Source organism: Trichocoleus desertorum AS-A10, from assembly GCF_039962155.1.
In the GTDB taxonomy this organism is placed as follows: domain Bacteria; phylum Cyanobacteriota; class Cyanobacteriia; order FACHB-46; family FACHB-46; genus Trichocoleus.
This window is the reverse complement of the sequence record NZ_JAMPKN010000029.1, coordinates 1-47,813: the sequence shown is the minus strand read 5'-3', so window position 1 is coordinate 47,813 and position 47,813 is coordinate 1. Positions and strand designations below refer to the sequence as shown.

Here is a 47,813-nt window from a genome sequence, read left to right as displayed (position 1 = left end):
CAAGCTGCAATCGAGCTTATGCCAAGCGCATGGGGATTGAGCAGATGCTCAGAGATTGCAAAAGGGGAGGCTATCATTTGGAGAGAACGGGACTCAAAGGCACTCGCTTAATCACCTTATTGCTAGTCCTAACTTTAGCCTATGGGGCCGCAACCTTTGTTGGACAAAAACTGCGTCAACGGAGGGTAACTCATTACATTGCTCGTTCCTCCCAATTACAGCGCAGCCGTCCTAGACATAGCTACTTTTATACGGGTTTGTATGCCTATGGCTGGGTCAACTTTGTCGACACCTGTGCGGATTTGGTCAATGCCTTATTGCAATTGAGCCCTGGAAAGCGACCGTTTTATCAACGAGGTCAACGGGCTATGTCCCTGGTTCGCTCTCCTTTGTAAGCCCTTATGTCCCCCCAGCAGTTCTGCTTAACAACCTTTTACAAACACTTTCTTGGCTGAACTTTAGTTGATGAAAATAATTGTAGTACAGGCACCTTACCTACGGCGAACAGGGTATCCGTACCACAAGTGAATTGTAGATTCAGTTATTAGGATTGATTCAATTATTTGGGCTTTCTAGAGAAGCATAAAGTGGCAATTCAATAATAAAACTAGTTAAATTATTTGCGCTTTGAGCGTGAATTGAGCCGCCTAAATGTGTAACTAATTTACGCACCAAAGCCAAGCCTAGTCCGGTACCTGCTTGTTTCCAGGGGTCAGAATTGGGAATGCGGTAGAACTTATCAAAAATGCGAGTTTGTTCACTTTGTGGAATTTCTACGCCAGAATTACTCACACTCAACTGCAAGCTGTCTGATTGGGCGATCGCTGAGACAATGATGTTTTCATAGGCAGGAGTGTATTTACAAGCATTACCCAGTAACTCGGATAGAACTCGCTCCAAATGAGAAGCATCAGAAAACAGAAAAGGTAACTGATCAGGAAGCTGAAGTTGTAGCGTTTGTTGCAACTTGCTGGCCTGCTCCTCAAAAGGTTCGATGACCCCAGGTAGCCAATTCTTCAAATTAATAACTGCAGGGTCTAAAGATTGATTGCCTGCGTCGAGTCGTTGCAAATCCAATAAATCATCAATTAAGCTAATTTCTCGCTCACATTCATCTTTCAGAATTTGCAGATAGCGAGTAGTTTTACTACCTTCCGCTTGAGGTTTAGAGGCATACTGGATACGCTCTTTTTCTAAAGATAATTCCAGCATGTGAGTTGCCATTTTCATGCTAGCCATTGGGGTTCGCAACTCATGGGAAACCGTGCTGAGAAATTCATCCTTAAGGCGATTCAGCTTTTCGAGCGCTTCTACTTGAGCTTGGGAAGATTGGTACAGCCGAGCTTGGCGGATGGCGATCGCACACTGATTTGTTACTTGAAGTACTAAGCGAATTTCTAATTCATTGAAAACGGCATACTTTTCCTTAAACAGCCACAAGTCCCCAATCACACCTTGGTCGTCAAAAATGGGGCAAGCCAACATCGCCAAGCGGCCTCGACCGGAGGCTGGGATAATTTCACAAAACTGCGAATACTGTCCTTGGTGAAGTTGATGATAAATTTCGGGAAATTCAACTGCTTTTGGCACTAAGCGACAGCCTACCGTATTAGGCATCATGTACTCGTGAGGAATCTTGGCGCAGAGCTGCTCTCCCCCATAAAGGCTGGTACCACAGCAAGAAACTCCCAACACATTCACGAGTTCTGCTATTGCCGTTTCAAGGATTTGGCTCTCATCCAGGCTGTCACGAACTTTATCGGTAATCCGTTTCAGCATCGCTTCATACTCCAGCGCTCGCTGCAATTGAGTCGTGCGCTCCTGCACTTGGCATTCTAAGTCGGCGTTGAGATGTTGGACCTGCTGATAAAGCTCTGATTGCTGAATCGCGATCGCCACTTGGGTCGTGAGTCGCTCCACCAGCTTGATTTCGGAGGGTTGCCACCGTCGAGGACCAGAGCAATGATGAGCCAGGAGTAGTCCCCACAGTTGGTCTCCCTGCAAGATCGGCACGACTAAGTTGGCGCGGACGTTAAATTGAGCCAACAAGTTAATGTGACAAGGCGCAATCCCGGCGGTGTAAATATCCTCGACTGCTCGCACATGGCCCTGCTTGTACTGCGTAATGTAGGTGAGGGCGAAGCAAGGATCTTTCGTATTCTTGCCCAACACAGAGGGCCATTCGCTTCCAACCGATTCGACTGCGATCGTGCCGCTCCAGTCTGGTTCAAAACGATAAACGCTGACGCGATCGGTTTGAAGAAACTGTCGTACCTCGACAACTGTAGTGTTGAGAATATCTTCTAAATTGAGCGATTGCCGAATGCGTTGCGAAATCACCCCCATCAAGTGTTCCCACTCGGTTTGTTGGTGCAGTTCTACCATCGCTTTGCTGGCTTGAAGCAACCGCCGCACCCGTTGCCGCAACACGGCCCAATGGATCGGTTTGGTGATGTAGTCCGTAGCTCCTGCGGCAAAGGCTTGATCAACCGAAGCTTGGTCATCTAGTGCGGTGATCACCAATAGAGGGATGCGATCGCCTCCTGGTAATGTTTTGAGCTGACGGCAACAGGTGAAGCCATCCATCACGGGCATGATGGCATCGAGCAAGACAATATCTGGGCGGAGGCGAGCATAAATCGTTAAACACTGCTCTCCGTCTCGCGCTTCGGCGACTCGGTATCCTTCTTCCTCCATGGTTTCTCGTAACAGCGATCGCGCCGTTTTATTGTCATCGACAATGAGAATTAGAGGAGCATCTGGAGAGACAGAACTCATGCTGGGCACTTCTAGTCTGGGGCAGACTGCATTGGGGGTGAATAGAAGCTTTGTAGTGAACTTCTAGTGAACAAAGTTTTGTTTATAATCTGCCCTAGTATGCCCACTGTTCAAGGTTCTCTATAGGGCAAAAGCGCGGATTCTACATCGGCCACCCCAGCAAGAAAGTCCGCAATCAAGAGGATGTCACTTCGATCAAGCGATCGCCAATTGTCACCGTGCCACTTTGAAGGACTGTAGCCAGGACTCCGGTTTGACGATGACCTAGGGTGGGTTGCAACGCCGCGAAAATGGAGCAATCTTGAATGCCTGTATCTGGATTGACATCGACATTAGCGCAACGGTTGATTGGCGCTGCGATCGCCACTTGAGCAGTACCCAGTTGAAAGGTTTTGCCGACCCACCTCAACTCTTCCCAAGCAGGAATGCCTGTGAGCATAACGTTGGGTCGGAAGCGGCGCGGATCAACGACATGTCCTAACTTCTGGCCTAAATCTTCTAAGCTGGCTTGGTTGATCAGCGAAATATGGACAGGATCGCGGTCAGGGTAGCGGGTGCTATTGCCGTCTCCGACTAAACGCAAAGGTGCTTTTTCGGGATGGCGAGCGGTGGCAGTGGGTTGCAGTGCCGCTAAGTATCCAGTAAAAAAAGCACCAATGCGATCGCGCCCTAGTGAGGTATTAGTTACTTCAGCTAACAACTGCACCCCTTGCTGCTTCACCATTAACTGGCTGGTGACTGGGTCATACTCGCAAGTGAGGCTGGCTAAACCAGGCCAGTCAGCCTGCATGGCAAAATTGTTTTTCCTCATCCACGGCACTTCGGCTTCTGACTCCACTGAGGCTGCATCGGCATACATGAGGGCAAAGCCGCGATCGCCTGGAATGCCGTGGCCTGCTTGGAGCGAGACGCGATCGCCAGCATGAGGGGTTAGCCCTTTGATGAAATAGGTAAACAGGTGGGTGACTTCTATGGTGCTCATCTATCTGTTGTGCGATCGCTCTTAGATCAAAATTTCATTTCTAATCCTGCCATTTATTCCGGATACAGCCCTGCCTTCTTAGAAGAAAGGAATGGTAGATGCACCCTGAATTCAATCCCTGGCTTCGGCTGGGGGTTTTTTGTTTGTGCTCCCGTTGTAAATTTTTCAACCCGGATTCCGTAGGTTTAGAGCTAGGCATGTACTTTTAGATGCATGAGTATGCATCAAACCCGCGATCGCCACAAATATGCCATTCTTTCCTGGGCAGTTTTGCTGAGCAGCCTCACGGAAACCCTTCTAGGAATTCCTACTTTAGCTCAGGGGAGTAGCAAACCCGCCAACCAATTACCGTTGCCACCCGCCTATGTGGAGGCGATCGAGGATGCCAAGTTAGCAGAGCCGCAGGAAATTTACCGCAACCTCACACCCATTGTTTGGTACAACCCTGCTTTAGTTTGGGATCGAAGCCGCGTTTTAGTAACAGTGTGGACCACTTATTCTGGGTACACCAGCCGAGTGGGTGGTTTGATGCGTTTGCCTCTCGATCTTTGGGTGACAGCAGCTCCCGATTTACAAAATTTCTGCAAAACCTACCGTCCTACCCAGGAAGTCTCCCTAGCCTATCGGCTCAACCAACTGTTGGGATTGCCTCCAGATGCAGCGAACCAGCCTCGATCCATCGTGGAATTGTGGGTAGAACCGAGACACCTGTTTCGTCCCACGCCTGACCCTGACATTAGCGATCGCGAGGCAACCTTAGAATTTCCGCTGAATGAGTTTGCCACAACCCCGCCGAGTTATCAGGAGTGGTTTAGCGCTCAGTTTGCCAGTCGCTACCCCACTATGGGTAAATCTTATCCCTGGACCCAACTGGGATACACCTATGACTGGGGCAGTCAATCGGATTGGCAACGGTTTAAGCCAAATCACCCCGCTCAGGTGGGCTTAAGCGAATTTGTGGTTCGCCAGGGAGCCCAGGTAACAGTTCGTTCTACTCAGAGGGCTGAAGCGTATTGCCGCTAGCTCAACCGTTGTCTAATATTAGATCGCCCTGCTGATTTAGGATAAACGACCTGAGCGGGCAGCCAACTCCAGGACAATAGCGCATCACGTCTTCATGCGTCCTGGCAAACAAGGGTAATCGCAGTGACTTCCGGTGGACAAAAGAGCCGCCCAGGGAGATAAGTGCCGAGACCCCGGTTGACGTAAAGCAAATTATTTCCGACTTGATGTAAGCCGCTAGCCCATTCCCAATGCTGCACGACTCGGTGGCAATGTTTTCTCATAGACGGAATGGCGCTGCGGATCGTTTTAGGAATGCTGTAGAAAACATCTTCGTACAATTTGGAAATGGTGCCAAAACCAGGGATGACGACTTGACCGCCGTGAGTGTGACCAGAAAGTTGCAAATCTACGCGCCACTTTTGCAGAATTTGGGCGGTATCTGGGTTGTGAGAGAGAACAATCCGAGGCACGGCAGGATTTAGCTCACTGAGGACTGGAGTGGGAGCGAATTCTCCTGACCAAAAATCGGCTAAACCCACAAAGGCTAAATCGGTGCCCAAGGGGTAAGCCACTTGATTCCACAAAACCTGAGCACCAATACTGGTGAGAGCAGCCGTAACTTCCGCTTGAGAGTGGTCTTCGTGCAGGTCGTGGTTGCCTAAAACCGCCAAGATACCTAAGCGACTGCGTAACTGCTTGAGATGCTGCACCAGATCATGAATGGGATCTGGCTCATCCGTGACATAGTCCCCGGTTAGCAAGACTAAATCTGGCTCTAGGGCATTACTAGCGGCGATCGCCTGGGTGAGTAAATCGTCTGAGAGCCGCAAACCATCGTAGTGAAAATCAGAAAACTGCACGAGCTTTGTATTGTGCAGAGCCGGAGGGAGCCCAGCGATCGCAACAGTCACAGGATCAACGCTTAACGGTCCAGTCAGGAGTCTGTGCATGGCTTCAGGATGGCTGACTTCACTGGCCTCAGCCTAGCATTTCAGGTCTGCAAATATACTCAGTCACGCAAGACGTAACCTACTCCCCGCACGGTTTGAATCAGGCGTTTTTCTTGGTTGGCTTCGAGTTTGAGGCGGAGATAGCGAATGTAAACTTCAATAATGTTGGAGTCACCCATGAAGTCGTAACCCCAAACTTGCTCCAAAATGCGATCGCGGGTAATCACTTGGCGCGGGTGAGCCATGAGGAAATCCAGCAGATCGAATTCTTTCGCAGTAAGTTCAATGGCGCGATCGCCCCGGAAGACTTCGCGAGTTTGGCGATTCAGACTGAGATCTGTGAATTGTAAAACTTCTGGTTCAGTTTCTTGCACTCGTCGCAGGTGGGCTCGGACTCGTGCTAGCAATTCTTCAATACTGAACGGTTTGACGACATAATCGTCGGCTCCTGCGTCCAGCCCTGCTACGCGATCGCTGACTTCATCCTTGGCAGTAAGGAGCACCACCGGAACTTTATCGCCTGTGGTGCGGAGGCGACGACAAACTTCCAAACCTGACAAACCAGGCAGCATCCAGTCGAGAATAATCAAATCTGGCTTGGCATCTCGGGCTGTGGTCAGTCCTGCGAAGCCATCGTGCGCCAGACTCACCTGATAGCCTTCATAGCTCAGCTCCAGCTCAATAAATCGAGCCAGCTTCACTTCATCTTCAACCACTAGGATGTGGGCTGGAGGGGCAGTCATAGTTTTACAGAGGGATTGGGTAAGGTGACCGTAAAGACGCTGCCCTCCCCTAGTTTGGAGCGCACCGTAATACTACCTCCCATACCTTCGACCAAGGTTTTCACAATCGACAGCCCCAGGCCACTGCCTCCAGTCGAGCGAGAACGAGCTTCATCCACGCGGTAGAAACGCTCAAAGATGCGGGTTTGGTGGGGGAGATCAATACCGCAACCGCGATCGCTGACTTGGAGAGCAACAAACTCATCAAACTGATGCAAGCGTAAAGTCACAGGGGTGTGAGGCTCAGAATATTTAACCGCGTTATCGATCAGATTGATCAATACCTGGCGCAAACGGCTGCGATCGGCTTTGACGTGAATTGATTCTGCCCCAGAACCGTGGGCATCGAGACGCTCAATTTCAACTTGAATGGTATGACTACTGAATGGGTCTGCCATGCTAGCTACTTCGCGTAACAGTGAAGCTAAGTCAATCGGTTCCCAGGAGAGATGCAAGTAGCCGCTGTCAGCTCTGGCAAGATCGAGGAGGTCTTGCAACAACCGGATAATGCGCTCAGTTTCGACTGCGGCAATATCTAGGGCTTCCTGCTGAGCTTCTGTTAAGTTCTGGCTACGGCGCTGCATACTTTGCAGATAGCCATGCACAATCGTCAGCGGCGTGCGTAATTCGTGAGAAACATTGCTGACGAACTCCCGCTGTTGCGTCCAAGAGTCAGACAAGCGAGACAACATCGTATTGAAAGTCTGCGCTAAATCAGTGACTTCGCTAGGGGCACTATCGAGTTGCAATTGTGCTTGTCCTAAGTCATCCACCGAAATAACTTGAGTCATCTGGCTCATCTCTCGCAAAGGTTGTAGCGATCGCCGAATATAAGACGCGATCGCCATGGCCAGCGCCAGAATTGCTAGCAAATTGACTAAGCTTAAGCTGCGAATCAAGCCTAAAAACCGAGCTTGATCCCGGGTAATATCTTGAGCAATATAGAGTTTGCCGATGCGAGTGCCGTTAATGGCTAAAGGCTCGCTACTGAGCAACAAATAAGAGCCATTAATCCAAGAGCTTTGGGGTTTAGTCGGCAGCCAGGGCAAAGAATCCACTGCCGCCACAATTTGGCTGGCTCGCTCCGTCTTCAACGTTTCCGCTTGCGCTAAAACACTGCCATCCGGTGCCCTGGCCCAAATGAGCAGATTCGGACTAGTGACGTTGTTGATGGCCCGTCGCAACCCAATGTCTACCGGAATCATTTCACTGTACAGTTCCACATCGCGCGGCAAGCGATCGGTGAGATAGATAATATTTTGTTTGTGAGAATCAATCAGAATTTGGTAGGTCGTCCAAGTTGTCCAGATTGCCACCCCACCAAAACTCAGAACTGATGCCCCTATAATGCCAACCGTGAGCCGAAATTGTAGCGAAAATGGATCGATTCGCCCCTTGTTTTGAGTAATTTTTGTGAGCAAATCGCTAATGAGATTCATTCAACTAGCTATTGGTGAAGATTCAATTTTGTCTACTCAAACCTATTTTTTTACTTCACAATCAAGTAAAAGTAAAACTTAAAAAGATGATGTGGCTCTAAACCAAATATTAGTTTTTCCTGAGAAAGTTAGATACTTCAGCGATCGCTTAGTTGATTGATCCCTTGTTGATAAACCTGATCAAATACAGCTTCTAACTGAGCGTGGTTACCCCGCATCTGATCCACCACTTGCTTCGCCCAGACAAAATATTCGCGCTGGCGATCGCAAGACCAATCCGCCGGAGGTGAGGCAATAATATCTCGCAAATTAGAGATTTTGTCAGCCAGTTTCACCAACTTTGCCTTGGCACTTAAATGGGCTGCATGCTCAACTTGCTGTTGTTTTCGCTCTTGTTTAGGTAGAGATTTGTCATCTGTCACCTCCTGAACCAACTGCTGCACCTCTTCCCCAAACTCCTGAGCCAACTCAGCAAAAGTCGTTGCAGTATCCTCAACCGTGTCATGGAGTAGTGCTGCCATAATTACCGCTGGATCTGTGACTCCTCCGGTATTCCACAACAAATTCACCAAACTAATTGGGTGATTAATGTAAGGAGAAGCCTCCAAATCTTTGCGTCGTTGGTCTCGATGCTTACGCGCCGCAAAATCTAAAGCTTGCCAGATCAACCCAGCTTGTTGCGATTCCATAGAACTGCTCCACGTCAGTACCTTTAGTCTATGAACTACAAGACTGATTTAGCTCTGAGTAATTTCGCGGAGTTTTTGTCAGACCAACTGGAACTCCTGCATGGCTGGCAAAAAATTGCTGTTTTCGTGACCCGATCGACTGAGTTTAAGCAGCACAAAGCGTTGCAGCGGTAAGAGCGATCGCCATTGCTCCAGCGTCAGCGCTACCCCAGTTTCCGTAGCCTTCTCCTGCACACTCACCGGAATTGCAGTTTCATCCATCCAAGCAGGGCAGACCTCAATCGGCAAATCACTCGCAGCGTGGCCCGTATGCTCCACAACTATCCGCTGCAAATGCTCCCGATAACTCACAACCTCCCCCTCCATCACACAAGGGAGATCTACCAAAGATTGCCGCTCCCCTTGCGTAAACTGATGCCAATGTTGCAACTTCAACTTCACACCACAAGTATCCAGCTTGTAGCGTACCTGCATGGGAATACAACGGAGAGACTCAACAAAATCAGCTTCAAACTGGAAAAAATCAGACATGAGGAGGGGAGTAGAGGAGGGATGAAGGAGGAGGGGATAGGAAAGGATGAGGGATGAAAAGTGAGGAGTCAGAAGGAATGAAAAAAGAAATAGAACCAGAATCGAAACACTGACAGTTACGTTCGTTTGGAGGGGGCCTGGGGGACGCAACCGTCCCTCAGCGGGGGTTTGGGGGCGAGTGCCCCCAAGGTCCGGATTTTGTAAATTTAGGGCTCCTTAGCATTCACATGACGAACCACCCAATAACTAATAGAGAGAGAGAAAATCGCGATCGCCAAACCTATCAACTCCACCCCCGTCGTCTTCTCAAAATCCAGAATAATAATTTTACGCGCCACCGCAATCAGCGAAGTCACCACCACCAGTTCCACTTGCACCACATGCTTGCGCAGATAAGCCGCAATATTTTCTAGAATCTCTAGCGCAATCAAGATATTGAGAAATAGCCCAAAAATCTCAATCAGCGTGGTGCTAAATAACCCAAAAGGCTCAGAAAAGATCTCTAAAACTAGAAATCTCACCAAATCAATCACTGCTACGGCTAAAACCACTACCATAGCAATCGACAAAGCTCTAGAAACTAATGCCTCAGCCCCACCCAGGAACCTGAGAAAGTTCTCATTGCTGCCAGCATCGGCACATTGTCTGGTGACTTTTTTCAGCGATCGCATCTTTACAGCGCTCAGCCAGATTAAGAAGATGGTGCGAGAATACTCGATCGCGCGGCGGGATGCAAATTCTCTTGAGGACTCATACCCGCTTTGATCGGCACCAATTGCACCGCACAAGCTTTCAACTCTGGCTGTTTAGAATCGGGGCAACACTCTGGATGCGTCAGGGCATTCGCTTCGGCCTGGTCAGCCCACAAAAAGCCCCAATGCATCGGCACAAACACCGTCCCAGGCGCGATCGCCTTCGTTACCGTGACTGGAAAACGGGCTAAACCCCGCCGCGATCGCACCTCCACCCAATCTTTGTCCTGTAAGCCCAATTCAGATGCATCACGAGGATGAATTTCTAGAAAAGGATTAGGGTGCATTTGCCGCGTTTTCTCAATTCGTCCGGTGCGAGTCTGGGTGTGCCAGTGACCGTAAAGACGACCTGTCGTCAGCACCAAAGGATATTCTGGATCAGGCCGTTCGGCTAAACCACGGGAATGGTAAGCCCCAAAACGCGCCCGCCCATCGGGAGTGTGGAATCGAAGCTCCTGATAGAGTCTGGCAGGTTCTCCAGGCTTGACCTGACCCGAGTCTCGACAAGGCCACTGAGCCGGGCCTTTAACTCGCAGGCGTTCGTGGCTCAGTCCCGTCATTTCGCAAGGGCGATCGCGAGTAACTTGCGCAAATTCAGCGTAGACTTCCGCAGAAGTCGTAAAGGCAAACTGTTGAGCAAATCCTAAGCGCCGTCCCACTTCTGCAAAGATTTCCCAATCCGCTTTTGCTTCACCCGGGCGATCGCGAAACGCCTGACAAAGGGTGACTCGTCGCTCCGAGTTAGTCATCACTCCAGTTTTTTCCCCCCACTGGGCTGCTGGCAAAAGTAGATGAGCATACTCAGCCGTCTCCGTGGGGAAATAAGCGTCTTGGTAAATAGTGAAGGGCGATCGCTTCAGCGCGGCTTTGGTGCGCTCCAAGTCAGGCATACTCACCGCAGGATTAGTGGCAGCAATCCACAGTACACCCACATCTCCCTGCTCTAGCCCAGTGATCATTTCCCAAGCCGTCCGACCCGGATGCGGAGAAATCTGCCCAGGCTTCAGCCCCCAAAATTCCTCTAGTTCCGCTCGGTGCTGGGGATTTTGCACCACGCGGTAGCCTGGAAGCAAGTGAGCTAAGCCACCTGCCTCTCGGCCCCCCATCGCATTGGGTTGACCAGTTAGAGAAAATGGCCCCGCTCCGGGCTTGCCGATTTGCCCTGTCATCAGGTGCAGGTTGATCAAGGTTCGGACTTTAGCCGTACCTTCGCTAGATTGGTTCACTCCCATCGACCAGAGGGAAAGTACTCGCTCAGATTCCCCCCAGTAACGAGCCGCGGTTTCCAAATCTTCCACGGCAATGCCACAGCGCTGTGCCGTCATCTCCGGCGTGTAGTCTTGCATGACCTGAGCAAACGCAGGAAAGTTGGCGGTGCATTCATCGATAAAGCTGACATCAAAGTGGCCCCACCGCATCAGCAAGTGAGCCATGCCGTTCATCAAGTCAATATCAGTGCCAGGACGAATGGCTAAATGGAGATCGGCGGCTTGGGCGGTGGCGGTTTCGCGCGGATCGACCACAATCATTTTGACGTGGCGGTTTTGCTTGTGATACTTCCGCAGGCGATTAAAGATGATGGGATGACATTCGGCAGTGTTAGTCCCAATCAGAAACGCACAATCGGCCAGTTCTAGGTCGTCGTAGCAGCAAGGAGGACCATCTGCCCCAAAGCTTTGAATGTAACCAGAGACCGCTGAAGACATACAAAGACGCGAATTGGCATCAAAGTTGTTGGTGCCGAGACACCCCTTCAGCAGTTTTTGTGCCGTGTAGTAGTCCTCGGTTTGGAATTGACCAGAACCGTACATGCAGATCGCTTCTGGCCCTTGCGTATACCGGACGGTTTGCATGCGCTGCACGATGCAGTCATAAGCTTCTTCCCAGGTGATGCGGCGAAACGGCTGGGTTAAAGTATCCCGCAGCATGGGGTAGAGCAGACGATCTTTATTCAACGATTCTGCGATCGTGGCTCCCTTGACGCAGACCATTCCTTGGCTAGAAGGATGAGCGCGATCGCCCCGGACTTGCCAAATGGGTGTACCAGCACTATCTCTGTTAATCGGCTTACCAGGCTGCGCGGGTGGCAACACTTCTAAGCCACAGCCAACACCGCAGTAGGGACAGAGAGTTTTAGTCGAGTCAGTCATAACTGTCGTCTATTGGTAACCGTACATCTAAGAGAAAAAATGGTAGCGTCAAGCGGCGAGAGCTATAGTGCTGCCTGCTTGACGCTTTTTCTCTGCTAGCGGTACGGATGTTCGATGGGCTTACACTTTTGATAAGCATAAATACTTACCATTCTAATGTAGGCAACCTGAAAATGAGGCAGCACGCCCCCTTTAGGGATGGGTGATTAGGAATTAGTATGTGATTCATCCGCCAACATAGGAATGGACTGGAGATCTGAGGTTTCAGCTGGGTCATCGTAGTGAGCCGCAAAGGAGCCTTGGGGTTCTTGCAACAAGAAGGCGCATAAGCTGGCGCAAATCAGCGCGGCGATTCCCATCGTTTGGAATAGCACCTGAGCATCGGTAAGGCTGAAGATGGTGAGATAAACCACGCCACCAAAATTGCCGTAGGCACCAACATTTCCAGCGACTTGTCCTGTGATCTCTTTTTTAATCAGAGGCACGATGCTGTAAGTAGCTCCACAGCCAGCTTGGGCAAAGTAAGCCGAAAACATGGTGACAGCGATCGCCAAAGGAATGGGCCAGTTTTGGTTGATGTTATAGGCTAAGAGATACCCAACGCCGATGCCAAACATGAGGAGGGTCATCGTCCATTTGCGGCTACCAAATTTGTCAGAGATCAAGCCGCCGCTGGGACGAGAAACTAAGTTGAGGAAGGGATAGCAAGCTGCGATCATCGCTGCCATCACATGTTCTAGCGCAAAGGTGTTCTCGAAAAAGGCAGGCAGCATGGAAACAGCCGCGAGTTCAGAGCCAAAGCTGGTGACATAAGTGAACTCTAGCAAGGCAATTTGGCGGAATTGGTAGCGATCGCTAGGTTTATAGATTTTTCTGCCGCTTAACAATTCGCGGTTGACATCCCAAGCTTTGTGAGTTTGATAAGCAAACAGGGCGGCCAGTAAACCCCAAGCCACCAACATTTGAGGCGTGTTGAAAAAGTTGATTTGGGGTTGTGCTAAGCGCCATGCTAACAAGGCCAACGCCAGGATCAAACCTAAGTTTGACAGGATCAACGCCCAAAAACTTTTAACACTGGTGACTTCGAGCGAGCCGCTGCGCTTGGGACGGTGATATTCCTGCCCGGAGGGAGTGTCTTGCGCCATCCGCATGTAGATGTAGCCGTAAATGGCTGCAACGATGCCGCTCAGGGCGATCGCCACCCGCCAACCGCTACTGCCGCCGGCTAAAAAAGCACTACCAACAGCGAGCGAGGGGAGAGCAAACTCCGCTGCAAAGGCTCCAAAATTTCCCCAGCCGCCATATACGCCTTCGGCTACCCCAATTTCTTTAGGCGGAAACCACTCGGACACCATGCGAATGCCAACGACAAAGCCAGCGCCAACAATGCCCATGAGGAGACGGCTAATCACCAACTGGCCGAAGTCTTGGGATAGAGCGGTGGCTAAGCAAGGAACGACGGCAAACATCAACAACACGGAATAGGTAATCCGGGGGCCGAAACGATCCAGCAGCATGCCGATGATGATGCGAGCTGGAATTGTAAGGGCCAGGTTACAAATGCCTAAGGTTTTAACTTGCTCAGTGGTGAGGTCTAAGTCTTTGCCAATGGTGGTGGCGAAGGGTGCAAAGTTAAACCAGCAAACAAAAGTGAGAAAAAAGGCAAACCACGTCAGGTGAAGAATGCGGTAGCGACCCCTGAATGACACCAATCCTTGAAGCACGTCAAAACCTTTGAATTCAACAGAGGGATCAATCCCTAATTCCAAACGGGTAAAGTTGCGGGTACGGAGTGAGAGATAGCCCCAAAATCGATGACAGTTGTCAGAGCCAGAGTTAGTGCGCTAGGGCAAAGCGACTGTAGAGGAAATCGAGAGCGTAGTTACGGAGGCTGTAGTATTCTGGGCTTTCTAGCAACTGAGCGCGATCGCGAGGACGAGGGAAGGGGATCTCTAGCACCTCACCAATCTGAGCCGAGGGGCCATTGGTCATCATTACCAGGCGATCGGCTAGGAATAGCGCCTCGTCAATGTCGTGGGTAATCATCATCACGGTGCAACGATGATCCCGCCAGATTTGCAGCAGCTCCTCTTGCAGTTCTTCCTTCGTGATCGCGTCTAGCGCTCCAAAGGGTTCATCCAAGATCAGCACTTCCGGACGAATGGCCAGAGCACGGGCGATCGCGACCCGCTGTTTCATCCCGCCCGACAGTTGCCCTGGTTTTTTGTCAGCGGCTTCTGTTAGACCCACCATTGCCAGGTGTTCCCGGACAATCTTCACCTTCTCAGCCCGTGGCTTGTCGGGATAGACTTCATCCACGCCGAGGTAGACGTTGTCAAAAGCGCTCATCCAGGGCAGCAAAGCGTAATTCTGGAACACCATCATCCGGTCGGGTCCAGGCTGAGTAATGCGTTTGGTTTGCAAACGCACTTCTCCGGTGGTGGGTTTGTTAAAGCCTGCCACCATGTTTAGGAGGGTTGACTTACCACAGCCAGAGTGACCGATGACGCAGATAAACTCGCCTTCGTAGACCGTGAGATCAATTCCATCTAAAACTGTGTAGGGACCGTTGGGCGTGGGGTAGACCTTAGAAACGTTGTCAATGACCAAGAAAGGGTCTCGGTTCATGGCTGGAGATGAATCTAAGGCTTGACCGTCGAGAATTTGCATGGTTCCTAGGGGAGGAGGGATGAGAGGAAGGATGAAAAGGGAGGGAGGAGGGATGTTCGGCTCTGCCGTTCGCGAAGCGTAAAAGAAAAGCTAGGCGGCGATCGTGGGACTTGTGGAGGTAGGAGTAGTTGCAGTTGGGGTGGGGGCGGGTTGATCGAGGATGATTTCTTCGATGCGGATATCGCGATGGATCGTGAGGCGATTGAGATAACCGATGGGATCGTCGGGGTTGAAGAGAGTGCCATCAAAGAGCTTAAAGGAATCGCGATCGGGTTCGGTATCGGGCCAACCGAGTTGTCTAGCGGCTTCTCCATACAGATCGACCCGCCGGACGCGATCGAGAACTTCGACCCAATTTTTGGGGAAAGCAGTAATACCCCAACGAGCGAGTTGAGTCAAAATCCACAGCCCTTCTACGCGACCAGGACAGTTGGCTTGACCGACGTGAAACTGGTTGTAGCGAGGCAAGTTTTGGGGCGCTTCGCCGTTGCCGCGATTGTAAGGGTCGATGAAACCAGGTCGAATGTACTGGGCGGCGGTGCCGACATATTCAGGCCGAGCTAGCAGTTCTACAATCTCTTCCCGGTGGCGGCGATCGTCACAGTATTCGCAGGCTTCCAGTATCGCTTTGAGCAGAGCGATGTGAGTTTCAGGATGCTCGTTTGCCCATTCTTCACGCACCCCTAAGACTTTCTCTGGGTGTCCGGGCCAAATGTCGAGATCAGTGGCGATCGCATATCCCAATCCTTCCTGAATCGCCCGCGAGTTCCAAGGTTCACCTGAACAATAGCCGTCGATGTGGCCTGCTTTGAGGTTGGCGACCATCTGCGGCGGCGGAATGACAGTTAAGCTGACATCTTGATCGGGATCAATGCCTCCGGAAGCTAACCAGTAGCGCAACATCAAGTTGTGCATGGAAGCAGGATGGACAACTCCCAGGGTATGAACTTGGTCGGGAGCTTGACGGATGGCGTTTCGGAAGTCGGCTAGAGTTTTTACTCCTTGCTCATGAAACTTTTTGTCGAGGGTGATGGCATTGCCATTGCGATCGAGCACCAAAGCTGTAACGACTGGCACAGGCGCATTGCCACCCACACCAATGGTCATCGAAAGGGGCATGCCTGCCACCATCTGCGCGGCATCGAGTCGGCGACTGGTAATGCCTTCTGCAACCGTCTTCCAACTCGATTCTCGGACCAGATTGACTTCGTCTAGACCATGCTTCTTGAAGAAGCCCTTCTCTTTGGCGACTACAAGAGGAGCACAATCTGTGAGGGGAATAAAGCCAATGTCTAAGTTGACTTTTTCGAGGCCGTGACGGGCGATCGCAATGTTCTGCTTGGCTTGCCGCTTCTTCGCCCGTTTTTGCTGGTTGAGGAAGTAGATAATCTCACTCCGCATACTGTAGTAGTTGGGGTGGTTTACCACTTCCAAGCGATGGCGGGGGCGCGGAATCGAGACTTCTAGAATCTGACCAATATGCGATTCAGGCCCATTCGTGAGCATGACGATGCGGTCAGAGAGGAGCAGCGCTTCGTCTACGTCGTGCGTCACCATCAAGCAAGTCACACGGCTCTCTTCGCAGATTTTCATCAACTGCTCTTGCAGGTTCCCTCTGGTGAGTGCATCTAATGCTCCAAAGGGTTCATCCAGTAAAAGTAATTTAGGACGAATGGCTAAGGCACGCGCGATCGCCACCCGTTGTTTCATCCCACCTGACAACTGACCCGGACGCTTATCTGCCGCCGCTCGCAACCCCACCAAATCAATATGGTGTTCGATGATGCCCCGTCGCTCTCCTTTAGGCAGGTTCTTAGCGACTTCATCGACTGCCAGGGCAATGTTTTCGCGCACTGTCAGCCAAGGCAACAACGAGTAGTTTTGGAACACCACCATGCGATCGGGTCCGGGTGACGTCACTTGCCGACCTTCCAAAACCACACCACCGCTGGTGGGCTTATCCAAGCCTGCCACGATGTTGAGTAGGGTCGATTTGCCGCAGCCAGAGTGCCCGATTAGAGAAACAAACTCACCTTGGCGAATTTTTAGCTCAATATTTTTCAGCGCGACATAGCTGCCGCCATTAGAAAGCGGGAAGACACGGTCAATGTGATCGACTTCAACGAAGGCAGACATGGTGCTAGGAGGGATGAAGGATGAGGGATGAAATTAGATCGGTGATTGAGAGAGAGATAGCAAGCGCTGAGTTATGCTGAGCATCAATATGGCTCACTCAGGCATTTACTTCTGTTCTTCAGTAACAACCAGAGAAGCGACGTAGTTGACCAGCTTGTCCAGGAGTAATCCCACCACGCCAACGTAAACCAGAGCCAAAATAATTTCGCTAATGCGGGAGCTATTCCAGGCATCCCAGATAAAGAAGCCGATGCCAACGCCACCGGTAAGCATCTCAGCCGCTACGATCGCCAACCAGGAGAGACCAATGCCAATCTTGAGGCCAGTGAAGATGTAGGGCACCGTGGCGGGGAACAGAATCTTGAAGAAGTACTTTTGCTTGGAAAGCCGCAGGACTTTAGCGACGTTGTTGTAGTCTTGCGGAATTTGCTTCACGCCAACGGCTGTGTTAATCAAGATCGGCCAGATGGCGGTAATGAAAATAACGAAAATTGCGGAGGGGTTGGCTTGGCGGAACGCGGCCAAGGAGATCGGCAACCAGGCTAGAGGCGGAACAGTTCGCAAAACCTGAAACAGAGGGTCCAAGGCCCGAAACATTAACTTGTTCGTGCCAATCAAAATTCCCAGACCGACTCCCACAATCGCAGCCAGAGAGTACCCGATCGCGACTCGCTTCAGGCTGGCAAAGATTTGCAGAGCTAGGCCTTTATCGGTGTCACCGTTATCGAAAAAAGGATCAATAATCAAATCCCAAGTTTCGGTGACGACTGTGGTAGGTGCTGGTAGCGGAGCTTTGGGGCCTGAGCAGAGAATTTGCCAAATTACCAAAAAGATGAGGATTGCGACTACAGGAGGAATCACATTGATTGCCTGCTTCCGTAGCTGAGGCAGCAAGTTGGCAGGGAAAGAATTAATGGCGTTACTACTCGATCTAGCTGTCATGCTCTCTTGTTCCTCGTTAGGTCGCAGGTGAGAAAAGAAGGGTAGGAGCTTAGACAATCAAGCCCCTACAAATTCACGGTTGGACTTAAACTTCGACTTTCTTGATTTGCAAACTCTTGAGGTAAGCTTCTGGATTCTCAGGGTCAAACTTGACGCCATCAAAGAAGGTTTCCACACCGCGAGAAGGGCTCTTAGGAGTCATAGCTTCTTGACCGAGTGCCTTAGCCGCTTCCCGCCAGATGTCTTCCCGGTTCACAGCATCGACTAGTTTCTTGGTGTCTGTTTCTGGCTCAAAGTAACCCCAGCGAATATTTTCGGTGAGGAACCATTGGTCATGGCTCTTGTAAGGATAGGAAGCATTGTCAGCCCAGAACTTCATGATGTGGGGGCTGTTCTCAACCACTCGACCATCTCCGTAATCAATGCGGCCTTGGGCTCGCTCAATAATGTCTTTGGCTGGAACCTTGAACCATTCCCGTTGGGAGAGAATGTCACACATCTCCTCTTTGTTTTCTGCCTTGTCGCACCACATCTGGGCTTCTTGCACTGCCATTAGGAGGGCCTTGGCTGCTTTAGGGTGCTTATCAACCCATTCAGCCCGCATGGCGAAGGCTTTTTCTGGGTGGTTATTCCAGAGTTCTCCAGTGGTGAGAGCGCTGTAGCCGAGTCCTTGGTTGACGAGCTGAGCATTCCAAGGTTCGCCAACACAGAAGGCTTCCATGTTGCCGACTTTCATGTTGGCGACCATTTGGGGCGGTGGCACCACGATGGTCGAAGCATCTTCATTCGGATTTAGGCCACCCGCTGCGAGCCAGTAGCGCATCCACAGATCGTGAGTGCCACCGGGGAAGGTAACGGCGCACTTGGTTTCTTTCCCGGCGGATTTAGCTTGAGCAAAGGCATTTTTGAGCGCATTGCTCTGCAAACCCACTTTCAAGTCTTTGTAAGTGTTGGCAACGGAGATGCACTGACCGTTGACATTGAGACGAGCCAAGATGTACATCGGTACTTTCTTGCCATCAGTCACTTTGCCTTCAGAAATTAGGTAAGGCATCGGAGACAGGATATGAGCGCCATCGATCCCGCCGCCCTCGGAACCCAGCACAATGTTGTCACGGGTCGCCGCCCAAGAAGCCTGCTTGGCCACTTGGACATCCTTCATACCGTACTTCTCAAATAGACCCTTTTCTTTGGCGATGATCAGGGGAGCGGAATCTGTTAGGGCAATGAAGCCGAGCTTGGCCGTAGTGACTTCTGGCGCATCAGCGGCGGCAACATTAACCGCAGGAGCAGCACTGGGGGAAGTGCTAGCAGCAGTATCGGTCGAATTGGAGGACGTACAGCCGTGGGCGAGTAGAGTACCTGCGGCTGTAACGCCTGCTGTCAAGATGAATTTCCGTCTCGAAAACTTCGTCATCCTCGTTCACCAATACTCAAGTTATAAGTTGTGAAAATTTTGGGGTGTTGGTAGTTTTCTATACCAACAGCTTGTCATTACCCTACCGATGTTGCTCTAGATAAAATGTTACCCATGAGCAATTTTGAAGTTTTTCTACAGGTTTTGGCGTTTTTGTCTGTAGCGAAACATACTTGTGGTTTTCAAGCCGTAACTACCTACCTCGCAATCCATCTGGGGGATGTGAGGCTTGGGGTGCAAGCAGCGATCGCTCCCTCAATGTGCCTCTCGGTTATCACCGTGATTGAGCGAGAGGCAGTAAGGAAAACAACGGCTAATCAAGCATCAATGACAACCTTGCCGATGGGATGAGCAATACAGGTTAAAATCCAGCCTGCGGCTTGCTCACTGGCATCCAATGCATCCGGCTCACCTTCATAGTGCACTTGGCCTTCCAGCAGTTTTTGTTTGCAAGTGCCACAGGTGCCTGCCTGACAACTGCTATCTAGCTCTACCCCTGCTTGAGTCGCTACATCCAATAACGTATCTGCTTCGGTACAAGCAACTTCTTTGCCAGATTTAGCAAAGCTGGCGATCGCAGGTTGAGCGGGAGGAGCAGGGGGAGCTGAGGGAACTGGCGTTGCCACTGCCACAGGTTGATAGCTGGATGCCGCAGGGACATTGACAGCCGCAACCGGGCTAGCAACTACCTCATCTTCTACAGAAAATTGAATTTGAGCAGAAGTTTTTAGGGGAGTCGTGCGGATTTGAGCGCCAAAGTTTTGGATCAGGAGATTCGTGAGAAATGGTTTGAGATCTTCGCAAGGAATGGATTTCTGTACACAGGTGCCTAAGACGGCATGTTTGCCAACCTTGCCACCCATGTAGAGGTCTACGCCTTCCACCGTTTTGCCATCTTTGCGAACTTTAGTCCCCATGAGGCCAATATCAGCCACTTGAGGTTGACCGCAGGAGTTGGGGCAACCTGTCCAGTGAATCCGCACCGATTTCGGCAAAGAGAGTTCTGAATCCAATTCTTGAATCAGGGCTGCGGCGCGGTTCTTGGTTTCAATCAGGGCAAAGTTGCAGAACTGGGATCCCGTGCAGGAAACCAGCGATCGCGAGAGCGGCGCAGGATCAGCGGTAAAGCGTTGCAGCAGAGGCTCTTTCAGGAAGGGGCCTAAGCGGGAATCAGGAATATTGGGAACAATCACATTTTGTTCAACACTGAGGCGAACCTCTCCACTGCCATAAACTTCGGCGAGACGCGCTAAGTCGAACATATCTTGGGCGTAGAGGCGGCCTACTGGAACATGTAGTCCCACATAATTTAGTCCGGGTTGCTTCTGAGCGTGAATGCCGACATGGTCACGCTTATCCCAGACAATCTCATCTTTGGGAGCAGCCGTCTGGAGCGCATGACCCATTTGTTGCTCAACTTCTGAGCGGAACTTATCGAGACCCCACTCATCAATCAGCCACATCAAGCGCGCTTTTTGGCGATTGGCCCGCAGACCGTGGTTGCGATAGACCAAGAGAATCGCTTCACACAGAGCCACCACATCGCGGGGATCAACCCAGACATTCATGGGGATTGCCGCTTCACAGCGCTTGGCGGAGAAGAAGCCACCGACTAAAACATTGAAGCCTAGGTTGTTGTTTTTGTAGGCGGGGACAAAGGCGATGTCATTGATTTCCGCGTGGACTGAGTTATCTCGGCAGCCCGCGATCGCAATATTAAATTTCCGAGGCAGGTTGGTAAAGGAGGGATTGCCTTCACCGTTATTGGTGATCATGTCCTGCACTTTACGGACGATGCCGCGAGTGTCGATCAACTCGTCTGCATCAATGCCTGCAACGGGAGAGCCTGTGATGTTGCGGACGTTGTCCATGCCAGACTGGATACTGGTGAGACCCGCTTCCTCAAAGCGACGGAAGATATCGGGTAAATCTTCGATGCGGATGCCGCGCAACTGAATATTTTGCCGAGTGGTAATGTCACCGGTGCCGTCTTCACCATAGCGTTGTAGCACTTCGCCGAGAACTCGGACTTGGCCGCTGGTAAGGATGCCGTTGGGAATCCGCATCCGCAACATAAACTTGCCAGGAGTGACAGGTCGGAAGAACACACCCAACCATTTGAGGCGGTAGTCGCGATCGGTTTCATCCATCGCTTCCCAGCCAATTTGAGCAAAGCGATCAAGTTCTTTTTTGACCTCTAAACCGTCTTTTTCAGCTTTGAGTTTCTCAAATTTATTGCTTCCAGTCGCTGGATTGGTTGCTGCGGTTGTCATGAATCTACCCGTGTCACTGCTGGCTTTAAGCAAGGTTTGAATTCAGATGAATTCAATGTAATTTGCCGTTTAACGTTTCTTACCAGCTAAGGTTATGAGTACTTAGCTAGTGAATTCGTATCTATAGTTACAAAATGTTTCTATATATGAAACACTTGCATGTAAGTCATGCTGTTTTGACATAACTCGTTGATTTCAAACGATCTAAAAAACATTTGATTTTGCAACAAAGGATACAAAAGACCTAATTAATAGGTGCTGCTTCAAAAAAATAAAAGCCTATCCAAATAGTCTGGATAAGCTCTTTAACTAGGAGAATGAGTTCGCTTAAGCAATTAATAAGTTGTTTTCTCTCTAGGTTCTGTTTCCCAAGTTTCAAAACTGGGCACTGATTCCAACTTTTTAGCTTTTTTGGGTTTGCGAGATGGGCGATCGCTGCCTACATACCAGTAAGAGGCTCCAACCAGGCAAGCGCCACCAACCCAGTTACCAAGAGAAACAGGAATCAAGTTTTTGACATACCCGATCCAAGAAATTTGCTCAGGATCATGAGGGATAAATAGACCCAATCCCATTAGGGTCATGTTGGCGACGCTGTGCTCAAACCCTGCACCCACGAAGGCAAACAGACACCAGAAGATCAGCACTAACTTCGCGATATCCTCTTTAGTCTTAGCGGCCATCCAAATCGCTAAACAAACCAAAATGTTGCAAAGAATGCCGCGAAAAAATAGCTCCATAAAGGGAGCCTGCATTTTTCCAGCCACAGCTTCTAAGACAAAATCCTTGATCGGTCCTTTAGCCAAAAGCCCAGACTGAACCAAGAGCAGGGCTAGCAGCAGAGAGCCAGCCAAGTTACCAATAAAGCTGATGCCCAAGACTTTCCAAGTGTCTTTCCAGGTAACTTGTTTAGCGAGACTGGCAATTGTCATGAACATATGATTGCCAGTGAATAGTTCGGACCCAGCAAAAATAACTAATGACAAAGCGACCGCAAATGAGGCTCCCATTAAGGCTTTAACCGCAGGTGATCCAGCCGCATGCAAGGGTGCGCCGATGGAAAAAACCAGCATCACTCCAAAGCCAACGTAAATTCCTGCCAATACAGATAGAACTAGGAATTTAGGCAAGCTGTTTTCAACCAGTTCTGCTTTGGTGCGGGCAGCACTAATAATAGTCGCGATCGCTTCTTTCGTCATAATCAAGTCCTTTTAAAGCTGCTTTGAGCCAGGAAATTTAATTTCAAATCAAAATCTTTGACTTTGAATTTGAAAGTGTATCTCTAGCTGCAAAATCTATGTTTATGTAACTTCTGCATAGAAAGAATATTTGTATCTTTAACTACAAAAATCATCAATCAATGCAATTACTGCATGAATCCCATGCTGAGTAAAAGTTGTTTTCTATACAGTTTTCTGAGAATCTGCATCATTCAAGACAGTTTGAAAAAAACTGAGTTGAGCTAAAAACGCAATCTGCTTGGAAAAAATTACTTAATTTTTAATTAATTTATGCGGTTCTTGGATTAGCTCAACGAACCAAAAAAGGTAATCAAATATACAAAAACTGCATAATCCTGGTGCAATCTGTACTATTCACAAAGCATGTTCAGGTAGATTTTTTAGGCAGTTAGGAGGCTGAAAACTCCCGTGATCGGTAGTGCAGGAACTGATTTGGAGCCTTATGCGACAATTGAACGAGCAGAACTTCTATAGACTGAACAATGGATCGTCGTACTTTTTTAACTTGGGTTGGCGTTGGTGGAATTGCCAGTTCTTTGCCAGTGGCGATCGCAGCTTGTTCTAACAAAACGACCACAACTTCCAACGAAACAACATCCAATCCTGCGGTCAATTCAGGCGCGGTTGCTCGTGCAGACGGTTTTCAACCTGTAGGAACTGTGGCGACTTTAGATCAAAAAGGTCAATTGGGCGATCAGAAGTTTGTTTCGGGGCCTTTGCTTGTGGTCCGTAATCCAGATAGTCCTGACGCTTTAGCCGCAGTTAATGCTAGCTGTACTCACAAGGCCTGTCTCGTAGACTGGCAAGCCGAGCAGAAAGTTTTTGTTTGTCTTTGCCATGATTCTAAATTTGGTACGGATGGCAAAGTGTTGCAAGGACCTGCGACAGAGCCGCTCAAAACTTACGAGACAAAGCTGGAGGGAGATACAGTTTTAGTGAAAGTATAGATTTTAGTGAAAGTATTAACACCCCCGATTTGCCAATGTTAGAGGTTTTGGAAAAAGCTCAGGCTGCGGCACAACAAGCCGATTGGCCGCTACTGAATCAGTATTTGCAACAATTCTCCGCTGCTGTAAAAACGACTCCTCAAGCTGAGGAAAATGGGCCAACAGTAGCAGCGCTAAAGCAAATTCTAGATTTGGCGATCGCGGCTCTCGCGACGGGAGACTTCCAATCGCGCTGGGATCTAGCCAAAGTGTTTCCTACCTTAGCCGCAGTGGTTGGTCAGATTGGGCAAAGTGTAGGTGGGTTAATTGCACCGTTGATCGAGATTGTGCAAGACGATGCAGCCGAGGTCGAACTGCGTTGGTTTGCAATCCGAATTCTGGGTCAGTTCAACCATCCAGCAGTCATCAAAATCTTGGTGCAGTTGCTGCAATCCGAGGATACAGAAGCGGAAGAGTTGAGTGAAATTGCCGCCACTACCTTGGCAAGTTTTGGCCCTGAGGCGATCGCTGCTTTAACAGAACTACTAGCCGACGAGCAATCCAGAGGGTTGGCAGTGCAAGCCTTAGCTCAGATTCGCAGCCGTGAAACCATTGCTCCCTTATGCAGTGTGGTGGAGGACCCACAAGTAGAGGTGCGATCGACTGCGATCGAAGCATTAAGTAGTTTTCATGACCCACAGATTGCACCGATTTTGGTTAATGCTCTCAATGATGTGGCGGCTACAGTCAGACGAGAGGCTGTGGCGGGTTTAGCGTTGCGAGCTGATCTAGCTCCTGACCTTGATGTGGTAGCCCTCCTGCGCGATCGCCTGTGGGATTTTAATTTAGCGGTGTGCCAACAAGCCGCAACTTCCTTAGGGCGCTTGGGTACTCCTCCCGCCGCTGCCGCCTTGTGGCAAGTGTTGCAATCTGCGGCCACTCCTGCCGTCCTGCAGCTAGAAGCAGTACGAGCTTTGGGTTGGATGCAACATCCAGAAGCTTTGAACTATCTACACCAAGCATTGCAGCTAGAGTCGCTAGAGGTTTATCAAGCGGTGCTCACGGCACTCGGCCGAGTGGAAGCACCTGAGTTAAAACCACAAGCTGCCGAAATTTTATTGGTAGCCTTAGCAAGCCAACACCCTGCTGTGCAACAACCCCACACACAACAAGCGATCGCTCTCGGCTTAGGGCAGTTAGGAGAACTAGCTGCTGTAGAACCGCTGATTCAACTGTTAGCCACGCCAGATATCGGAGTGCAGTTGCACGCGATCGCAGCTTTAAAGCAACTAGCACCTGAAATCACTTATCAAAAATTACAAACCTTGGCAGCAGATCCAGGAGCATCACCGGAACTAAAGCAGGGAGTAGCGATCGCTTTGCAAGAATGGCAAATGAATGGGATTGTTGATAGCAACTAACATAAAAAATCAGCAGAATTACTAGAACTCTGCTGAAGCGAAACCAAGGTTTAAGCTTACTAAAAGAGCAAATTAAGCATGATCGATCAGCCGTTTAGCATGATCTTTCATGTCTTCTACCGTGTGCATAGCAGCGGCTTGATTCTGTTTGGCCTGTCCTTCGGCTAGGTCTTTAGGATCGCCTGTTACATTGCCAACTGCTTCTTGAACTTTACCTTCAATGTTTTTAGCAACAGCTTTAGCTCTATCCTCAATACTCATAGTGTTAAGCTCCTTAGTTAAAAATATTACTATCTAAACCGAGCTTAGCCATTTACTTGAGAACTTGGCATCTTACTGGTGGCGCATTTAATTTAGAGCAGCTAAGTCGTTGGGTGTGTTGCAGTTAAAGAGCATGTGTTTGTCAGCGTCCGGAATGGCTTGCACTTCATTGTGGTCTAGCCACCGTTGGAACGATCGCCCGCCTCGGCTGATAAAAGCATTCAAGAGAGGCAAGCAACTCCGGCGATAGAACCCACACAGCGGGTCCCAACCTTGAGCATGGTAAGGGACAAAGGCGATCGCAAGTTCTGGGACTGTATCTAACTGTTGCGCCCAACCTTGCAAAACTTCGCCCCTAAGCCGAGGCAGGTCGCAAGCCAGCAACAAAACCCAATCTGTTTGGACCTGGGCTAACCCTTGAGCAAATCCCACTAAAGGGCCTTGGGGGTGAATATCTTGATGCAGTGGTCGTTCTTGCACAAAACGACAACTATTAGGCAATAGCTCACGGTAACGCTGTGGCCAAGGCGTCACTACATAAATTTCGTTAGTGCACTCGGCTGCAACATCACAAACGTGGCGTAGCAGTGGTACTCCCTGGACCGGAATCAGGGCTTTGTCCTGACCCATCCGGGAGCTTTGACCTCCGGCTAATACAATTGCAGCGAGTGACATAACCCTAAAGGTGAATGCTTGAGCTTTACAAGCAGATTAGGAAATTCAAGGGACGTTCTACTAGGTTGGCAACACCTCATATCAGCGTCACCTGACTTAGGAATGATTCACGGAGAGCAATTGCTGATTTAAGAACATGACAAATTCTTCAACGGTCGAGAGGTCTTGCATTTCCAAGTAGTCCTCAATCCCCACTCCCAAGTGCTGCTCAAAATCTTCGCAAAGGGTGAAATGCCAGTCAAACCAGCAAACTAAGGTCAAATGCAAATCTTCCTCTAAGCGATCGCTAGGTAAAATTCTGGCCGTTTGCAAACCGGAATACTGCTCTAAATAAATATAGGCAAACGTTGCGACAGCGGGTGAAACTTGGCGGGCTTGCCAAAAATACTCGTACCATTCATCTGATGTTAGAGCAGGGCGATCGCGGAGCCAACGATTCACCTGCCGCCGAGTTTTGACATCAGGGCTGAGGTCAGCATAAGTGCGAAAACTAAGGAAGAAATTTTTGACCCTTTGCCACATGCCCTGCAAGCTACCAACCTAGGATTCACCGAAGCTTGCTTTCAGTATTCCCACTTGCTCAGTAATCTCTCAGGTATACCAATCGTTAATCAGCGAGTCGTTTACCAGTCACGAGTAACTGCTCAAACTCAGGAGCCGGAACAGGCCGACTAAAGAAATATCCTTGCATTTCATCACAGGCTTGCTGCTGTAAAAAAGCTAGCTCTGAGTTGGTCTCAACGCCTTCTGCAATTACTTTTAAGTCAAGATCGTGAGCCATCTGGATCATGGCAGTGGTAATGGCCGCATTTTTAGAATCACAGCTAATATTTTGCACAAAGCAGCGATCGATTTTGAGAGTATCAAAGGAAAATTGCTTTAGATAGCTCAAGGAAGAATAGCCAGTCCCAAAGTCATCAATGGCAATTTGAATCCCCAGCGTTTTTAGCTGATCCAATTTTTTAATGGTGGCATCGGTATTTTGCATAATGACACTTTCAGTCAGCTCAAGCTCTAGGTACTGCGGCTCAAGCTCAGTTCTTTGCAAAATTTGGGTTACCCGTTCCGTGAGGTCAGTTTGGTGAAATTGCAAACCTGACAAGTTGACTGCAACCTGGAGGGGTGGTAAATCGGCTAGTTGCCACTGCTTAGCTTGGGTACAAACTGTTGTCATCACCCATTCATCCAACGGCACAATCAATCCTGTTTCTTCAGCTAAAGGAATAAAATCAACGGGCGAGACGAAGCCTTGACTAGAAGAAAACCACCGAATTAAGGCTTCCGCTCCAACAATTTCCCCCGTGACCAAGCTCACCTTGGGTTGGTAGTAAACCTGAAACTCTGAGCGCTCTAAGGCATGACGCAAATTAGCTTCTAGCAGAAACTGATTTAGAGAGCCGACAGTCATCCCAGAAGCATAAAACTCATAGTGGTTGCCGCTCTGTTTCTGCGCGGTTTGCATGGCGGCATCAGCCTGCTTAATTAGCAGGTCAACATTGTCAGCAGCGTCGCTATGAGTAGTAATACCGATGCTGGTCGTGATAAAAATTTCTTGTCCTTCCAAGACAAAGGGAATAGATAGGCGGTCTAGGACGAGCTGGGCCACTGCCGCTGCCTGATTTTGCTCGGAGTGAGACAGAATCACAATAAATTGCTCTGGATTGAGGCGAATGACGCTGTCTATGGGTTGCACACAAGCAACAATCCGCTCCGCCGTTGTTTGAATCAGCAAGTCCCCCACTTGATAACCCATGCTGTCATTGATGCGATTAAACCGATTCAGATGGATCAGCAGAATGGTGACTAGATGGCTCGCTTGGCTCGCTTGAGCCAAAATCTCCGTAAATCGCTCTCGCAGGGCTAAACGGTTGGGTAAGCCCGTTAAGCTATCATGCCGAATTAACTGATTGAGCTGTTCTTGCGCCTGATTCAAAGCGGTGGTGTACTGCTCGGTGACGGCAGCTTGTTTTTGGAGGCGCGCTGCGATCGCCCCTAGCAGCTCATCCGCAGTGCAAGGTTTGGTCAAATAGTCATCGGCTCCCAAATTCATGCCTTGGCGAAAGTCAGTTTTGTCAGCTTTGGCTGTCAAGAAGATGAAAGGAATCGCAGCTGTGGCGGGATCTGTCCGTAAAGTGGCCAGCACACCATGACCATCCAGCTCTGGCATCATCACATCACAAAGAATTAGGTCTGGTAGATGTTTTCGAGCCATTTGCACGCCTACCGCACCATTTTCTGCCCCAATGACATCAAACTCTTCGGCTTCTAATAGTTCTAGGATGTTTTCTCGAACTGGGAGATCATCCTCAATTACAAGAATTTTTTTCATGATGTTTTTAGACGACTGTCAGAATAAGTACGAATCCTGATGACTAAATTTAGGTTTGTGAAAACCGTAGATTCAACTAATTATTTCTTATAAAAGAATTAAATTTATGGTTTGGCGTCATCATAATCCTTTCACATAATGTCAGTAGATAACCGAAGTTGCATCCTAAACAATACAGAGGCTGAAAGTGCTGATTGGCTGCTGAGTACTTACGTAGTATGGCTTTAAAAACTCCAACTAACCATCAAAGCTAAATCATGCGTAAGTGTTGCTTTAGCATCATCAAGACCGAAGTCCATGATCCTTGGACTTCCAATTTTATGATTACTAGCTGTTACTAATAGCTATTATTCTGATGCGGAAATTGATGTGAAAATCAAATTTAGTTAATATTTAGTAGTTGTTGAATATGCTGGAGCTGATTTGCTAACTTGGCTAGAAACTCGGTGATCTAGCATCCGATTAAAAAATCCTTGCTTAATTACAACTTCTGGAAAATTACCCCTCTGTTCCAGCTTGAAAACCACAGCTTTCGCTCGGTGACTTCATTCAACTCTGCCTGACTAGCGGGAACGAGCTAGCGTAAAACCTAAATTTGAGTCCAAGATAGCCGCTTCCCCTAGTATTCAAGGCAAGGCAGCTTGATTCCTGAAGCTCCTCAAGATTTAAAGGCAGGCAAAGAATAGAGGAAGCAAGCTATTAGCCCCCTAAGTTAACGAGTGCCGACTTTTAGCAGTTGAACCTGAAATGTCCAAGCCATGACAAAAAAGCGATCGCTGCGGTTGCAAACTAGATCGCTGAGTGGCTGCTAAGCCTTAACTTTGCCAAATCTCAATAGCGAGTTAAGCGCTACAAGGGGTGACAGATCTGCTGCAAAGTGCTGGTGAAGTTGGGGTAGGAAATGGCGGCTGCTTCAGCTCGGTGGATGGTGGTGGTGCCCGTAGCGTTTAAAGCTGCGATCGCCAAACTCATGGCAATTCGATGATCGGTGTGGCTATCCACTTCCGCACCCTGGAGGGCAGCACCTCCCGTAATTTCTAACCCATCGGGCAACTCCGTGACTTGTGCCCCCATCCGGTTAAGCTGGGCTGCCATGACGGCAATGCGATCGCTCTCTTTTACCCGTAGCTCCTCTGCATCCCGAATTACGGTGGTGCCTTGAGCAAAAGCGGCGGCTACTGCCAAAATTGGGATTTCATCAATTAAGCGGGGAATGATATCTCCCTTGATTTCACAAGCTTTCAGAATGCTATGTCGGACGTGCAAATCAGCTACCGGTTCGCCCGCTACAATTCGTTGATTTTCTAAGGTAATGTCAGCTCCCATCATTTCCAGAGCATCTAGAACTCCCGTGCGGGTGGGATTTACCCCAACGTTCTCTACCCACAGCTCGGAACCAGGTACGATCGCCCCTGCTACTAGCCAAAATGCCGCAGAACTAATATCACCCGGAACAATCACGGTTTGTCCTTGTAACCGTGCTGGGCCTGTGACCGTGACGCTCTTCGTTTCTGGATCGACCGTCAACTCAGCGCCAAAGGCCCGCAACATGCGTTCGCTGTGGTCGCGGGAGAGGGCAGGCTCGGTAACGGTCGTTTGGCCCTCAGTCATGAGTCCTGCTAGTAGAATGCAAGACTTGACCTGAGCTGAGGCAATGGGCGAGTGGTAGTGAGTAGGTTTAAGCGCTTGTCCTTGCACTGCCAAGGGCGCTAAAGCTCCTCCTTGACGACCCCAAATTTGGGCACCCATTTGTTGTAGCGGTTTGACGACGCGGGACATGGGGCGCGATCGCAAAGAGCTATCGCCTGTCACGGTAAAAAAGCGATCGGGATGAGAAGCCAAAATGCCTAGCATCAACCGCAGAGTAGTGCCAGAGTTCCCCGCATTCAAGACATCCACTGGCTCTTGCAGATTGCCTAAGCCAATCCCCTGCACGCGCACCAGCTCCGTATTTAACTCTGAAATTTTTGCTCCCATTGCCTGAAAGCAGCTCGCTGTACTGCAAGGATCTTCGCCTAGGAGCAGCCCTTGGATTTGCGTTTCTCCCTCGGCCAAAGCTCCTAACATCAGGGCTCGGTGGGAAATGGATTTGTCGCCCGGAATTTGAACCCGGCCCTGCAAAGCAAGACCTGCGGTGGGTTGGGCAATTGTGAGCTGATGCTGATTTTCTGCGGTTGTCAACGTTACGATCGGAGCTGGCATTGAGATAGACTGACCTAGAACTGCGTAGTAATCCTACCGCTTTCTTTAGATGTTAAGGCTGAGTTGTTCGTAGCTATCCGAAAACATCGCCACCTCCTCACACTCTTCACACTTCATGCTGACGCATCACCGCAAGCCTGTTTGCTTATCTTTTGTGTCAACAGACCTGCCGATTTGGTCTGTGGTTGATACCGCTGCAACTCTATACCAGAAGGACCAAGAACGGTTTCACCTGTTGCTAACTGAACCAACGCTCCAAGACCGAGAAGGCCATCTGGAAGCTCTAGACGCTGGCACCACAGGCGTGGGGATTTCGGATCAAGAAACATTGGCAGCAACTCCTGCGCCTCGGTTGCTGTGGCTAGAAATTTCGCCCTATCGCGTCATCATGACTATGCAGGGCAACGGTCGCTTTAGCTATCGCCACTTCTGGGAGCAAGGCGTTTACGGCTTGAGCCGTTATTGGTTGCAAAGTGACTTGCTCAGCAGTAGCGGTCAGATGCGGTTGCGCAACTTCACGCGCAGTCTCAAGCTAGAGGGCCAGGCTCTACCCCACCATTTGCGGATTGAGTATGAGTTGTGGTCGGAAAAAGTACAGCTTGGCGCTTACGTATTGAATTTAGACATTGAGCATTAATCTATCTCACCAAAGCTGACCCACTAAAGCTGGGCTGACGCTCCAGATCAAGTCTGGGATAGCGCTCTAGGCGTCTCTGCAAGCGATCGCAGAACTCGGGTAGTGACCTCACTGCCCAGCTTTTGCTTGCCTCAAATCTGGCTTTGATAGCAGATCTGATGAATTCTTAATGAAAAGAGTTTTCAAGTACACAGTTTTTGTTATATTGTTTTTAGCGAAATTATTGACTATTATTCTCAATAATTTAGAGTCTTGCCCCTGACTCAGTGAGCCAATCCAGCCATGTATTAACGAAACTGATCAATCACATTAGCTCCTCTGTGGGCAATCTAAGTTCATCACCTGCTAGCGATCGCCTAATCGGAATACGGAATTTCACTGCTGCTACCCGTATTTACTCAAAAGCAGACGCCATTAAATGTCTACTTGCGACTCCTTTGCAGCACCTCTTTTAATTTGTTCGGCTTCTCTGGCGCTTGCAACTAAGAATCTCTTGCATTTAGGAAGACACCTTATGAACCAATCTAGTCTGAACTCCCCCGTCGGCCAAGTAGTTACGGTGTCCCGGTGCGATCGCTGGCAAGTTTACCAACGGTTGCAAGAGCTAGGAGTTCAGTGTTGGTGTGCTGGAGATGGCACCTTGTCGGTAGAAGTCCAGACGGTGGGAGAAGCGGTTCAACTCCGTAGTGTGATTCAGCATCTAACTGCTGCTCGTAGTGAGTTAATCGATTGGTTAGACCTGTGTTGGCAACTTAAGGCCTAAATTCTTCCGCCAATCAATATTTGTGCAGATTTAATAAGCAATCATACTTACTAAACTTTAGAAAACTCGTATCTATATTCGATTCACTGCCTTGCACTTTGCATAACCCCTTTTGAGAAAAACGTAAACCTATCAAACCTTGGGATGTCATCATGAGTAAGTCCAAATTCGGTCAAGTTCTAGAATTCAGCTTGGAAGGGCGCTTTCTGGGTTTTGAGATGGAAGATGGCTACAAGTTCAAGCGCATCCGAGTGGCTACCCCTGAAGGCGAGGTTTGCATCAAGCTCTCTAAGGAGTCACGAGCTAGCGTCGTGGCCTCGTTTATTGCTGAAGGTAAGGTGTTAAACCTAGGCGATTGGATCCGAGTTGCTGGCGAGAAAAAGCTGGACTCCAAAACTGGACTTGCCAAACTCAAAGCCTACGCCATTTACCCCGCTGTTCCGGGTGAAGCGGCTCCAGCGGCCCCCAAAAAAGCAACGCCTGCTCCAGGCAAAACCACAATTTTGGTTTGCCAAAAATCAGACTGTATGAAGCGGGGTGCCAGAGCGGTGTGTCAGGCATTGGAGTCGGAGTTGGGCGATCGCGGCCTCACCAATCAGGTAACCATTAAAGGGACAGGCTGCATGAAGCATTGCAAGGCAGGCCCCACCATGGTTGTGATGCCTGACAAGACTCGCTATACCCGCATCCATCCGGAAACTGTTTCTACCATTCTCGACGAGCATTTTCCCACTCAACCCGCTCTCCCCGCGAACGAAAGTGACAGCGCCAGCAAGGTAGAAAAATTCGCGATCGCCTCTCGCTCGGTGTCTGTGGGAAATTAGGTCAACTTTTTCTCTAACTTGTGGCTAATTGCCACTTAGCGCGATCGGGGTTATAAATTGGGCGTAGAATCTAACCAAACTTCGCGTATTTGGCGTTGCTGGAGTTAAGATGACCAATTCGTTGCCCCCTGATCCTCAGCCATCCCGTAGAGACCCCTTGGGATTTGATGAATTCATTGGTATTTTTCTAGCCTTTAGTGTGATTGGCGGGATCTTGTTTTGGTCGTTAGGCCGGGAAGGACAAGGGTTTAACTTAGGCGGCCTTCTAGACCCAACTCCATCCCCATCTGCAACACCCACTGCAACGCCAACGATATCCCCTAGCCCAGATGAAGGGGCATTGACCCCCTCTCCAACCCCCAACCAGCCAGTCCCAACGACCGTACCTGCACCAGAGCCTGCCCAACCTAATGTAGTGCCAGTTCCCTTTGCGGTCCGAGCACCTGCTACCCCAACGCCCAGCCCCACCCCAACAACCGCTGAGCCAGAGGGCTTCTCAGACGTTGAGGCAAATTATTGGGCTTATCCCTTTATTACTGCTTTAGTTCAGCGCGATATTATCAGCGGTTTTCCGGATGGTACATTTCGCCCGGATGCTCCAGTGACGCGAGCAGAGTATGCGTCAATGCTGCAAAAAGCCTTCGATAAACCAGCGAAACAGCAAGCAGTCAGTTACAAAGATGTTGCTGCTGATTTTTGGGCCACTGATGCGATTCAAGAAGTGTCTCGAAATGGTTTTTTGGCAGGCTATCCCAAAAATATCTTTCAGCCCACCCAACAAATTCCGAGAGTGCAAGCGTTGGTGGCTCTGGCAAGCGGCTTAGAACTGCCTCGCTCTACTGCCCCCACCCAAGTGTTGCAAACCTATCAAGATGCCGCGCAGATTCCTAAATATGCGACGGGTGCGGTGGCCTCTGCAACGCAAGCGGGTTTAGCCGTGTCTCATCCGCGACCAAACGTTTTAGAGCCTAACGAAAAGGCAACTCGGGCGGATGCTGCGGCTTTTATTTACCAAGCATTAGTCGCGTCTGGTAAGGCGGAGAAGATTTCCTCACAGTACTTAACGCAACCTTAAGCTGGAATAATCTGGAATAAAGCAGTCATAGGTTATTGGATGGTCAAGTTTGGGCTTGGCTGTCCAGCAGGGCGATCGCTTGCTGAAATACAGCTTCATCTGCTCTCGTTTGCAAAATAGCTCGAACTAACTGCACAAAATTTTGATCAACCGTGTGATTTGTTTGGATCAATTTGCTACCCGAGTAGTAAGTAGTGTCGTTGATTCGAGGTTCGTCAGTTGTGCCTGTTTGAACGTTTTTGGCTCTTTGGCTCCAAGAGAGAGATTTGCCTCGTAAGGTAAATTGAAACCAGCGGAGGTGGTCGTCTTGTAGCTCAAAAAAAATGTCGAAGTAAGGTTCTCCGCCCTGATACCACAGCCGAACCACACCAGCCTCACCCGAGCGAATTGAGGTTTGCTTAATTTGCCGTAGCGAAGACCCTAATTGATTAATTTCATGGTTCTCCATGACAGCTTTTATCACTTAGAAACGTGCTCATAAAATGGGATAAGTCAGCCAACAGAGGTTGTAATTACGATTACGAAGTGGAAGCAGATGCATCAGGATTACCTGCATTAGATCGGCGAAATCTGCCCTGCTCGTACTGCCAAGATTTGTGAAGAATTTAGCCATTGGGCATCGAAAGAGCCGAGATGAGTGGTGGTAATTAAGGTTTGAAACCGATCTTGAATAGCATCGAGTAATTGATTTTGCCGATTGAGGTCTAACTCAGCTAAAACGTCATCTAATAACAGCAGAGGGGGCTCCCCCACGACCTCTTCAATTAGTTTGAGTTCTGCTAACTTCAAGGCTAGAACTAACGTGCGTTGCTGACCTTGAGAACCATATTGACGAGCAGGCGTTTGGTTAATGGTGAACTCCACTTCGTCGCGGTGTGGACCAACCAGGGTAGTGCCTTGGTGCTGTTCGGCGATCGCCCGTTGTTGGATTTTGTCTAGAAAGGCTTGCTGCACCTGAGCAGGGTCGTCCTCGGTTAACACCACATTCGGTGCATATCTAACTTGCAACACCTCGGTACTCCCACTAATTTCTTGGTGCCATTTCTCCGCTAAAGGAGCTAGCCGCTCCAAAACCCGCGCCCGGCGGCGAATCACGCGAGACCCTGCGGCGGCAAGCTGCGTATTCCACAACTCCAAGGTTCCTGGTTCATCGATCGCTTCTGTAGACTCTGGCGGCGGAGAAAATAAGCTGGCTTCTGGGGTGCGTTGTTGCCGCTGCTTCAGCAGGGCGTTGCGTTGCCGCAAGATGTGGTTGTATTGCTGCAAAATATGGGCGTAGATCGGCTCTAATTGCGTCAGTAGGGCATCTAACCAGGCTCGGCGCTTTTCCGGTCCACCCCGGACTAAATCTAAATCCAAGCTGGAGAATTCTACGGCATTGAGAACGCCCAGAAAATCGAGCTGGCGACGTAAAGGTTCGCTGTTCAGCGCTACGGTGCGGCGACCATTACTTCTTAGGGTGAGGGTAAGGTCAATGGGGCCAGTGTCCCGCTCCAGCAGGGCGGCAACTTGACCAATCGTCTCTCCTTCTAGCACCAAGTCCCGATCGCGGCCAGCGCGGTGCGATCGCAGAGTTGCCAGTAGCTCAACTGCTTCCAACAAGTTGGATTTACCTTGGGCATTGTTGCCGACCAAGATAGTTTTGGGAGCAGAGAAATCCACCCGCTGATCCAAATAGTTGCGAAAGTGGCGCAGATGAAGACTTTTGAGATACATAAGTCACGGTCAGCGGTCGGCAATAGGCGATGAGCTAAGAGGAAGCGATCGCTCAAAATTATTGTAGGGGCGCACCTTAGCACACCCCTACTACTGCACTCTATTAGATTTGTGGAGTGGTGTGAGTTGGGTTTTGCCGACCCAAGACCACCCTAGCCAGCTAGTTGAGCCATTAGACTTTTAGCAATTGGATAGCAATTGGCCTGGGCGTTTAGCCGCGTCGAGCCGACTGCCAACGGAGAAATAGCTTTTCTAGCTCGATCCAAGTGAACATCAAAGCACTAAAGCCAAAGCAAATGGCAAGCTCTAGCGAACTTAGCGGATGAGTTCCAAAGAAGTTTTGGAGCGGTGGGACATAGATTAGCAGTAGTTGCAGAATCGTTGTCAGCGTTACAGCTCCTAGGAGATAAGGATTTGAGAAGGGGTTAAGCTCAATGGTCAAACGCACATTGGAGCGGATGGCGATCGCATGGCCCATCTGCGCAAGGCAAAGGGTGGTAAATACCATCGTTTTCCAAGTATCAGGTGAGCGATCGTATCCAGGTGCGTGAGTGTAACCGTAGGCCCAAGTCATCAGGGCAATGGTTAGAACAGCAAAAACAATGCCCACTCGGATCATGTAGGAACCCAAACCCCGCGCAAAAATGCTCTCTTGGGGATCGTGGGGAGGCCGATTCATGACGTTGGGTTCTGGGGGTTCAACCGCAAGGGCCAAGGCGGGTAAACCATCCGTCACCAAGTTCATCCACAAGATTTGGAGCGGCGAAAGGGGAACCCCTCCTAGACCAATCAAGGGAGCTGCCGCAATGGTGAGTACTTCACCAATGTTGCTGCCTAGAATGTACTTGATGAAGCGGCGGATGTTGGTATAGACGGTGCGGCCTTCCTCGGTCGCGGCGACGATGGTGGCAAAGTTGTCATCAAGCAGCACCATGTCACTGGCTTCTTTGCTGACGTCAGTACCCGTAATTCCCATCGCAATCCCAATATCGGCTTGCTTTAGGGCTGGAGCATCGTTGACTCCGTCTCCCGTCATGGCGACGACTCTACCTCGACGTTTTAAGGCTTGCACAATCTGTAGTTTGTGCTCCGGTGAAACGCGGGCATAGACGCTGACTTGATCGACTTGATCTTCGAGTTCTTGTAGACTCATGCGATCGAGTTCTTGACCACTGACGACGCGATCGCCTGGTTGGGCAATTCCTAGCTCTTGGGCAATGGTCTGGGCGGTTAGTTGGTGGTCACCTGTAATCATTACCACACGGATACCTGCGGCGCGGCAACGAGCGACAGCTTCTTTGGCTTCTGGTCTAGGTGCGTCCAGCATCCCTACTAAACCGAGCCAAATTAATCCTTTTTCGGTGGCTTCATCGGAGCCTTCGGCAGGCAAAGTTGCCAGGGGTTTGTAAGCAAACCCTAGAACGCGCAGACCCCGACCTGCCATTTGGTTGTTCTGGTCTAGCACTTCGGCTCGCTGTTCTGCGTTTAACGGCTCTAATCGATCGCCCACCTGCATATGGGTGCAGCGTTCCAAAATCAACTCTGGAGACCCCTTGGTGAACATCAGATATTGAATTGGGTCTGCCGCTGTGGCTGTAATGGGTCGGTAATCACTCGCTTCGCAAATTACGCTCATGCGCTTGCGCTCAGACGAGAAAGGAAACTCGGAAACTCGTGGCAGTTTACGAGCCCAAGTTGCTTTGTCAACACCTGCCTTCGCACCTAAAGTGAGCAACGCTCCTTCGGTGGGATCACCAAAAATGACCCATTGGTCTTTCTCATACTGCAAGGTCGCGTCGTTGCAAAGAATACAAGCAATTAATAAAGTTTGTAGCTCTAAGTATTGCTCTGGGGAAACAGCTTGTTGCTCTAGCTGAAACTCGCCGACTGGATCGTAACCGTTGCCAGAAACCCGGAAAGTATGACGCTCAGTATCGACGAGTTGCACGACCATCTTGTTTTGAGTCAGCGTTCCGGTTTTATCGGAACAGATGGTGGTGACAGAACCAAGGGTTTCCACAGCAGGCAATTTACGAATCAGCGCTTGCCGACGAACCATGCGCTGCGTCCCCAGGGCCAACGTCACCGTGATCACCGCAGGCAAGCCTTCGGGAACCACCGCAACAGCCATACTCAAAGAAACTTCTAGTAATTCCTCAAAGGTGCTAAAGTTTCCAGTTCGTATAACGCCACCAATGACGACTAAAGCCACTAGAACGAGCGAACCCCCTACAAGGACGTTCCCCAATTGGGTCATGCGCTCTTGCAAAGGCGTTTCCTGCGCCTCGACAGACTGAAGCATGGTGGCAATGTGGCCCAGCTCAGTCTTCATGCCAGTATTCGTAACTAGCACCGTAGCCCGCCCCTGGACGACCTCAGTGCCCTGGAAGACCAAGTTGAGGCGATCGCCCAAAGGTGTTTCTTCCTGCAAGTGAGTTTCTGCGTGCTTAGTTGCTGGCTGAGCTTCCCCAGTCAAAGCCGATTCTCGGACTTGCAGATTTGATGCTTCTATGAGGCGACCATCCGCAGACACCTGAACCCCTGCTTCCAGCAGCATGACGTCGCCTGGAACCAACTCTTTTGAGCTGACTTCAACAATTTTGCCGTCACGGATCGCCCGAACCCTAGGGGAGGCCAAACTTTTGAGAGCAGCCAAAGCCTTTTCAGCCCGGCTTTCTTGCACGTAGCCCAAGATAGCGTTCAAAACAACGATCGAGGTAATGGCGATCGCGTCTTTAGGGAAACTACCAGAACGCAAATCCAAAATGGCAGAGACGACCGCAACACCCATCAGCATCAACAACATGATGTTCTTGAACTGATCCCACAGGATGGCTAAGGTACTGCGGCCCGCAGACTCAACTAGCTCGTTGGGGCCGTACTGTGCTAAGCGCTCTGTCACCTGTTGAGTCGTTAAGCCAGATTCGCGATCGCTTTGAAGAACCTCTAGAGCTTTCTCAGCCTCTAGGGTATGCCAAGCCACAACAGAGTCTGGCGGTGAATCTGAAGCCATGGATAGAGTCACGGGAAATAAAACAACGCCTACAGCACTTAATCATAGTGCTTAAATTTGGTTTCCATCTGCTCCTAGGCTGTTGTAACCGCAATCTGAGCGACTTTGAGCTTGTTCCAGTTCTAGCTCTGTGTTTGCCACGAAACCCTGAGCGATCGGGAATTGGTTGAGCTTGGAGTAACTCGGCTCGTCCCAACATTCAAATTTTTGATAAGTAAATCTTTTGATGCCAATTTAATAATTTTAATCCTCAGCCCAATCCTTGTCTAAAAGCATCCAGCCCTAACATGGGGAAAACATAGGTATAAAAAGAGTATAGAAAGATACAGGAATCGAATAAATTGCCAGTAAATAATTACTAAGCTCTGAATCCAGGAAAGATAATTTCCGCTTAAGTTTTAAAGTAACAGGGCATTCAATTAATTAGCTGAGCAGTAAGACATGAGCTGATATGTTAAGTAATAAATTTGTCTTGATTGCACAGGCAGACTCAGCATTTTGCGGGATATTATTCAGCTACTTCATCATTCCTTAATGAAACGCCTTTACTTAAAATTTAAGCAGCGATAGAAAAAGGTTCCTTGTTTGTGTCCCCTATTGATACCTCGGTGCTCTCCAATTCCTTTAAACTGATTATTCAACCTCATAACCCAGAGGTGAAGCAGTGCCTGCATGGCTTAGGGTTTCAAAATCTTCCTAATATTCCTCAACTGCTTTATTTAGCCGTTACCGATCAACAGTTGATCGAAGTTTGCTTGCAAATTGGCCAGACTGTATCCGATGAGAGCCAACTGCTTTCTCGTTGTTTCTTTACGCGATCGCCCCTGAACTCGGAAGGATTACTGATTGAATTTCTCCATGCTCAACCCCTCAGTGCATTGACGGCATCGATTAAATACAGTTGGTTTTTTGAAGTTCTAATTAATCAAACTTTATTCTTCAAATATCAACCTGTTTTTAACTTGTCTTCTGGAAATGTGATTGCGCACGAGTGTTTAGCGAGAGCGACTGGTAAAAATGGAGCGGCTTTTAGTGGTAAGCAGTTGGTAGATGCTGCACTTTCTAGTCGATGTGTGCATGAGTTTGATGAACTAGCGCGTAAAACTTGTTTAGAAGCGATCGCCAGCTTTAATACTGAACAAACCTTTTTTATTAACGTTTTACCGAACGCTATTATTCAGAACCCTCAAGCTTTAGCCCAGAACTTTCAGCAAGTTTTTGACTTAGGCTTACGACCCCAGCAAATTGTATTTGAATTAACAGAAGTAGAAGCTCTACTGGACTGCCCAGAGTTGAGCGAACTCGTTCCTTGGATTCGCGAGCAAGGATTTGGCATTGCCGTGGATGATTTGTGCGGCAATGTTTCGTTTGACCACTACTTTACGGGCTTTTATCCTGACTTAATTAAGCTCGATCGCCAACTGGTGCATGGCTGTAGCCAACATGCCCTCCAGCAAGTGCTAATCAAGAGCTTTCTCCACTCGGCCCACGAACTGGGAATTTTAGTTTTAGCTGAAGGTCTAGAAGATATTGCAGATATAGAATTTTGTCGGGAACTGGGAGTCGATTTTGGTCAAGGTTATGGTTTAGGCATGCCAGAACTCACCTTGCAAGATCAACCCCTCAATTGGTCAGCGCTTGAGCTGCCAGAATTGCTCTCCGGCGATCGCCTAGCCGCTCAAACTACAGAATCGCGTTCCTGGTTTAACTTGTCGGAGTCGGGGAGTTGGGAACCAAAACTGATAGCGCCTTGGGAACGACTCGAAAAGTAGCTGGTGTGTAAGTAGTAATTTCGCCATCGGTATTAATCGGACGGGGTCTGCGAGTATGCACTTCAAATTCTTTTCCAGCTAATGCCCGGACCTTAGACGACTTAATGTGCTGCCCGCCTCGCATGGCGGGTAATAGGGGAATAATCTGCCACCAATTTTGAATCTCTAAGCTATACAAATCGAGCCGATTATCATCGATCGCGGCATCTTCCACCACAGTCATGCCCCCACCGTAATAGCGACCATTTCCCACGGCAATTTGTACGGTTTTTACTGGGATAGATTCTCCCCGACAACGGATTTCGGCCCTAAAGGGGCGAGATTGCCTTACGACCCGAAGGGCAGTCGTTAAGTAAGCAAACACACCCCAACGACGCTTTACTTCTTTGGTCATCTGCTGAGTGATTTGGACGCTCAGGCCAAGGCTGGCAACGTTGAAAAAATATTTGCCATTCACCCAACCTAGATCAATCCGTTGCACCCGACCTTCGGCAATAATTTGGCACGCCTGAGCTAAGTCTGTGGGGATGCAGAGTGTCCGGGCTAGGTCATTAGCCGTGCCTAAGGGCAAAATTCCCAGAGGTAACTGAGTGTCAACCAAGCCTTCAGTGACGGCATTCATGGTGCCGTCCCCACCACCTACAATGACTAAATCAACGCGATCGCGGTAGCTACGAATCAAATCAGGTAGCTGCTGAGGGTCAGCGGTTGATTCTTCTAGTAAATCTAGACCCCAACCTTGCAAGTGAGCGATCGCTTGAGTGAGAGCCTCCTGGCCCCGCCGAGCCTGCCGATTGACTAGTAATAGTGCGCGTTGATTCATAAATTGCCAACCATACCTTGAAGATAAATGCTCCGCTGGTGGGCCACTGGGACACAAGTATCTGGAGTACGAGATCAAAATTCTGTCCAGAGAGTATGGCTGGGATACGATCAGCCCGGAGGGCTTTTGTTTATTATGAGGAGGCCATTGCTGGAAAACCTGCAACTATGCCGCTTGAACCGCCCCCTTCTCTCCAACCATTGACTGCTGCAATTGGACCACTCGACCCTTGGTTAAGTACCATTCGTCCCTTTGGCACTTATGCCCTCCAGGGGTTAAGTTTTTGGGAAGACACTTTGCTGGCAGTGGATACAGTTCGGGGATATCTGCTCCAAGTCACTGTGACCAATGGCGACACGCAGATTCTAAACGCACATCACACGGCAGACTTTTTAGATGCGACGGGTTTAGCGGTTCAAGGGGACAAACTTTGGTTTACACGAGGCAGTAGCGTTTACTATTGCACCCTGAGCGATCTGACACCGCAGCACTTTGTCACTTTGCCCTACCAGATTGATGGCGTGGCGGTTTGGCAATCCACTGTTTATGTGAGTTCTCAAAAACTCGGTTACATCGTGATTTTTGAGGCGGCTACAGCTCGACAAATCACCCGATTTCCTACGCCGGGGGTCGGTAGCGAACACCTGACGGTGCGGGACGAAGAACTCTGGGTCAGCGATCGCATTGAGCAAACTGTTTACTGTCTCGATCGCGGCACTGGGGAAATCCGCTTTAGTGTCCTAACCCCCTTCGATCAACCCACAGGTTTGGCTTTTCACCGTCATCCTGTCACGGGCCAAGATATTCTTTATGTCGCTTATGCGGGGGAAGAACCCTACATTCGCGACAACCCCAATGCTGATCCGTCCCATGAACTCGCCATTCGCGATCGCACGTTTATCCATCCGTTGCACTTTCACTATTACGAAGACGAGCGCTATGCCCTCTCCAATGGCTACTTGATTGAAATGTCCTATGTAGAGGAACTGCAACCTCTAGAGGAAGTGCATTTAGAGAACGTGGAGTGGCGGATTGCACTGCCTGCGGAAACTAATCGGCAAAAGGTCAGGCAGGTGGAACCGATTGGGGTGCCGTTTACAGAAGAACTGCACGATGGGCAACGAGTCGCAGTCTTTAAGTTTGCTGCGTTGAAGCCTGGAGAGCGGCGATTATTGGGCTGGAAGGCGCTTTTAGAAGTCTGGAGTATCAAGTATCAGCTTGCTCCGCGTGAAGTAGAGAATGCCCCAGCGTTGTCGCCGGAGTTTCAGGCTCGCTACTTAGTGGATGATGATGAGTTGGCAATGGATAAAGCTCCCATTCGTTGGGCTGCCCAAGCCGCAGTTGGCACAGAAACCAATCTGTTGCGCCGGGTTTTGAAGATTCGTAATTATGTTTACGATCGCCTCTCCTATGGCATCAAACCGCATATCGACACTCCCGATGTTGTGCTAGAGCGGGGCATTGGTTCCTGTGGGGAATATGTCGGCCTGATTTTAGCTTTAGCTCGCCTGAATGGAATTGCCTGCCGCACTGTGGGTCGCTACAAGTGCCCACCTTATGCTGAGCGTCAATTTGTCCCTTTAGAACCTGATTTCAATCACGTTTGGATTGAGTTCTACATCCCAGGATTTGGCTGGTTACCAATGGAATCCAACCCAGATGATGTGGTCGATCGCGGCCCCTACCCAACTCGTTTCTTTATGGGCTTGGCTTGGTATCACGCTGAAATGGCGAAAGGCGTTTCGTTTGAAAACGTCAGAGTTCAAGGTGCGCCAATTAGCGAATCCCACGACATTTCTCTGGGAGATTTATCGATCAATCACATCAAATTCAAAATTCTAGGAGAACTCGCCCCATCTGAATAAAAGCTACGAAAGCCAGCCGAGAAAGATAAGACCTTTATCAATTAGGTTGGGCCACTCTATCGGTAGGGCAAACTGAAGTTGAAGGGGAACCTCACCTCAAAATCTCTTTGCCCTTTCAATTCAGTGCGTTATGACTTCCTTGTCCTCGAAGCAAATTGTCTTAGAAGATATTCTGATCACGCACAGGTTGTTGGGGCCAGTCTCCAGATTGCCGAACTTTCAGGCAGAGAATGCGGCTCTCCACAGCTTAGCTAGACAAATGGTGAACCAGCCTGCCACTATGCTGAGACAACTGGTTCAAATAGCTCTGAAGCTTTGCCACGCCGGAACAGCAGGGGTGAGTTTGCTCGAGACCACCGAGACTGGGGAAGTTATTTTTCGTTGGGCATGTTTGGCATGAGGCTTAGCGGCTTACGAGCAAGGGTCAACTCCTCATCACTTTAGCCCTTGCGGCACTTGTATAGATCGAGGTGCGCCCCAGTTATATTCCTATCCTGAACAATATTTCACCTACTTTCAGCAAGCTAAACCAACCATTGTTGAAGGATTAGTGATTCCGCTGCTAGCTCAAGGGCAACCTTTAGGCACGATTTGGATTGTTTCCCATGATGAGCACCGCCACTTTGATGCCGAAGATGTGCGAGTCATGACCAGCCTGGCAGACTTTACAGCTGCTGCTTTATGCAATTCTCAAGCTCGCTATATTGCCGAAGCCGCTGCGGCTCAGGAGCAAGCCGCTCGGTCTGAGGCCGAAATGGCAAACCGAACTAAGGATGATTTTTTGTCCACCGTCTCTCATGAACTGCGCACCCCCATGACCAACATCAAAATGGCAATTCAGATGTTGAAGGTGGCCAAACATGCAGAGCAACGCGATCGCTACATGCAAATCTTGAGCAAAGAGTGCGATCGCGAAATCGAACTCATCAACGATCTACTAGACTTTCAGCGGTTGGAAGCGGGTGCTGTCTCGGTAGAGTTAGAAAGTTTGCGGCTACAAGACTGGCTCCCCTCTATCTTGGAACCCTTTCAAGAACGAGCTAAAGAACGCCAACAAAATTTGCAGCTAGACATCCCGGCGGATCTCCCACCCTTGCTCTCAATGGAGAACGGTTTAGAGCGCATTGTGGCAGAACTGCTGAATAACGCTTGCAAATATACCCCAATGGGAGGCGAGATCGTCGTTAGCGCAAGGGCGATCGCTTTAGCTTCTAGATTTGAGAAGTCAGATCAAATCGAACTCACGATTCAAAACTCTGGTTGTGAAATTCCTGAGCCTGCCTTAGCTCACATCTTTGAGAAGTTCTATCGAGTCCCCAGCCATGACCCTTGGAAACAGGGAGGCACAGGTTTGGGTCTAGCTTTAGTCGAGAAGCTGGTAGCACTGCTCAATGGCGAGATTAAAGTTGAAAATCGAGTAAATCAAGTCATTTTTAGGGTGACGTTGCCAGGGCAAGAGTTGGATGAGATGAACTGAGTGAGTTGGTGTATTGGAAGCACTTGTTGAATTCTTAGCCGCAAATCGAGACTCAGGTCGTGGCTTGGAGTCTGTGGCCTCGCTCCTGAATGAGAACAAACCTGCTTCAATGAGAACTGGGTAGCGCGATCGCAAACCTGAGTTAGAGCAAGTTTGGTGTTTACGGGTAAGGGATAGTGAAGTCATGGATGTGATTCCAGCTATTGATCTGCTAGAAGGTCGCTGTGTCCGGTTGTACCAGGGTGACTACGCCCAATCACAAGTGTTTGATGAAAATCCGGTGGCAGTCGCGCGGCAGTGGGTGGAACAAGGCGCACCTCGATTGCACTTGGTGGATTTAGATGGTGCTAAAGCTGGACATCCGGTGAATTTGCCAGTGATTGAAGCGATTGTGCGAGCGGTAGATGTGCCAGTCCAAGTCGGGGGTGGTTTGCGCGATCGCCAGAGTGTGGCTAATCTGCTGGCTACAGGCGTGCAACGGGCTATTTTGGGCACTGTGGCCGTGGAGCAACCGGATTTAGTGGCCGAACTCTGCCAAGAATTTCCCGGTCAGATTGTGGTGGGGATTGATGCCCGCAACGGCAAGGTAGCCACACGCGGTTGGCTGGAAACCTCGGAAGTATTAGCCACCGAGTTAGCGCAACGTATGGCCCAACTCGGCGCAGCCGCAATTATCTACACCGATATTCACCGCGACGGCACACTGCAAGGCCCCAATCTAGACGCACTCCGAGAATTAGCCACCGCGATCGCCATCCCAGTCATTGCGTCGGGTGGAGTCAGCTCTGTCACCGATTTACTGAGCTTACTGGGGCTAGAACCCTCCGGGGTCACAGGGGCGATCGTTGGTCGAGCGATTTACACCGGAGACGTAGATTTGAAAGAAGCGCTCCGAGCTGTGGGCCAAGGCCGCTGGCAGGATGTTCCTCCTGATTTCGGCACTTCCGCTTTTGCCTAGTTTTGTCTAACGAGCTTTTTGGAAAAACACAGTTTGGCCTTGGTGCAATTCCACAGCAAAGCGATCGCAAGCTTTTGAGCTGTTCAGGTAGCGGGCTTCTTGTAAGAGTTGTGCCTGAGTTTGGTCGTTCTTGAACAAATTGAGTAGGAGAGCTTCACGCACGTTACCAGTGTCAAAAACGGCTTGGCGATCGAGCTGTGCTAAAGCTTCACGGCAAACCTGAAACACCTTTTGAGCTTCTAGAAGGTATCGGCAATCTGCTTCAGACCAAGTACTTTCTAGAAGGTCTTCTACCTCAGCATAAAAGGCTTGGCCTTGAGTATGGTAGACCCAGTCCCAGGGCGACCAGCGCAAACTTTGGGTAGTGTTTTAGACCTGTGGATTTGAGCCAAAATGAATAAAGACTAATTCCGATGCTATCCATGGTTTTAGAGCCTGTTCACTGTCCAAGCTGTAATCGCACCAACATTGTCAAACACGGAAAATCAACAGAAGGAAAACAACGATACAAGTGCGGAAACACTAATTGTTCACGTTCTACTTTTATCTTGCAATACTCCTGCCAAGGATATCTGCCGGAGGTCAAATAGAAGATTAGTGACATGGCGGTTAATGACAGTGGCATTCGAGATACCGCACGAGTGCTCAACATTAGTCCAACTACAGTGATTGAAAAATTAAAAAAAGATCGTTCTCTTAAACAGAGCAATCAACCGTTGTTAGAGCAAATTGAGAACAGTGGAAACCTGTGATGGTTGTGAGAGTCGATGAAACTGAGATGATGGATGAAATGTGGAGCTTTGTGAGGTCTAAGAAGCACAGGACTTACGCAGAGACAGACATAAACTAGAGGCATGAGCTTCACCAAAGGGGATTACTGCCAGTACTTACTGAGCAGTCCGATTAACTACACGATGACGAACTTGGCTGATCACCTCGACGGCATCAGTTATGACCGGATCAATCGCTATTTACGCAGCGAAAAGCTGACCCCTCGTCTGTTATGGGACAATGTCAAAACGTTGCAGCAACGCAGCAACAATGCCTACGTTCTATTTGATGATACGGTCCTCGATAAGCGTTATTCAACGTCGATTGACCTCGTGAGGCGACAATACAGCGGCAATGAACACCGTGTCATTCGGGGGATTGGCTTGATTAGCTGCGTCTACGTCAATGGTGAAACCGGCCAGTTCTGGGTGGTTGATTACCGCTTGTACGACCCAGAGGGAGATGGACAAAGCAAGCTTGATCATGTGGCAGTCTATGCTTGATGGAGCCGTCTACAGCAAACAGCTCTTCTTCGCGACGGTATTGATGGACAGTTGGTATGCCACGCAAAAGGTGATGGCACAGGTTGACCAACTCCAGAAGGTTTACGACTGTCCCCTTAAGACGAATCGGCGCGTGGATGATAGCGGAGGTACGCAGTATTATCAGCGGGTTGACGAACTGACCTGGAGTGCTCAGGACTTGCAGAAGGCAAGCTCATCCAGATTCGCGGCTTCCCGAAAGACAAAAAGGTGAAACTGTTCCGAGTCACTGTGTCCACCCACAGGACGGACTATGTCGCGACCAACGACTTGTCTCAAGCTTCCACTGATGCCGTACAAGATGAGTGCGATGTGCGGTGGAGGGTTGTAGCTTGCTTCCCGCAGGGTGGAGTTTCACCGTGAGTTGAAGCAGCTCACCCGAGGCGAAGCTTGCCAGGGTCGCACAGCCCGCATTCAGCGCAATCATATCGCTTGTGCCTTACGGGTTCGGAGTCGGCTGAAGTCGGTTGCCTACGAAAGTGGTAGAACTATAGCGATCCTAAATAATTCGTAAAAAAGCGTAAGGGCGGTCTAGTCTCGCGTAACGATTGGCCTTTATCTCAGCAATTCTCAGTATGGCAATTTAACTGGTATTGGGTGAGATGTCTAGCTCTAATCCTTCGAGCATGAAGGTGAGCAAGTGATCCCAACTGTCGAAATACAGGTAGCGGGTCAACGCCCGCAAATCATCAAAAAAGGTCTTGCGCGTGGGCAAGTGTGAGCGCAGCAGTTGGTACTTCTGATCGAGCAACTCTAGCAACGTGTGGAACAGCAGAGACAAGATGTTCAGGGTCGCTAGGAACGAGGAGAGATGCTGCTTTCCGTGCCCGAAATTGTGTTCTAAGTTGTAGCCTTTGGTCTTGAGGGTGTTGTTATTCTCGTTCTCCACCTTCCAGCGTGTTCGCCCTGCTAAAACAAGTTCTGCCACGTTTTCGTGGGTCAGAATGTGATTGGTGGCAAACGAGTTTTTGTAAGTCACCTTACCATCAGGACGGCTCACGGTGATCTCACACCAGTTCACCAAAA

At 49.6% G+C, this 47,813-nt stretch carries 39 protein-coding genes and 5 pseudogenes; 17 read left to right on the top strand and 27 right to left on the bottom strand.

Annotation, left to right across the window (positions count from 1 at the left end):
* Nucleotides 1–395 (top strand): annotated as a pseudogene (locus NDA01_RS23995) (IS4 family transposase); the annotation flags it as partial.
* 160 nt (nucleotides 396–555) lie between these two features.
* Here NDA01_RS23995 and NDA01_RS23990 read toward each other — a convergent pair.
* Together NDA01_RS23990 and NDA01_RS23985 are read right to left on the bottom strand one after the other, a co-directional pair.
* Nucleotides 556–2,778, bottom strand: a complete 2,223-nt coding sequence (locus NDA01_RS23990) for a GAF domain-containing protein (RefSeq protein ID WP_348229973.1) — start codon at nucleotides 2,776–2,778, stop codon at nucleotides 556–558.
* 175 nt (nucleotides 2,779–2,953) lie between these two features.
* Nucleotides 2,954–3,760 carry an MOSC domain-containing protein gene (locus NDA01_RS23985; protein WP_348229972.1) on the bottom strand — a complete coding sequence of 269 codons (807 nt, stop codon included), beginning with the start codon at nucleotides 3,758–3,760 and terminating at the stop codon, nucleotides 2,954–2,956.
* Nucleotides 3,761–3,973: 213 nt separating this feature from the next.
* Here NDA01_RS23985 and NDA01_RS23980 point away from each other — a divergent pair, with 213 nt between their 5' ends.
* The gene (locus NDA01_RS23980) at nucleotides 3,974–4,783 is read left to right on the top strand and encodes a hypothetical protein (protein WP_348229971.1); all 810 of its coding nucleotides are present in this window, start codon (nucleotides 3,974–3,976) and stop codon (nucleotides 4,781–4,783) included.
* Between the two features lie 92 nt (nucleotides 4,784–4,875).
* Here NDA01_RS23980 and NDA01_RS23975 read toward each other — a convergent pair whose 3' ends face one another.
* The 12 genes from NDA01_RS23975 to NDA01_RS23920 all read right to left on the bottom strand — a co-directional run bounded on the left by NDA01_RS23975 (nucleotide 4,876) and on the right by NDA01_RS23920 (nucleotide 19,223).
* Nucleotides 4,876–5,715 carry a metallophosphoesterase gene (locus tag NDA01_RS23975; RefSeq protein ID WP_348229970.1) on the bottom strand — a complete coding sequence of 280 codons (840 nt, stop codon included), beginning with the start codon at nucleotides 5,713–5,715 and terminating at the stop codon, nucleotides 4,876–4,878.
* Between the two features lie 59 nt (nucleotides 5,716–5,774).
* Entirely contained in the window at nucleotides 5,775–6,458 is a 684-nt protein-coding gene (locus NDA01_RS23970) for a response regulator transcription factor (protein ID WP_348229969.1), read from the bottom strand.
* Nucleotides 6,455–7,936, bottom strand: coding sequence for a sensor histidine kinase (locus NDA01_RS23965; RefSeq protein ID WP_348229968.1), 1,482 nt, complete (start codon nucleotides 7,934–7,936; stop codon nucleotides 6,455–6,457). The genes NDA01_RS23970 and NDA01_RS23965 overlap by 4 nt, the downstream gene beginning before the upstream one ends.
* A 137-nt stretch (nucleotides 7,937–8,073) precedes the next feature.
* Complete coding sequence (locus NDA01_RS23960; protein ID WP_348229967.1) at nucleotides 8,074–8,625, bottom strand: HD domain-containing protein; 552 nt, start codon at nucleotides 8,623–8,625, stop codon at nucleotides 8,074–8,076.
* 78 nt (nucleotides 8,626–8,703) lie between these two features.
* Complete coding sequence (locus tag NDA01_RS23955; RefSeq protein WP_348229966.1) at nucleotides 8,704–9,156, bottom strand: nitrate reductase associated protein; 453 nt, start codon at nucleotides 9,154–9,156, stop codon at nucleotides 8,704–8,706.
* Between the two features lie 206 nt (nucleotides 9,157–9,362).
* Entirely contained in the window at nucleotides 9,363–9,827 is a 465-nt protein-coding gene (locus tag NDA01_RS23950) for a phosphate-starvation-inducible PsiE family protein (protein WP_348229965.1), read from the bottom strand.
* Between the two features lie 20 nt (nucleotides 9,828–9,847).
* Nucleotides 9,848–12,058 carry a molybdopterin oxidoreductase family protein gene (locus NDA01_RS23945; RefSeq protein WP_348229964.1) on the bottom strand — a complete coding sequence of 737 codons (2,211 nt, stop codon included), beginning with the start codon at nucleotides 12,056–12,058 and terminating at the stop codon, nucleotides 9,848–9,850.
* A 206-nt stretch (nucleotides 12,059–12,264) separates the two neighbouring features.
* Nucleotides 12,265–13,767 carry a NarK family nitrate/nitrite MFS transporter gene (locus NDA01_RS23940; RefSeq protein ID WP_431193508.1) on the bottom strand — a complete coding sequence of 501 codons (1,503 nt, stop codon included), beginning with the start codon at nucleotides 13,765–13,767 and terminating at the stop codon, nucleotides 12,265–12,267.
* A 127-nt stretch (nucleotides 13,768–13,894) separates the two neighbouring features.
* Entirely contained in the window at nucleotides 13,895–14,728 is an 834-nt protein-coding gene (locus NDA01_RS23935; protein WP_190552325.1) for a nitrate ABC transporter ATP-binding protein, read from the bottom strand.
* A 90-nt stretch (nucleotides 14,729–14,818) separates the two neighbouring features.
* On the bottom strand, nucleotides 14,819–16,864 hold the full coding sequence (locus NDA01_RS23930; RefSeq protein WP_190552324.1) for a nitrate ABC transporter ATP-binding protein: 2,046 nt from the start codon (nucleotides 16,862–16,864) through the stop codon (nucleotides 14,819–14,821).
* A 105-nt stretch (nucleotides 16,865–16,969) separates the two neighbouring features.
* Complete coding sequence (ntrB, locus tag NDA01_RS23925) at nucleotides 16,970–17,806, bottom strand: nitrate ABC transporter permease (RefSeq protein ID WP_190439727.1); 837 nt, start codon at nucleotides 17,804–17,806, stop codon at nucleotides 16,970–16,972.
* An 85-nt stretch (nucleotides 17,807–17,891) separates the two neighbouring features.
* Nucleotides 17,892–19,223 (bottom strand): CmpA/NrtA family ABC transporter substrate-binding protein, encoded by a 1,332-nt coding sequence (locus NDA01_RS23920; protein WP_348229963.1) that lies wholly within the window; start codon nucleotides 19,221–19,223, stop codon nucleotides 17,892–17,894.
* A 114-nt stretch (nucleotides 19,224–19,337) separates the two neighbouring features.
* Here NDA01_RS23920 and NDA01_RS23915 point away from each other — a divergent pair, with 114 nt between their 5' ends.
* A complete protein-coding gene (locus NDA01_RS23915) occupies nucleotides 19,338–19,574 on the top strand; it encodes a hypothetical protein (RefSeq protein ID WP_348229962.1) in 237 nt (78 codons plus the stop codon).
* Here NDA01_RS23915 and NDA01_RS23910 read toward each other — a convergent pair.
* Together NDA01_RS23910 and NDA01_RS23905 are read right to left on the bottom strand one after the other, a co-directional pair.
* The gene (locus tag NDA01_RS23910; protein ID WP_348229961.1) at nucleotides 19,541–21,496 is read right to left on the bottom strand and encodes a ferredoxin--nitrite reductase; all 1,956 of its coding nucleotides are present in this window, start codon (nucleotides 21,494–21,496) and stop codon (nucleotides 19,541–19,543) included. The genes NDA01_RS23915 and NDA01_RS23910 overlap by 34 nt on opposite strands.
* 335 nt (nucleotides 21,497–21,831) lie before the next feature.
* Nucleotides 21,832–22,695, bottom strand: coding sequence for a formate/nitrite transporter family protein (locus NDA01_RS23905; protein ID WP_348229960.1), 864 nt, complete (start codon nucleotides 22,693–22,695; stop codon nucleotides 21,832–21,834).
* A gap of 524 nt (nucleotides 22,696–23,219) precedes the next feature.
* Between NDA01_RS23905 and NDA01_RS23900 the strand changes: the two genes are divergently transcribed.
* Both NDA01_RS23900 and NDA01_RS23895 read left to right on the top strand, forming a co-directional pair.
* Nucleotides 23,220–23,684, top strand: a complete 465-nt coding sequence (locus tag NDA01_RS23900; protein ID WP_348229959.1) for a QcrA and Rieske domain-containing protein — start codon at nucleotides 23,220–23,222, stop codon at nucleotides 23,682–23,684.
* A gap of 35 nt (nucleotides 23,685–23,719) precedes the next feature.
* Complete coding sequence (locus NDA01_RS23895) at nucleotides 23,720–25,084, top strand: HEAT repeat domain-containing protein (protein WP_348229958.1); 1,365 nt, start codon at nucleotides 23,720–23,722, stop codon at nucleotides 25,082–25,084.
* Nucleotides 25,085–25,156: 72 nt separating this feature from the next.
* On the opposite strand, the gene NDA01_RS23890 is transcribed toward NDA01_RS23895, so the two are convergent.
* The 5 genes from NDA01_RS23890 to aroA all read right to left on the bottom strand — a co-directional run bounded on the left by NDA01_RS23890 (nucleotide 25,157) and on the right by aroA (nucleotide 30,551).
* A complete protein-coding gene (locus tag NDA01_RS23890; RefSeq protein WP_190439712.1) occupies nucleotides 25,157–25,345 on the bottom strand; it encodes a CsbD family protein in 189 nt (62 codons plus the stop codon).
* Between the two features lie 87 nt (nucleotides 25,346–25,432).
* Nucleotides 25,433–26,020: a molybdenum cofactor guanylyltransferase gene (locus NDA01_RS23885; protein ID WP_348229957.1), complete on the bottom strand. Its 588-nt coding sequence runs from the start codon at nucleotides 26,018–26,020 to the stop codon at nucleotides 25,433–25,435.
* A gap of 96 nt (nucleotides 26,021–26,116) precedes the next feature.
* Complete coding sequence (locus NDA01_RS23880) at nucleotides 26,117–26,542, bottom strand: hypothetical protein (protein ID WP_348229956.1); 426 nt, start codon at nucleotides 26,540–26,542, stop codon at nucleotides 26,117–26,119.
* A gap of 85 nt (nucleotides 26,543–26,627) precedes the next feature.
* Nucleotides 26,628–28,349 (bottom strand): EAL domain-containing response regulator, encoded by a 1,722-nt coding sequence (locus NDA01_RS23875; protein ID WP_348229955.1) that lies wholly within the window; start codon nucleotides 28,347–28,349, stop codon nucleotides 26,628–26,630.
* An 849-nt stretch (nucleotides 28,350–29,198) separates the two neighbouring features.
* Complete coding sequence (aroA, locus tag NDA01_RS23870) at nucleotides 29,199–30,551, bottom strand: 3-phosphoshikimate 1-carboxyvinyltransferase (RefSeq protein ID WP_348229954.1); 1,353 nt, start codon at nucleotides 30,549–30,551, stop codon at nucleotides 29,199–29,201.
* Nucleotides 30,552–30,666: 115 nt separating this feature from the next.
* On the opposite strand from aroA, the gene NDA01_RS23865 reads away from it, so the two are divergent.
* The 4 genes from NDA01_RS23865 (at nucleotide 30,667) to NDA01_RS23850 (ending at nucleotide 33,850) form a co-directional block, all read left to right on the top strand.
* Nucleotides 30,667–31,188: a hypothetical protein gene (locus tag NDA01_RS23865; protein WP_190439702.1), complete on the top strand. Its 522-nt coding sequence runs from the start codon at nucleotides 30,667–30,669 to the stop codon at nucleotides 31,186–31,188.
* A gap of 514 nt (nucleotides 31,189–31,702) precedes the next feature.
* The gene (locus tag NDA01_RS23860; RefSeq protein ID WP_190439699.1) at nucleotides 31,703–31,951 is read left to right on the top strand and encodes an Asr1405/Asl0597 family protein; all 249 of its coding nucleotides are present in this window, start codon (nucleotides 31,703–31,705) and stop codon (nucleotides 31,949–31,951) included.
* 152 nt (nucleotides 31,952–32,103) lie between these two features.
* Nucleotides 32,104–32,775, top strand: coding sequence for a (2Fe-2S) ferredoxin domain-containing protein (locus tag NDA01_RS23855; RefSeq protein ID WP_348229953.1), 672 nt, complete (start codon nucleotides 32,104–32,106; stop codon nucleotides 32,773–32,775).
* Nucleotides 32,776–32,884: 109 nt separating this feature from the next.
* Nucleotides 32,885–33,850 (top strand): S-layer homology domain-containing protein, encoded by a 966-nt coding sequence (locus tag NDA01_RS23850; protein ID WP_348229952.1) that lies wholly within the window; start codon nucleotides 32,885–32,887, stop codon nucleotides 33,848–33,850.
* A gap of 43 nt (nucleotides 33,851–33,893) precedes the next feature.
* On the opposite strand, the gene NDA01_RS23845 is transcribed toward NDA01_RS23850, so the two are convergent.
* The 3 genes from NDA01_RS23845 to NDA01_RS23835 all read right to left on the bottom strand — a co-directional run bounded on the left by NDA01_RS23845 (nucleotide 33,894) and on the right by NDA01_RS23835 (nucleotide 38,579).
* A complete protein-coding gene (locus tag NDA01_RS23845) occupies nucleotides 33,894–34,298 on the bottom strand; it encodes a hypothetical protein (RefSeq protein ID WP_199299184.1) in 405 nt (134 codons plus the stop codon).
* 107 nt (nucleotides 34,299–34,405) lie between these two features.
* Nucleotides 34,406–35,566: a DNA replication/repair protein RecF gene (gene recF, locus NDA01_RS23840; RefSeq protein WP_348229951.1), complete on the bottom strand. Its 1,161-nt coding sequence runs from the start codon at nucleotides 35,564–35,566 to the stop codon at nucleotides 34,406–34,408.
* Between the two features lie 211 nt (nucleotides 35,567–35,777).
* The gene (locus tag NDA01_RS23835; RefSeq protein WP_348229950.1) at nucleotides 35,778–38,579 is read right to left on the bottom strand and encodes a cation-translocating P-type ATPase; all 2,802 of its coding nucleotides are present in this window, start codon (nucleotides 38,577–38,579) and stop codon (nucleotides 35,778–35,780) included.
* 587 nt (nucleotides 38,580–39,166) lie between these two features.
* Here NDA01_RS23835 and NDA01_RS23830 point away from each other — a divergent pair.
* Nucleotides 39,167–40,351: an EAL domain-containing protein gene (locus NDA01_RS23830; RefSeq protein WP_348229949.1), complete on the top strand. Its 1,185-nt coding sequence runs from the start codon at nucleotides 39,167–39,169 to the stop codon at nucleotides 40,349–40,351.
* Here the strand turns inward: NDA01_RS23830 and NDA01_RS23825 are convergent.
* Complete coding sequence (locus NDA01_RS23825; RefSeq protein WP_348229948.1) at nucleotides 40,284–41,174, bottom strand: lipid kinase; 891 nt, start codon at nucleotides 41,172–41,174, stop codon at nucleotides 40,284–40,286. The two genes, NDA01_RS23830 and NDA01_RS23825, sit on opposite strands and share 68 nt — an antisense overlap.
* A 167-nt stretch (nucleotides 41,175–41,341) precedes the next feature.
* On the opposite strand from NDA01_RS23825, the gene NDA01_RS23820 reads away from it, so the two are divergent.
* From NDA01_RS23820 to hisA, 5 genes and pseudogenes are all read left to right on the top strand, one after another.
* Nucleotides 41,342–43,039, top strand: coding sequence for a transglutaminase domain-containing protein (locus NDA01_RS23820; RefSeq protein WP_348229947.1), 1,698 nt, complete (start codon nucleotides 41,342–41,344; stop codon nucleotides 43,037–43,039).
* Nucleotides 43,040–43,169: 130 nt separating this feature from the next.
* Nucleotides 43,170–43,439 (top strand): hypothetical protein, encoded by a 270-nt coding sequence (locus tag NDA01_RS23815; RefSeq protein ID WP_348229946.1) that lies wholly within the window; start codon nucleotides 43,170–43,172, stop codon nucleotides 43,437–43,439.
* Nucleotides 43,440–43,484: 45 nt separating this feature from the next.
* Nucleotides 43,485–43,709: pseudogene (locus NDA01_RS23810) on the top strand (GAF domain-containing protein); the annotation flags it as partial.
* Nucleotides 43,686–44,516, top strand: a complete 831-nt coding sequence (locus tag NDA01_RS23805; protein ID WP_348229974.1) for a sensor histidine kinase — start codon at nucleotides 43,686–43,688, stop codon at nucleotides 44,514–44,516. The pseudogene NDA01_RS23810 and the gene NDA01_RS23805, both read left to right, overlap by 24 nt.
* Nucleotides 44,517–44,700: 184 nt before the next feature.
* Nucleotides 44,701–45,474 (top strand): 1-(5-phosphoribosyl)-5-[(5-phosphoribosylamino)methylideneamino]imidazole-4-carboxamide isomerase, encoded by a 774-nt coding sequence (hisA, locus tag NDA01_RS23800; protein WP_348229945.1) that lies wholly within the window; start codon nucleotides 44,701–44,703, stop codon nucleotides 45,472–45,474.
* Nucleotides 45,475–45,480: 6 nt separating this feature from the next.
* On the opposite strand, the gene NDA01_RS23795 is transcribed toward hisA, so the two are convergent.
* Nucleotides 45,481–45,828: a DUF4303 domain-containing protein gene (locus tag NDA01_RS23795; protein WP_348229944.1), complete on the bottom strand. Its 348-nt coding sequence runs from the start codon at nucleotides 45,826–45,828 to the stop codon at nucleotides 45,481–45,483.
* A gap of 68 nt (nucleotides 45,829–45,896) precedes the next feature.
* Here NDA01_RS23795 and NDA01_RS31970 point away from each other — a divergent pair.
* Nucleotides 45,897–46,303 (top strand): annotated as a pseudogene (locus NDA01_RS31970) (IS1/IS1595 family N-terminal zinc-binding domain-containing protein); the annotation flags it as partial.
* Nucleotides 46,304–46,328: 25 nt separating this feature from the next.
* Nucleotides 46,329–47,280 (top strand): annotated as a pseudogene (locus NDA01_RS23780) (IS701 family transposase); the annotation flags it as partial.
* Nucleotides 47,281–47,370: 90 nt separating this feature from the next.
* On the opposite strand, the pseudogene NDA01_RS23775 reads toward NDA01_RS23780, so the two are convergent.
* Nucleotides 47,371–47,813: pseudogene (locus NDA01_RS23775) on the bottom strand (ISNCY family transposase); the annotation flags it as partial.

Bases quoted from the DNA above. Each gene is read 5' to 3' on its own strand.
- NDA01_RS23990 (WP_348229973.1), bottom strand. From the start codon at position 2,778: ATGAGTTCTGTCTCTCCAGATGCTCCTCTAATTCTCATTGTCGATGAC.
- NDA01_RS23985 (WP_348229972.1), bottom strand. From the start codon at position 3,760: ATGAGCACCATAGAAGTCACCCACCTGTTTACCTATTTCATCAAAGGG.
- NDA01_RS23980 (WP_348229971.1), top strand. From the start codon at position 3,974: ATGAGTATGCATCAAACCCGCGATCGCCACAAATATGCCATTCTTTCC.
- NDA01_RS23975 (WP_348229970.1), bottom strand. From the start codon at position 5,715: ATGCACAGACTCCTGACTGGACCGTTAAGCGTTGATCCTGTGACTGTT.
- NDA01_RS23970 (WP_348229969.1), bottom strand. From the start codon at position 6,458: ATGACTGCCCCTCCAGCCCACATCCTAGTGGTTGAAGATGAAGTGAAG.
- NDA01_RS23965 (WP_348229968.1), bottom strand. From the start codon at position 7,936: ATGAATCTCATTAGCGATTTGCTCACAAAAATTACTCAAAACAAGGGG.
- NDA01_RS23960 (WP_348229967.1), bottom strand. From the start codon at position 8,625: ATGGAATCGCAACAAGCTGGGTTGATCTGGCAAGCTTTAGATTTTGCG.
- NDA01_RS23955 (WP_348229966.1), bottom strand. From the start codon at position 9,156: ATGTCTGATTTTTTCCAGTTTGAAGCTGATTTTGTTGAGTCTCTCCGT.
- NDA01_RS23950 (WP_348229965.1), bottom strand. From the start codon at position 9,827: ATGCGATCGCTGAAAAAAGTCACCAGACAATGTGCCGATGCTGGCAGC.
- NDA01_RS23945 (WP_348229964.1), bottom strand. From the start codon at position 12,058: ATGACTGACTCGACTAAAACTCTCTGTCCCTACTGCGGTGTTGGCTGT.
- NDA01_RS23935 (WP_190552325.1), bottom strand. From the start codon at position 14,728: ATGCAAATTCTCGACGGTCAAGCCTTAGATTCATCTCCAGCCATGAAC.
- NDA01_RS23930 (WP_190552324.1), bottom strand. From the start codon at position 16,864: ATGTCTGCCTTCGTTGAAGTCGATCACATTGACCGTGTCTTCCCGCTT.
- ntrB (WP_190439727.1), bottom strand. From the start codon at position 17,806: ATGACAGCTAGATCGAGTAGTAACGCCATTAATTCTTTCCCTGCCAAC.
- NDA01_RS23920 (WP_348229963.1), bottom strand. From the start codon at position 19,223: ATGACGAAGTTTTCGAGACGGAAATTCATCTTGACAGCAGGCGTTACA.
- NDA01_RS23915 (WP_348229962.1), top strand. From the start codon at position 19,338: ATGAGCAATTTTGAAGTTTTTCTACAGGTTTTGGCGTTTTTGTCTGTA.
- NDA01_RS23910 (WP_348229961.1), bottom strand. From the start codon at position 21,496: ATGACAACCGCAGCAACCAATCCAGCGACTGGAAGCAATAAATTTGAG.
- NDA01_RS23905 (WP_348229960.1), bottom strand. From the start codon at position 22,695: ATGACGAAAGAAGCGATCGCGACTATTATTAGTGCTGCCCGCACCAAA.
- NDA01_RS23900 (WP_348229959.1), top strand. From the start codon at position 23,220: ATGGATCGTCGTACTTTTTTAACTTGGGTTGGCGTTGGTGGAATTGCC.
- NDA01_RS23895 (WP_348229958.1), top strand. From the start codon at position 23,720: ATGTTAGAGGTTTTGGAAAAAGCTCAGGCTGCGGCACAACAAGCCGAT.
- NDA01_RS23890 (WP_190439712.1), bottom strand. From the start codon at position 25,345: ATGAGTATTGAGGATAGAGCTAAAGCTGTTGCTAAAAACATTGAAGGT.
- NDA01_RS23885 (WP_348229957.1), bottom strand. From the start codon at position 26,020: ATGTCACTCGCTGCAATTGTATTAGCCGGAGGTCAAAGCTCCCGGATG.
- NDA01_RS23880 (WP_348229956.1), bottom strand. From the start codon at position 26,542: ATGTGGCAAAGGGTCAAAAATTTCTTCCTTAGTTTTCGCACTTATGCT.
- NDA01_RS23875 (WP_348229955.1), bottom strand. From the start codon at position 28,349: ATGAAAAAAATTCTTGTAATTGAGGATGATCTCCCAGTTCGAGAAAAC.
- aroA (WP_348229954.1), bottom strand. From the start codon at position 30,551: ATGCCAGCTCCGATCGTAACGTTGACAACCGCAGAAAATCAGCATCAG.
- NDA01_RS23865 (WP_190439702.1), top strand. From the start codon at position 30,667: ATGCTGACGCATCACCGCAAGCCTGTTTGCTTATCTTTTGTGTCAACA.
- NDA01_RS23860 (WP_190439699.1), top strand. From the start codon at position 31,703: ATGAACCAATCTAGTCTGAACTCCCCCGTCGGCCAAGTAGTTACGGTG.
- NDA01_RS23855 (WP_348229953.1), top strand. From the start codon at position 32,104: ATGAGTAAGTCCAAATTCGGTCAAGTTCTAGAATTCAGCTTGGAAGGG.
- NDA01_RS23850 (WP_348229952.1), top strand. From the start codon at position 32,885: ATGACCAATTCGTTGCCCCCTGATCCTCAGCCATCCCGTAGAGACCCC.
- NDA01_RS23845 (WP_199299184.1), bottom strand. From the start codon at position 34,298: ATGGAGAACCATGAAATTAATCAATTAGGGTCTTCGCTACGGCAAATT.
- recF (WP_348229951.1), bottom strand. From the start codon at position 35,566: ATGTATCTCAAAAGTCTTCATCTGCGCCACTTTCGCAACTATTTGGAT.
- NDA01_RS23835 (WP_348229950.1), bottom strand. From the start codon at position 38,579: ATGGCTTCAGATTCACCGCCAGACTCTGTTGTGGCTTGGCATACCCTA.
- NDA01_RS23825 (WP_348229948.1), bottom strand. From the start codon at position 41,174: ATGAATCAACGCGCACTATTACTAGTCAATCGGCAGGCTCGGCGGGGC.
- NDA01_RS23820 (WP_348229947.1), top strand. From the start codon at position 41,342: ATGCCGCTTGAACCGCCCCCTTCTCTCCAACCATTGACTGCTGCAATT.
- NDA01_RS23815 (WP_348229946.1), top strand. From the start codon at position 43,170: ATGACTTCCTTGTCCTCGAAGCAAATTGTCTTAGAAGATATTCTGATC.
- NDA01_RS23805 (WP_348229974.1), top strand. From the start codon at position 43,686: ATGACCAGCCTGGCAGACTTTACAGCTGCTGCTTTATGCAATTCTCAA.
- hisA (WP_348229945.1), top strand. From the start codon at position 44,701: ATGGATGTGATTCCAGCTATTGATCTGCTAGAAGGTCGCTGTGTCCGG.